We start from the raw sequence: 54,831 nt of genomic DNA, 5'->3' as shown, positions 1-54,831 counted from the left end.
TCGTCGGGGGTGCGGCGGCGGAACTCGACGCCGTCGGCGGCGAAGACCAGGCCGACGTGCAGCCGGTCCGGAAGGCGGTGGCTGCCGACGGTCAGGCCACGGCCGGGCTCGTTGTACATCACGCTCGCGTGGTCGAGGCCGAGGTGGTTGGGGGCGGTGAACCCGGCGATCCCGAACCCGAGGTCGCGCCGGAAGCCCGCCTCGGGCCCGAAGGCGGCGGCCCGCACGCCGGAGTGCACGCCGTCGGCCCCGACGACGAGGTCGAACCGCCGCGGCGCGCCGTGGCGGAAGGTGACGTCGACGCCGCCCGCGGTCTCGGTCAGGCTCGTGACGCGGTCGCCGAAGACGTACTCGGTGTAGTCCTTGGTGTGCTCGTGGAGGATCCGCGCGAGGTCGCCGCGGAGGATCTCGACCTCCCCGCTCCAGGCGGCGCCGGGCACGGTCAGCTGGGGCCGCGCGTCGAGGCCGAGCACGGTCTGCTCGCCCATGGCGGTCTCGAAGCGGCGGACGTCGTCGAGGATGCCCATCGCCCGCAGGAGCTTCACCTGCTCACCCCGGAAGTCGACGGCCTGCCCGCCGGGCCGCAGCGCGGGCGCGGTCTCGACGACGGTCACGCGGTAGCCGTGGCGGCGCAGCCAGTAGGCCGCGGACGGGCCGGCGATGCTGGCCCCGGACACGAGCACGGTCTTCGCAGTCATCTGAGTGTCCTCTCGGGTCGGTGCTGATGACCCCAAGCTGCTCCGCCGCGCTGACGGTCCACGCACGATCCGCTGACCGTCCGGCCGGTGGTGTCCGGTTCGAGTGGCTAGCATGGCGCGCGTGGACCGCTCCGCCGCAGACCGGATCCCGCAGGACGGCGAGGATGCCGCCGTCGAGGCGCGCATCCTCAACGCCGCCGCGCACCTCGTCGCCGACGAGGGCTTCGGCCGGCTGAAGCTCGGCGCCGTCTGCGCGCGGTCCGGCTACGCGCGGTCCGTCATCTTCCAGCACTTCGGTGACAAGGACGGGCTCGGCCAGCGGCTGGTCGAGTACGCCGTCGAGGAGTTCACCACCGCCTACAGCGAGGCCGTCGCGGCCCGGACCGGTTCGGCCACCGCTACGCCGATGGACATGCTGCGCGCGCTGCTCGACATCATCTTCGAGCTGATCCGCACGATGCCGACGCTCAACCAGGCCTTCCTGGCGTGCTGGGGCGACGCGGCGGCGGAGTACTCGGCCCTGCGCGGCGCGCTGACCGAGGCCGACCGCCGGTTCCGGTTCGCCATCGCCCAGACCCTGGCCAGCGGCGTCGCGGACGGCTCGATCACCGGGGTCCGCGACGCCGACGCGTACGCCGGAGCGCTGCTGGCGCAGCTGCGCGGGATCTCGATGCAGGCGCTGATCGACCCCGACGGCGTCGACCTGCGCGGGGTCCGCAGCGAACTGGAGCGCGGCATCGATCGGCTGGCCGCGGGGTACCGCGGCAGCCTCTAGAGCGCGAACACGATCCCGCGCAGCACGATCACCCCGATGAAGACCAGCGTGAAGGCGAGGTCGAGGGAGATCCCGCCGATCCGCACCGGCCGCACGACCCGCCGCACCGGCCCGATGACCGGCTCGGTCGCCGAGTAGGCCAGGCTCCGCGCCCGCCGCGTCCACGGCGGGCTGTCAGCCAGCATCCCCACCCAGTCCAGCACCATCCGCGCGATCAGCACGAGCAGGTACAGGCTCAGCGCGAAGCCGAGCAGTGTCCCTAGTGCACCCATGGTTCCTCCTTGTCCCCCTGACAACGCCCGGAGGCACCCGGCAGTGCCGGATCCGTCCGTTTCACAGGTTCTCGACAGGATCACCCGCCCAGCGCCGGATGGCGAACCGGCTGCCGTCGCGCCGGACTTCCGCCGCGCCCGGGCCGGCGAAGTGGGCCGGGACGACGAGCTCGCGATTGTCGGCGGCGCGTTCGAGGACGCGGCGCCGGGTGACGGCGGCTTGCTGTGCGTCTTCGCAGAAGCAGCTGCTGTGCCGGGGTTCGAGGATCTGGACAGGGCTGTGCAGGAGGTCGCCGACGAACACGGCGCGGTCTCCGCCGGAGGCGAGGCGGACGACGGACGAGCCGGGCGTGTGACCGGGCGCGGGTTCGAGGGTCAGGTTGCGGTCGATGCGGTGCTTTCCCTCCCACAGCACGGCTTTGCCGAGCACGGGGGCGATGCTGTCGGCGTAGACGAGCAGGCTGCCTTCGCGGCGCAGCTGGTCGTGCGCGGTGCGCGGGGCGGGCCGCCGGTGGGCGTTGCGCGGGTCGAAGTACGTCTGGTCGGCGCGGGGGATCAGGTACGTGGCGTTGGGGAAGGCCGGCACCCATTCGCCGTTGCGCAGCAAGGTGTTCCAGCCGACGTGGTCGTAGTGGATGTGGGTGTTGACGACGACGTCGACGTCTTCGGGCCGGACACCGGCAGCCTGGAGCCGGCTGAGGAAGTCCGTCGTCAGGTGGTCGAACAGCGGGATCTGCGGGCGGTCGCGATCGTTGCCGACGCCGGTGTCGACGAGGATGGTCCGGCCTTCGCTGCGCAGCACCCAGGTCTGGACGGCGCCGCGGTAGCCGCCGGTTCCGGGGTTCCAGTGGTCGGGCGCGAGCCAGCGGGCGTTCTCCTGCCAGAGCTCGGGCGGGCTGGGGACGATGGTCCGGGCGGGGGCGATCTCGCCCTGCCACTCGAGGACCTTCACGACTTCGACGTCACCGATGTGCATACCTCTACTCTGACGCTCTCGATTGAGCTCTCCAATGTCTTGAATGCTCACTTTGATGCGCGAGCGTCTTATAGTGGCGACGTGGACTTGTTGAGCGACGCGATCACCGCGGTACGGATCGGGCAGCCGACGTCGAACCGGCTGAGCGCCGGCGCCGAGTGGTGTTACGGCTTCGCGCCGTACGAGGGCGCGGGCTTCCACGTGCTGCTGCGCGGCAGCGGCTGGCTGATCCCGGCCGACGGCGAGCCGGTACCCCTGGGCGCGGGCGACGTCGTCCTGGTCCCGCACGGCAGCGCGCACACGCTGTCGTCGCGGCCGGACGCGTCGGGCGCCGTGCCGTTCGAGACGGCGGTCCCCGAGCCGGACGGCCGGACGGAGTTCCTGTGCGGCAAGTACCGCCTGTCCCAGGCGCGCCGCCACCCGGTGCTGGCGAGCCTGCCGGAGGTGGTGCACATCCCCGCCCGGGTCGGCGGTGCCCCGGAACTCCGGGCGGCGATCGAGCTGCTCGGCGCGGAGGCGACTTCGCGCCGCCCGGGCTCGGCGACCGTCCTCGCCGGTCTGCTGGACGTGGTGCTGGTGTACCTGATCCGCGCGTGGCTGGAAGGAAACCCGGGCGAGGGCTGGCCCCAGGCGTTGCACGACCCCGCGATCGCGGCGGCGCTGGAGGCGTTGCACGCGAATCCCGAAATGCCGTGGCGCATCGAGGACCTGGCGTCCCGGGCGGGCCTGTCCCGCGCGACGCTCGCCCGCCGGTTCACGGCGTTGACGGGCCGTCCGCCGATGGCGTACTTGACGTGGTGGCGCCTGACCACGGCGGCGCGTTTGCTGCAGGACACCGATCTTCCGTTGCCGTCGATCGCTTCGAGGGTCGGCTATGGCTCGCCTTTCGCGTTTTCGCACGCGTTCAAGCGCGAGTTCGGTGTCGCACCGGGAAACCACCGGCTGGGGTCACGATCATGAAGCCTGTTTCCGCAGCCGACCTCGACGCGTCGATCGCTTGCCTCGCCGAGGGTTTGCGCCCGGCGGCGGCGAAGGACTGGACGACGGCGGCGGGCACGGGCGACCTGGACGCGTGGCACACGGCGGAGCACATCGGTGACTGTTTGCTGTCGTACGCGGCTCAGGTGGTGTCCCGCCGTCCCAGCGGTTACGTGCCTTTCCTTGCGGTGCTGGAAAAGGGGGTCCCCGCGGCCGAGGCGCTGGAGTTCGCGCTCACGGGAAGCGCGATCCTCGCGGCGGTGGTCCGCACGGCGTCCCCGGAGGCGCGCGCGTACCACCCGACGGGCACGGCGGACCCGGCCGGCTTCGCGGCCATGGGCTGCGCGGAGGTATTGGTCCACGGCGAGGACATCGCGCGTGGCCTGGGTCTGGCGCTGGACCCACCCCGCCCGGTTTGCGCGCTCGTGCTGGCGAGGCTGTTCCCCCACCTGGGCGAGGTTTCGGACCTGGACCCGTGGACGGCGCTGCTGTGGGCCATGGACCGCGTGGAGGTCCCGGGCCGTCCGAAGCAGACGGGGTGGCGCTGGCACGGGGCACCGCTGGAGAAGTGAGACGCGAAAAGCCCCTGTCGCGATGCTGCCGGCAGGGGCTGACTGGCCGTAGTCAAAAAACGTGCCCTCGGCAGGATTGCCAAAGGATGGGAACGGGCCTGACCAGGGGCTTTACGTCGGCTCGTTGGCGGTCGAGGCAAGCTTCGAGCTTCCCGACCTCGGTGGAGGCCGGTCATGAGCGCCAACTCGCAGGCGGTTGCTCGGTTCGTCACGGTCACGATGGGCCTGGTCGTCGGACTCACCTTCCTGTTCGGGTTCGGGAACGTGTTGAACCTGGCGTTGAAGCTGCAGGTGCCGGTGCTCGTGGCGCCCCTCGTGGCGCCGGCTGTTGACCTGACTGTGTTGGGTCTGCTGGTCGGTACGCGGTACCTGGCCCTGTCCGGAGCAAGCGACGACGTGTTGCGGCCAGCACGCCACCTGCTGTTGGCGGCGAGCGCGGTGACTCTGTTGTTGAACGTTGCCGACCCGGTGTTCGCTGGTCACTGGGGTAAGGCAGCGTTCGACTCGGTCGGCCCACTCTTGCTGATCGGGTGGGCCGAGGTGGGGCCCAGCCTCGTTCGCGGGCTCACCGTGGCGAGCGCCGAGGCAGGTTCGGCGCAGCCGCCCGGGCTGTTGTCCGGGGACCCGATCGTTGGCGGCCCGGAGCAGGTCGCACCCGACCCGGCAGGCGTGCAGAGCGATAGGCAGGCCGGAGCAGTGATCCGAAGGTCTGGTGGGGTCGACGAGGAGCTCGTGGAGCGAGCGCGGCGGGCGGACGCTGCACACTGGCGCCACCACCGTCGTCCCATCTCCGCTGAGACGTTACGGAAGCAGCTGCGGGTCGGTGCGACAACGTCAAGGAATCTCGTGGCGGCTGTACGAGCCGAGAATGCACCGGCAGGGCGACTGGCCATCCGCGATCTCAACGACACGGAGGACCCAGTGGTTCGTGACGCTCCGCGGGACGACGGTGGCGACTCCCGGATGGTGGTCGAGGTCGGACGCGCCTAGGTGCGTGGATGGATGTTCGGTCACCGGCCGAGGCTTCGGCCCCGCCCGCGACGTCAACGCCAGGAAGCGGATTGACCCAGCGTGTGGTCACCTGCGCCCCGGCGGCTAGGTATCCGCTTTGGCGAAGTCATCCTCGCCCGGCCGGACGAAGTCGCTCTCGCCGAGATCGAAGTTTCGATTATCCCAGTTCCTCGACAGCCACGCTTCGAGGTGGGCGTCCACCTGATCGTCGAACGTCCCGGTCGACTCGAGCAGGTCCGCCAGCGCCACCTTCAGCTCTTCCGAGTGAACGGCGACGACCTCCAAGCACAAGCGAGCTGCCAGTTCGACGACCGTTTCCAGCGCGAATCCGCGACCTCGATGAGGCGCAAGTTCCGGGGAGACCTCTGGTGGCAGCAACTGGGCGAGCAAGTCACGTGCGCCGCCCCAGCGGGAGTTCTGCCTCGTGTGAGCGAGTTCGCCCAACGCGAGGTTCAGCGCGTGGAGCCGGCGCCAGCCCGCGGCTTCGAGCCAGTCGCGCGGCGTCGTGCTGCTCCTGCCCTCCAGCTTCTTGGCGCGGCTTTCGTTCTTGATCCAGGTCTTGACGCGGGCCAAGGACTCGAGAACGACGCGCAGCACTCCCATCGCCCGATCATCGTCTTCAAGCCACAACCAGTAGGCGGAGCGGAACCCAGACGATGCCACCGTCAACGCGATGGCGACTTCTCTCTGGCGGTAACTCCACGAGCCGAGCAGAGCGAGTGTTTCCGCGACGAAGACGATTCTGGCTTGCTGGTCTCCGAGATCCAGGCTTTCGACCGGCCGGCCGAGTTGCTTCGCTTCCTCGTCAAAGGCCGTCAGGGCGATCGCGGCGGCCGCAGCCCGCTTGAACAGGAAGAACGATTCGGATATCTCATCGTCGCGGTACAGGCGCCCCTCGGGGCGCTCGCCGTTGTACACGCGATCGATCCGGTCCTGGTTGACACGCAGCCTTTCGACGATGACCGGAGACAAGCCGGTCCTGGGATCCAGTGGCCAAAGTCCCCAACGGGCGAACGGTTTCGCTCCGGCTGGGTCTGCGGTGAACGAGCTACGATGGAAGTCCTCGACTGCACGATCCGGGTAGCCCGCCTCTTCCATGGCAGTAGCTACGCAGGCGCGGAGGCGGTCGACGCACAAGTCGACCAGGTCCAGTATTTTGCTCGCGGCTTCGACCATGCTGCCGAGGTACGCCTCATCGAGGAGAAGGCATGACTCGCACAGGACGGCCTTGGCGTCCGGTCCACGACCATGGAGGAACTCGGAGACGGCGCCGTAGAGCACTCCGGGACGAAGTGACCGCCCGGCGGCTGACGCACTCCGAACGTCGTGGGGCTTGGCGGACTCCACGTGGAAGAACGTGCGGCCGGACCAGAGCCTGGTGTAGTACTCGACGTTCGACTCCCCGGAGCGCCGTCGGTTGCCGGAGTTGTGGGCGAGGTTGAGTGCCCAGCGTTCGAGTTGGGATCTCGCGATCTGCGCAGCGCCGATCAGCTGGCCCGATGCCAGAAATCTGATGGCGGAGACCAGGCTGTCGATTCCCCAGTGCAGATGGTCCAGCCACGGCGCTGCCTCCGCGCGGGCCATCCAGACGTCCCGGGAACGCAGCCTTCGCAGTCCGGACTCCAGGACGAAAAGCTGGTTGAGGATGATCCGCGAGCGGGCGGTGACTTCCGGGTCGATCACCCCTACCCGGTCCATCCTCTGGTTGTGCCGGGAGATCAAGGCGGCGGCGAGCGAGCCACGACCGCGCCGGGCGGCCTGTTCGTAGTCCGGCAACTCGTCGCCCACCGAGCGGCCGTAATGTTCGGCGCGATTTCCGTGCTTGACGGCCCGAGGTGAGCCCCGTCTGATCGTGGCGGCCTGCCTGAGCCGGCGGTTTCGAGTGGACTTGCCCATGGAGCCTCCGGCGGTTCGCTCGCCGGGATATGATCGCGAATGGGGCTGGCTGTGTTACAGCGCGATACTTGGCACCGACGCCCGGAGATCACCGCGGCGGCTGCGAACAGTCCACAGTCGATCCTACGGTCCGGTCGTGGTCGTACCTGAGTGTGACGACCATTGACTCGCGCGGCGAGTGTTGCGGACGCCGATTACACGGACCTGGCTTTGACCTGACGTGCGACGCCTGTCGAGTTGTATCGATATCGAGCCATTTCCACAGTTACGTCGTACTGCTTGGCGATTTCCTCAGGTCCCCAGCCCCGATAAGCGGCGGCGGTGAGCAGGGGACGAGGGAGTAGGAGGGTGCCGCCGAATGCGGTGGCCTGTTCCTCTTCGTCAGGTTTGCAGGTACGGAACGGAATACCGTCGATCTCGCGCACTTCGGACAGTTGGTGGTGGAGCAGGCGATGTGATACTTCGTGCGCTATATCGCTGACAAGCCGACCCGGAGTCCGGATAGGGTTCGACACGATGAAGAATCGGCCTGCGATCTCGAACGTAGCTGCAGAGAACGCGAAAGCTTGGATGCGCTCAAGTTCGTGAAGACGTTCGATGTCGATGAGCCTGTCCGCACTCACCACTTTCATCTGCAAGTGCTCGGCAACCTCTTTGATGTCCACGGCCGCGTTGCCGGACAGTCCCATCTCTTTGCGCAGCCGAGCGGCTTCGCGTTCTGCTTGGGCCTTGAAGCCGCGAGGCAGGCTCACAGCTCACCTGCCTCGACGAGCTTCTCAAGCTCATCGTGCATGTCGACCAAGAGCTGTCCCAGCCGGTCGGGCACCCCCGGACGCATGGTGGGTGCCGCTCGGAGATGGCATGCGATGAGGGCCTTAGGTGGTTGGACCTCTTCGGCCAGTGCGTCATACATCTGCCGGATCACGGACGCGATGCTGGACGCGGCATCCGGCTTGAGCCGTGGATCGGCGCTCAGGTGCGCGATCGCTTCTTCCAGCGGGGTCTCTCTGCGCTGAGTTACCGGCGTGAAGAAGCGGCTGGGCGGGACACCGATCCAAGCGCAGATCGCCGTGAAGGACGCCAGGTCTGGCTGTGCGCCGGCCTCGACGCGGGAGAGGGTGCTGAAGCTGACGCCCGCGTCGGCGGCGGCTTGCCGGAGAGACTGTTTCCCGCGGTGCTGCCGGACCAGGAGGCCGAGTTGCGCGACGTCGAGCCGTTCGGGAGGAGTCGCTGCGAGCTCGCCGGAACTAGCCACGTGGAGTTTGCGCGCGAGTGGGTGCCATGGCCGGGATTGTACCGGACCAATGCAGCTTTGGTGACACACGATCGGCTGAAAGATTGACCTTGCGTGACGTTCATCTCTGTGTCACTGTGAGGCCAGTGTCCCAGTAATGTCGCTTTGCTGAAACACCGCGGATGGTGTGGTGACGGACGCGGAACTGTCGTCACCACTAGATCCGGACCTTCACGATGGCCGTCGACCGGCGGCTTGCCCAGGCCCCCGACTGGGCGTCACGGCGTCCCCCGGCGCCCCAACCCCGAGTGAGTACGTCAATGAGTTACACCGAAGAAGTTCTCGACGAGGTCCGCAGCCAGATCGACGCGCACAAGGAGCCGCTGGCTGAGGCGCGAATCCGGCTGGATCTGGTCTGCTCCGCGGCCGAGGCGTTCCCCGGAGCGCTGCGGACCTATCACAGCGGTTCGCTGCCGCAGCACACCTTCATCCACCCGGTCGGTGACGGTGACGGCGGAGTCGTCTTGGACCGCCGCGTGTACCCGAAGCTCGGCCCCGACGGCGACGGTGAAACACCCTCCGAGATCGCCGGTGAGCTGTGCGCGCTGCTCGGTCCTGCGGTGCGCGGGGTCTACCCGAAGGCGCGCTGCGGCACCTCGAAGCGTGGTCCGAAGCTGTTGTTCGGCCAGCCGATCGATGGCCAGGACCCGACCGTGGACATGGTCGTCGCGCTGACCCGCAAGACGGGCGCCGGCTTGTGGATCCCGAACCTCAAGACCAACGTCTGGGAGGCGTCCGACCCCGAACGCCACGTCGAACTGTTCACCTCCGGCAGCCAGTCGCTGCGCCGCACCCGACGCCGCGTCATCCGCCTGCTGAAGGCGTGGAACAAGCAGTACAACCAGCCCGGCTTCTCCTCCCACAACCTCACGGTTTGGGCCTGGGAATTCGTTCAGCCGGGGATGGGCATGGCCACGGCCTTGAGTGCCGTGCTGACCAAGGCCGCCGCTCGGGTCGAGAGCGGCCGCGCGACCGTCGACCCGGCGGGGGTCTCGCGTAACGTGAAGCTGTTGGTGTCGCGCGATGTCGCGGCCAAGCGGCTCCGGACGGCCGCCGACGGTCTCGCCGAAGCTCTCGCGCACGACGACGACCGTGAAGCCGTGCTCACCGCCTTGTCCAAGGTCTTCTACAACTACGTCGAGAACCCGGCGCCCCGCGGTCTGGCGGGCAAGGTCGCGGCCCTTCGTCGGAACGTCCCGGTGGCCACGGCCACACTCGGTCTCGGAGGCCCGTCGACCCTGGTCCGGCCGACCCGGGCTTTCGGCGCCGCGGAGCCGTGGGAGTGAGAAACGCGCCGGCGTGGCGGGCGCCGGCTTGGTACGCCAAGCCGGCGCCTCGGCTCCGCTTTCAGCGGGAGCTCGCTGCGTGCGGCCTCTTGGCGCAGGTGGTGCGGCCGCCGCGACGCCACCGCGGTGGGTTCGCCGTCGCAGTCCAGCTGGACGTTCCGGACCTGCCGCCCCAAATGGTCACGGTGGTCTTTGGTCGCGGAGCACCTCACGTCCCGCACGTCTACACGGACCTGCCCTCGGACTTGCCGCACCGGTACTCCGACGGGGCCCTGTGCATGTGGTTCCCGGGCGACCCGGCGGACCGACGCTGGGTCCTCAAGGACGGGCCGGTCGCGCTCCTCGGGCACGTCATCGTCCATCTCCTGCGCGAAGAATGGTGGCAGCGCACCGGCGAGTGGCCCGGCGAAGAGGCCGCGCACCTGCCCGTTGCCGGAACCGGCGACACCGGCACCGAGGCGCATGACGGATAATCAGATCGTGACGAACCCCGTCAGCGTGCCCACCACGGTGACCGCCCCGAGCGGAGGAACGACCGTGGTCAGCGGCACCAGCGTGGCGGTGGCCGCGGTCGTGTCGGGAGCCTTCCTCGCGGCTCTGGTCACCGCAGTAATCACGATCTGGCTCGCGCGCAGGAAGACGCGGGAGGAGGAACGCAACCGGCTCCGGGCGGCGTTCGCTGAAGCCTTCGCGGCGTATCAGGCCTACAAGGAGTTCCCGTACGCCATCCGTCGTCGCCGCGTCGATGCACCCGGCGAAGAACGGGTCAGGCTGTCCGAGGCGCTCCGTTCGGTGCAAGCGGACCTCGCGTATCACGTCGCCTGGACCACCATCGAGTCGGAACACGTCGGCAAAGCCTTCGCGGAGCTGATCAAGCAGGTTCGCACGACTGCCGGGACGGCCATGCACGACGCATGGAACGCACCGGCGAACAACACCGACAGCGCGATGAACATCCCGCCATCGGTTGTGGACCTCGGGGAACTGACGAAACACGAAGTCGTCTACATCGACGCTGTACGGGCGCACCTCCGGCGGCTGGCCCCCTGGTGGGCGAGATGACGCGCCGCTTCGCGCTGTTTCTTCTGAGCTCTTCGGAAAACACACCGTAGCTAGATCCACTAGGTCGCGGCCGGAGCTTCGACGCCTCCGCCACGGTGGTCCTCGGCCGCAACAAGGACGCGAGGCGCTACCGTCGGCTCGTGGCGGATGTGCGTGGCTCAGCTGCGGGTGCCGAACTCGTCAGTGCAGTCCGAGGCGCCGTGTCGGTAGCCTCGTGGATCCCGGCGGCGAGACGCCAGTCGGCGGACACGGTCACCAGCCGAGAGGTTGCAGGCGCTCAGAAGAAGCGCGCGGACGCGGTGATGATCTGCAGGCAGTGGCGCTGCGTCCGCAGGTCGGCGTACAACGCCCGCTGCAGGGCCGGGTCGGGCAAGCCGGTCGGGTGGTGCGCGACGAACTCCCGGGAGTTGTAGATCGTGGCGCGGTTGAACTCGGCTGCCGTGGGGTTCCGCAGGTCTTGCCGGTTAGTCCGGTAGATGACCAGGCCGAGGTCCGGCGCTAGCGGCACCGTGACGCGTCCGCAATTGCCGAAGCCGACGCCCACGCCGTGATGGGTCCACGGTTCGGGCATCTGGCTGGTCTCGCCGTCGGCGACGCCCCACAGGCAGACGATGTTGTCGCTCACGACGAGCTTCGGGCCGGTGGGATGGTAGAGGCGCCACCGCCAGGGGCCGTACTGGAGCCGGTCGGCGATGTCGCAGTGTGTTTCGTCAGGTCGACTGGACTCCTCATCGCGTCGCGCGAACCAGGGGAAGAGCACCGACCGCATGATCTGCCGGACGCCGGCCGATCGCATGAGGTCGTCGTCCGGGGCGTCCGGGGCGACGGTCTCGCGCCGGAGCAGGTCCATGAGGAAATGCGAACGCTGCCATTGCAGGGCGATGAAGAACCCGAGGATTTCCTGCTGCTCAGGCGAGAGGGTGCGGGCACGGCTGGCCAGTAACGCCGCGACGACGCTACTCGTGGCTGCTTCGATGGAGCCCATGCCGGCCTCGATGCTGGCGTGGTCAGGTTCGCGCCCGGGCCAGTACAACGAGTGCCCGCGAAAAGTCTGGGCTAACTTGCGCACGTGGACCCGGCCGGATCGATCTTCGTTGTCGGTGCGGTGTACGAGCAGCTTCTTGTCAGGACCCGCGAACCGCCGGAGAAGAAACTGCGGCACGTAGTGGTGCTTCTGCGGAACGCTCACGCTGGTGCCCCGTCCCCCTGGTCGGCCGCCGCGTCGGAAGTCGAAGTCACCATCTTGCTCTCTATGGTCACCGTGTACCTCATTGTCGACCCCATTGCGCAATTTCTGGCTGTCGAAACACCGGTAATCCATGGCGTGAGGGATCGAAGGCGTGCAACTACCTCGCGGCGACGGCCCGCCGAAGCAGCCCGGTGGTGGCGGGTCTGGAGCCCGGCCGCCACCGTATTCGCTCCCGGGCGGGCTCGCTTGAGGTGGCTACTCGGGTTTGGCTAGGAAGAAGTAGGCATAGCGCTCGTCGAGCTCGTTCTTCGGTACAAGATGAACAGCCTTGGGCGTCAGGCCGCAGCGGTCAGCCAGTTGCCAGAAGGCGTCGATGGGGTAGGTGGTCATCTCGGCGAGCGCGGATCGATAGGCGCGACGCCTGGGCTTGGTCCGCCAGCGTCCTGCGTCGTACTTGATCTGAATGAGCGCCAGGCCGCCGGGGGCGAGGACCTCGGTCGCGATCCGCAGCAGCCGCTCGCCGTACTCCGGTGAAGGGATCAGTTCGAAGACGTAGAACGACAAAAAGACGTCGCACCAGCCTTCGATCGCGGCGACCGCCGCTTCGGGCTCGGCGACGTCGATCGCAACCGGCCGGAACGGTGTCTCGCACGCTGCCGCTACTTGCTTCTCACACTCGCGCAACGTCTCCGCGGAGACGTCGACACCGATGAACTCCTCTGCGCGCGGGGCGAAATGCACGGCGTTGGCTCCGCCGCCGCAACTCCACTCGAGGACCCGCTTTCAGGGGCGGGTGAAGCCCGCCATCCGTGCGCCCGACTCGAACAGGGCCAGGTGCTCACCGCCGATCCGGGTCCACAGGTCGCTGCCCTGGAAGACCGGTGCGTTTTGCCAGTGGGAGTTCCCTTGCCACTTTTGGCCGGAGGGGCGGCGCCAGTAGTCCTGGGCATCGGCGAAGATCCTGGTCTCGGCCTGCCTGACACCAAGCGTGGTGAGGGCGCGCTGGGCGAACTCTTCCGCGTTACGTGCGAACCGCTTCGTCGCGGCAGGAAGCTTCCGATTGAGGCGGTGACGGAGGTTTTCGGGCATGGGAGATGAACCTTTCGCTGATGTCTGAAGACGTTGGCGGCTGTGAAACCCCGAGACGAAATGGCCCGGCGACGTATCGGGCTACGAGGTCGTTCAGACAGCGAGCGGAGGTCCGCGCCGCGCGCGGGTGCGCCGCAGGAGGGCCTCGGTCGCAGTATTCGCGGAGCGGGTGCTCCCGACCGCGACCCACAAAGGAGCCTGTGCCGGTGGTGATGCCAGCACCCAGCGGAGAGTGGTGACGACGGCTTCACAGACGGCCAGCACCGCTGCGTCCGCGTAAGCGAGCAGCAGTCCCACGATCAGTACCGCCGCGACGTGGCCGCTGATCATCAAGCCGATGTTCGCGCCGGCCAGGTCATCGGTTGCTTGCCGGTCGAGCAGATCTGGAGGCAGTACGAGCACGATGTGCAGCAGCAGCTGGCCGACAGCCAGTGCTGTGATCGTGGTTACCGGGCCCCGGCGGCGGTCGGCGTAAGCGGTAGCGGCCCAGCTCGCCAGGCCCGCGACCACGAAGGTCAGCCAAGTGTCAGACAGTTCGCCACCGCCGACCACGTGCGCCGATACTCCGAGCGCGGCCGTTACCCCACCGAGTACCACCCCGCGCAGCGCGCGGACCGTGGTCGGTAGGCGTCGGGCCGGGTACCTCACGGAACCAGCGTAACCGCAATCCGCAGCGGCCTGTCCAGTGCCGAAAGGCCTTGCTCGAAGTCCACCAACTGTGGCGCTACTTGGTGGGTTTCCCGCTCGCGGCGTCGGGCGTCGTCCGGAGCGCGAACGGGATCAGCGCGAGGTGGATCTCCCGGTCGGGATCGTCCTGAGCGTGCATCGTGAAATCGAACTGCTCGTCGCCGTGGCGTGAGCCGGTTCGTTTGTGGTTCGGGTGGGCCTCGATTTTCTGGATGGCTTTCTCGATGACCGCGGTGACGTCCTTATTCCGGATGAACAGCAGGATCGCGGCCTTGGTGTCCCGCCAGACGAGGTAGCCGAAGAGCTGGCCGAGCGCGTCGTCCATCGTCTTCGGGCCCGACCACACCTTGCACTCGCCGATGAAAATGTTGCGGTCGTCGACGCGGATCAGGATGTCGGTCTTGCCTTCGCCGTTGAACAGCTCGCCGCCGACGGCGCCTTCGAACTGGGCGTTGAGCCCCACCAGCAGGAGGTCCCGGATCTCCTCCTCCTGGAGCTTGGCGGCGACCGACGGCGTGCGCTCCAGCGCGTTGCGCTGGTTTCGCAGGACCCGGAGCGCTGCCTGATAGTCGTCGTCGGTCATCGCCGGTTCGGGCCGGAACGGTGCTCGGCCGCCACGTTGTGCCGGCGCCGACCGGACCTTCCGGCGTCGCATCGGAACGCCGTACGTATCCGCGTCGGCCCGGCGCCGGATCGGGAAGCCGATCTCCGCTTGCAGGTTGCGGACCGCCAAGAGCTCGTCGCGCCGCTTGGTCACCAAGGTCGGGACTTCCGCTTCGATCTGCCGATTGTGCTGTTCGATCTGTTCACGTGACCAGGCCAGGTGCTGTTCAAGCTTGGCGATCTGCTGGTCGAACGTTGCCCTGACCTGAGCGGCGTCCCCTGGAGATCCGTCGTGGACCAGGTGAACTTCGCCATCGCTCAGGCGAAGTACCTGCGGTGGGTTCAGAGTGGACCGGTTGGCGCGCAACCTGAAGATGACCTCTTCGCCGACGAAGGGAACGACGAGTACCAAGCGGGTCATCTTGCGGGTGTATTGCTCGCCGAACTGGATGATCCGCTGCTGCACTTCGGTGGGCTCCGGCATCCAGGCTTGATCGACCTGCAGGGCGGGGCAGCGCACCGAGCCCATGTCGACCATCCGGTCGACAACGTCGTCGACCGGCGTTTTCAGCAGGTCGTCCGCCTCCCAGTTCTCCAGGTGCGCAGCCATGGCCTGAGCTGTCTGCCGCAATCCCTCATCGAGGCTGCCTTGGCAGAACAGAAGAACCTGGTCCATGTGGCCATGGTGAACCCGTCCATTCGAACCTGCGCGCGACACGCCCAAATGAAGGGAAGTTCGAGCTCGGGCGGGTGACGGGAGGAGCCTTCGGAGCGCGTGTGACGTACGAGACTAAGATACCCCCAGGGGGTAGTTGTGCTACTTGGCCCACGGGGCTAACCTTGTCGAAGGCGACCCAACGCGGTCGCCCGCTTACACTATGGCCGATAGTAGAGCTTCGCAACCGTTGCCCGTGCGCGCCGACCAGGTGCTGTCGACGGGCTGGTGGTCGCTGGACCTGCTAGTACTCGACAGCGAAGTTCAGGAACCGCTCGTATCTCGTGCGCGCTTCGTCCCATCTGTTCACCGCACCCGCCGGTCGATCGCGATGCCGGCTCCACGTCAACACCAGATGGTTCTTCGCGCGGGAGATCGCGACGAAGAACTCGGAGATGGCCGTCGTGGGGCCGCCCCAGAAGAGCTGCTCCTCGACGCCGAGGACCACGACCTTCTCGAACTCCAGACCCTTGCACTTGTGGATCGTCAGGAATCGGACAGCGTCCGACTCGGACAGCCGTTTCAGCGCTTCGCCGGCGTCGCCGTCGACTGCCAGTTCTTTTCCGAACGCTTCGACCGCATTTTCGATGACGTCGGCGAGTCGGTTTCCCTGCTGGTATGAGGGAGACAAGGCCACCATGACCGGGCGTGACAGCAGCTCCAAGAACTCGAAAATCAGTGCGATCCAAGCCGTGAGGTCGGCGCCGCCGAACGCAGGATCGCGCGCAGCGGCCCGCGATTTCCTCAGTAGGCGCTTCACCTGACTGTCGAAGCGCAGTGCTTCATCTTCGGAAGAGCTTGCTCTGGTCGTGACCCGCATCAGCTCGGCGTACGCGTCCGGCTGGCGGTTGTCGGCGACGACCCTGAGGAAGTTGAATATCAGCGCTGCCACCGGTTCGGCGGTGAGGTCCTGACTGTCTTGCTCGTTGCGGTACGGGATGCCTCGTTCGGTGAGCTCGGTTCCGAGCGACGCCGCTACCAGGTGAGGTTTTTGACGGACGAGAACGGCGATCTCGCTTGAGAGAACACCGCTGTCAAGCCAGGTCTCGATTCGGTCGGCCACGGTGAGGGCTTCGTGGTACTCCGTATCGAAGTCGAGTACTTCGATGACACCTTCGTCGCCGGCCAGGTCTTCGTCGGAGCTCACCGCCGTGGGGTCCATGGTCGCGATCATGCGGTTCTGCATCCGTCGAAGCCGGGGCGCCGATCTGAAGTTCTGGTAGAGCGGCAGCGGTTCGGCCGAGAAGTCGTCGGCGTAGGTTTGCATCACTCCGTCGAGCGCGCCGGCCCAAACCATGATGCGTTGCTTGACGTCACCGACCGCCGTGAGAACGGCGCCCGACTGGCCAAACGCTGTCTTGACCAGCTCGTACTGCTCTCTGGTGGCATCTTGGAACTCGTCGAGGAAGACGTGGCTGTAGGTCTGGCGGACGCCGCCGCGAGCGTAGGCGTTGCTTTCAAGCACATCGAGGGCGAGTGGCACCAGATCGGCAAAGGTGATCTGCTCGCCCGCGATCCGGGTGTGCATGTCGATGCGGTAGTCCGGAAGCAGAGCACTCTGCCCGGTCAGAGCGGGTCGGAAGTTGTCGATGAGACGCTTGGCGAACGCGTGAAACGTGAAGCTGTCGAAGCGGGCGGCGAGTTGCGCGCCGGAGCGCCGTCGTACCCGCTCTCGCAGGTTTCGCGCGGCATCGACCTTGAAGGAGACCGCGAGGATCCGGCGTGGGTAAGGACATTGGCCCGTCCGCAACAGGAAGTCGGCGCGCTGGGCGAGAAGTTCGGTCTTACCGGCCCCGGGGCCGGCGGCAACGACCACGTTCCGGCCCGTCGTCGTGACGGCGGTGAGGGCGTTGGGCTCGAGGGTGAGGCCGCCGACCGGTTGCCAGTCGTCGATGCGGATCATTCCGGTAGCTCCGCGAGTTGTTCCCGTACACGCTGGGACAGCCGGATGAGGACGCCGGGCAAGTGCGTCAGGAGGGTGTCGTCGCTCAACGTCGCAAGCGCGGCGAGATGGGTCGCCGGCTTGCTCTTGAGGTCGAACTTGCTGTGGTAGTCGTCAAAAAGCTGCAGCAACGCCGGGGCTAAGCGTTCCTCATTGCGGTGGCGTTTACCCAATACGGCGACTATCGCTTTATCGTCGGGGTCATTCGGCGTTACGTCGTAGGCGTCTGGGTATGCCTCAAGCATCATGAGGTCGAGATCGACCGGCCCTGAGAAGAAAACGCCATGCTCCTCCAGAGAGTAAATTAGCCCCTGGTCATCGATGTATTCCGGATCGATATAGGTCGGGAACTCGTTATCGGCGTTCCAGTGAGGCAGTTCGTTGATCTCTGCGACGGTATATGTCTTCGGGGCGATAAGGTTGATCTGTCTGCAAGCATTGCGTACGCGGCCCCAGCCGCCCTGGTGCCGGCCGCTGTCGAGATCGAGCAGCGTCACATGGGGGATCTTCAGCCTGTCCAGCAGTCGCCAGAAATGGTTGACGTGCCGTCCACCCAGCGGTACGACCGCGACCGAAGCGTCGTCCTCGGCGATACCGGCCGCGGCCAGCACTCGCGGAAGGACGACTTGTTCGCTGTCACCTTCGCCGAGTACGACGAGCCGTGCGAAGTAGAGTTCCGGGTAGGCTTGCACCGCCTCCCGCACATACTTGGCCGCAGTTTGATCGTCCTTGGGCATCGCGATACAGCGCACGGTTGTTTCCCGCTTCGCGTTCAAGCGAAGGAAACGGATTGCCTCGGGCCCGACTCGGCGCAGCATCGTCGGTGCGTGAGTGGCGATCAACGCCTGTACGGCACCTGCGTCGCACGCGTTGCGCAACTGCTTGATGATGCGGCCGAGGTACTGCGGGGCAAGGCTGTTCTCGGGCTCTTCGAGTGCGATCACCGTGTGGACCGGCGGACGCAGCCGATCCGGGTCGATCGACGTCTCTTCGCCTTCGATCACGCGTTGAGCGAGAGAGTGCCACGCGAGCACGAGCGAGATGTACAGAAGGGACTTCTGCCCATCGCTGAGGCGGTCGAACGGCAGTGGTACGCCGTCGTGGGACGGCGAGAACGTGACGGTGAGCTGTCGAAGAACTCCCTCCAGCTCACCACGCCCGAAGGCGATTGAAGGATCCTTGAAGAAGGAGCCCCGGTGCAGTCCGCGCCACTCGCCGGCGAGCTGGACCCCGATGCTCGACACGGCCGCGTTGCCCGCGAGAGCGTCGGTGATCCGAGTCGTCAGATCGCCGAGCGTTGCGCGTTCCTTTGTCCAGTCGGTGGCTCTCAGTGTTCGGCCGATCAACGACGCGGTGGTGTAGGCGATGTGGTCTTCCGGGTCGCGACGAGCGGGCAGGTAGTGCACCTCGATGTGCGCCCGGTCGTAGCGCGACATGTCGGCACGACTGGTCGGCTTGCCCGACTCGTCGGCCTGGAGGATGTACTCGATCTTCTCCTCGACGACGCCGTCCGGTGCGAGCACGGCGGTGAGGCGGATACGGATCCGCGGCACACTGTCAGCGGTTTCTATGGCCATGTGGGAAAAGGCCGGTGGCACGGACGGATGCTGGCCGTCCGCTCCGGACTCGGGAATCTCGACGTCGACCTCCAGCCAGAGGGTGGGGCTGGTGGCCTGCACTTCGTCAGCGTTCCGGCCGGCAGGCACGTGGAAGTCATCAAGGCGGATCTTCCGCTGTGAGCTGAGAGGGCTGAACAAGCGCGACAACGCTTCGAGGACTGTGGTCTTGCCGGACCCGTTCGGACCGAGGACGTACGTAACGTCGTCGAGTTCGACGGTGGTGGGCCTGGGGCCGAAGGACTGGAAGTTGCTCAGCCTCAGCGTCGTGATCTTCATGGAAACCTATCGATGATGTGCGTTGTCCGCTCGATGATGGACTTGGGTCGGATCTCTGCCGTTTGCTACCGCGCGGCGGTCGAATAGCTAAGTCGAAAAGTGTCGAGTACTTTGTTACTGCTTCCGTCGAAAGTTCACCCGCTTGTGTACTCGCGTGCTGGGGAGTTCGAAGATCGATTTGTTTTCTGTCCTAGGTTGCTGTCGCTGAAAGTTCGGGCTGTCGCAGACCTCACGTCGCCGCCTGTTGGCGCGTCGGCCGGTGACAGCAAGTGCTTTGGCAATCGCTCAACGCAGTGCCGAACCGTCGCGCGGGTGACGTTGAAGCGCTTGGCTTGACAGTGTGACAACCTGTCTCGCAGTATCCGAACAAGTGTTCGACGAGTGTTCGGGTGCGCTCCCGGCTTGTTCCGGTGCGTGTCCGTGGTGCTGGGGGTGCGTGGTGGTGCCGGAGGCGGTGGCTGGGCTCGCGGCAATCCCCGGCGTCCGCACGGCCGCCCAGCTCAATCGGCCTGACGCTGAGACGCCGACAGCCGGCGGGACGCTGCCGGTGGTGCGGGCCCAGGCGGAGCTGATACCGGGCGGCGGCCTGCGGCGCGGCAGCACGGTGTCGGTCTCAGGCTCTACAGCGCTGGTCCTCACCCTGCTCGCCAAGGCGACACAGCAAGGCTCGTGGGCGGCGATCACCGCCATGCCGGAGCTCGGCGTTGCGGCGGCCGCCGAGCTGGGTGTCGACTTGAACCGGCTCGCGCTCGTGCCGGAACCCGGCGCGGAGCTCGTCGCGGTCGTCTCGGCGCTGATCGACGGGTTCGACCTGGTCGTGCTCGGTCCGGTCGCCGCCCGGGGAGTTCAGCCGCAGCTGGGCCGACGGCTGGCCGCCCGCGTGCGCAACCGGGGTGCGGTGCTGATCACCGTCGGCGCCTGGCCTGGCGTCGACCTCGAGCTGCGCGTCTCAACCGCAAGTGGCGGGGCCTGACCGAGGACGGGTTCGGACACCTTGAGTACCGCGACGTCGTCGCGACCAGCCGAGGTCGTGGTGCTGCAGCTCGCCCGCAAACTGTCGCGCTCCAGCTGCCCGGCGTGGGCGGTGCGGTTGCCGTCGGCCACCCGCTCGTCCGGCGCGGGCTGACCGGGGCCGCCGGATGAACTCTCCGGCCCAGCTACACGTTGCCGGCCAGCGGCGCGCCGCGCGATGATCGGCGATCACACTGCTGGTGCGGTCCGAGCAGGCGCGCGCCGGGAGTTCGGCGAGCTGATCCCGCTCCGGCCGTGGGCCGGCGTACCCACCACCTGCCTGCGCGGACACCGGCTCGACCTCGACCTCTACGACACCCTCGCGCCCTACAGCCATCGCTACCGGCTGCACGCCACGCTGTGCGAGGTCTGCCGCAGAGTGGAAGCCTGCGACCCGTCCGAACGCCGCCTCGCCGAATGGGCCCACCTCGATGTCACGAGCCCGCGGGCGTTCGACCCGGCGTTCGGCGAAGGACTGCTCGTCGTCGTCCGCCCGCCGGCACCCGGGACGCTGGCCGGTCAGGTCGACCTTCACCTGGATGGCGCGCAGGTTGCCACGGCGACGCTCAGCATCTGCGTTCCGTGCCGGACCGCCACCATCGACTACGTTCACGTCGCGGCCGGCTACCGGCGTCTCGGCTACGGCCGTACCCTCGTCGCCGCGGCGATGACCCGGGCTCCTGCCTACCGGTGGACGGCTCCGTTGCCCGATGGGCCGGTGGCCCAGTCGTTCCGAGCCCGCATCGCGATGCGCAGGCCGGATCCGCCATGTGGTCATCGACTGGGCTGACGTCGGGATCAGCTGAGCCGGTGGCGAGCCCAAGCTCGAGCGGCGGCGGTGAGCGCCGCGCGGTGAGCGAGTGGCTGATGGCGTTCCAGGTACTCCCAGATTCCCCAGATCGCCACGGCGAACGCCGTCTTGGTCTCGGCGGACGCATTGCGCCAGACCGGCAGCTGGTCTGCCCAAACTTCAGCCGCTGCAGGAGCGTCACCCGCTTCGACGAGGCGGGTGACGAGGAAGGCCGGGTCGATGGCGGGGTTGGCGTGCCGGGACCAGGCCCAGTCGACGATCCGGGCCTGGCCTTCGTGGACGAGCAGGTTCAGGGAGTGCAGGTCGGTGTGCGTCAGCGTCTGTCCCTCGACCAGCTCGACGGCGGTGGCTTCCCAGGCCGTGAGCTGGTCGAAGTGGTCGCGAGCCCAGGGATCGAGGTCGGCCGGGGTGTCCTTGGCGAGGCGCCGCCAGGCGGCCAGCCGGCCCCACTGCTCCGCCAGGGCCGGCGCGTCCACCGAGACCTCCTGCAGTCCCTCGGCCATCGTGGCGACGACGTCGAGAACCGGCTGGAGGTCGGCGGAACCAGGGGACAGGTCGGCGTGGCGGCCGGGAGAGTGCTCGAAACCGAGGAGCAGCCAGCCATCGGCTTCGGTCTGCCACAGCAGTCGTGGTGCGACCGAAGCCGGGAGGACCGGGTTGACGGCCGCTTCGTGTCGGTGCATGCGGCCGCGTTTGCCGTCCGCGTCGGCGATGCCCTTGCAGAAGACCGTGCCGGTCGCAGTGTGCAGTGTCGCGGAGAAGTCGGAGTTGCGGCCCGCGCTGGGAAGCACGGCCTCGCGGACGTCGCCGGTCTCGTGCTCGATGGCCGCGCGGACGGCGGCGGGCAGTGCTTCCCAGGTGCTGCGGGGCATCCGGTTCGGCCTCCTATCGCGCCGGCGGTGGGTCTTCGTGGCAGCCATTGTGGCAACCGGTGCAGCTGCCGAGCGCGGCGCGTGGCCACAGCGCGTCGTCGAGCTGGAAGCCGAGCGTGCGCATCGCGGCGCAGGTTCGGGCGAGGACGTCCGCGGGTGACTCGGCGGGGCGCTGGTCGTCGTTGGGGACGTGGTGGAGGAACCTGCCGGCCACGCGATCGCAGAACGCGGCGTACTCGTGGGTGTCGAGGATGAAGGTGTGCCAGCCGATGTCGACGAGCTCGCTGGGGGCCAGCGGTGCACCGACGTTGACTGCGCAGGCGAGGAGGAACGCCAGCGCCTGGTCCATGATGCGTTCGGCCAGCTCCCGCTCGAAGCGTTCGGCCTTGATGATGCGGTCGGTGAGCCGGTGGAAGAGGTCGTCGGCGATGAGGGCTCGTCCGGTGCGGTGCGGGCTGAGGGTGATCGACATCGGTGCTCCAGCGGCTCGGAGGAGTTGGTGACCTCAGCGTCGAGCGCGACGTGACGAGCCGGGAGGCCAGAGCACGGGGCGGCCTGGGGAGGCCGGGGGCAGCTCGGGGCAGATGGGCTGAACGCCATGACTCTGAGCGTGAGCGTGGATACACTCGCCGTGACCAGGGAGGACGGATGCCGGAGCCGAACGGCCTGTTGCGCGCAGCACGAGAACGGCTGCCGTCACCCGGGGCGCCCGGCGAGCACGCATCTCGGGCCGACGTCGCCGATGCCGTGGCCAGCTGGCTATGGGAGACCACCCATCAGCGGTATCCCTTCGACGCGCACTACGTCGCGAAGCTCGAACGAGGCGTCGTCCGCTGGCCCAGTGCGGCCTATCGAGCCGGCCTTCGGCACGTGCTCGGCGCACCCGATGACGCGGCGCTCGGCTTCGCCCCATCCTCGCGCCTCGCCGACCCTGCTCCCGTGCCGTCCTCGTTCACTGCCTGGCACGCCGACCGGGTGATTTCGCAGGCCGTCACCACCACCGAACAGGACCTGATGCCGACGTCACGTCGAAGCCTGCTGGCGACCGCCACTGCCCTGGCCGGTTCAGCGCTCGCCGCGGAGCTCACCCCGTTCCTGTGGCCGGCGACCGCAGCCGGGCCCCGAGCGGGCGCTGCGGCTTTCAGCGTCGACGAGCTGACCTCGGTCGAGGAGTTCGTGCGGTTCGTGCGGCAGTGGCGCACGACCAACAGCACCGTGGCGCGTTCGTCCGCCGTCGCGCAGCTCGACAGCCACCTGCGGCGGCTCAAGACGGCGCCGACCGGCACACGGCTAACCCAGCGCGGGTTCCGGGCCGGCGCCGAGCTGGCCGACATCGTGGCGACGATGGCCTGGGACGAAGGATCGCACGGCGCCGCGCAGCGCTACTTCACCCTCGCCGCCCAGCTCGCCCACCTCGCGGGCGACGACGCCTTGGCCGCGGTCGCTCTCGCCTCGCTGGCCCGGCAGTGCTACGACCTCGGTCGGCCGCACGACGGGCTCGAAGTTGTCCAGCTCGCGCAGTACGCCACTCGCCGGACGGCCAGCCCGCGCCTGCGGGCCGTCCTGGCCACGCGGGAGGCGTGGGCGCACGCCCAGCTCGGCGACACCCGGGCATTCCGGCGCTCGGTCCACCTTGCCGAAGACCACTTCGGCGAAGGGCTACGCGACGGCGACCAGGACACGCCCTCGGTGCGCAGCCTGGACGAAGCCGAGCTGGTGGGCGTCATCGGCGCCCGGTACCGGGACTTGGCTCGCCACGACGCTCGTTACGCCCGTCAAGCCCAGGACTACATCACTCGAGCGATCTCCCTGCGGGATCCCGGCCGGCGTCGCAACCGCGTCTTCGACCTGGTGGGTCTCGCGCGCACCCACCTGATCGGTCGCGAGCCGGAGCGGGCCGCGGAACTGATCATGATGGCCCTGCCCGACGCGGCGTCTTGGACGGCGGGTCGGGTCGGAGTGAAGCTGCGGGACTTCCATCGTGAATCAGCCCGGTTCGCTACCGTTCCCGCCGTACGCGACGTCCGCGAGGCCATCGCGGCGAAGCTGACAGCGTGAGGGAGAGGACGACACGTGGTGCGCATCGGGATCACCGGCCACTCGAACCTGACCGACTCCACCGCCGAACTCGTAGCGGACGAGCTGCGGAAGATCCTTGCCGACCAGCCCGACCACCTCGTCGGCGTCACCTGTCTCGCGCGGGGTGCCGACCAGGTTTTCGCCCGGGTCGTCCTGGATCTCGGCGGCGCGCTCGAGGTCGTGCTGCCGGCCGCAGACTACCGCGAGCGCAAGGTTAAGCCCGACAACGCGGCCGACTTCGACAGTCTCATCGCGAACGCGAGCGTTCACACGATGCCGTTCACCGAGTCGAATCGCGACGCCTACATGGCCGCCAGCGAACATGTTCTGTCCATCGTGGACAAGGTGGTCGCGGTCTGGGATGGCGGGCCGTCCGGTGGCCATGGCGGCACCGCGGATGTCGTCGATGCGGCGAGGAATCGAGGTCTGGACGTCACGGTCGTCTGGCCGGAGCGCGCTGCCCGAGTCTGAAAGTCCTTCAGCGACGGCCGATCCGATCGCGCCGTGACGGGATTCCCTGCCGTCGCCGGAGGACATCGTCACAGGGCTCGCACTGCTGGTGAACGCGGTTGTTTCGACCCTCACCAGAGAGCTTGAACTCCGCCTCGCCGGATTCGCCGCAGAGCATGGTGACAGCTTCTCCCGGCTGGGGCACCGCGGTGAGATCCATACGATGCCACTTGCCGTTGAGGACTGGCTGGATCGTCTGCGGGTCGACGTAGATGACGGCGGCGACCATCACGACGCCCGAGCTTGGAGGGAATCGAGCCAGGCCTCGATCGTGACCGGCTTGGCGAAGGCGCGCCCCAGCAGTGCCCTCGCGGTGTCGTGGTACTTGTTCAGCACGTCCTTGTCCGTGCCGTACGTCGTGCAGTGGCTGTGCTTGAGCGCGACGGCGATCGGCCTGGGGCCGTCCTCGAATAGCGTGAAGGCTGCCGCGGAATCGGGTCCCGACTGGACGATGTGAATTGTGACGTCGAGGCGGCGCCCTGCTTCGCGGAGCTGCCTGATCTGCTCAGCGCCGTCGGGTTTGTCGCGGGCCATGCGCAGGGCCTCGTCGCCGATCAAGAAGACGTACCGGCGTCCACCTTGCTCCATCGTCTGCCGACGACACTGGCGGTGAAACAGCTCCTGGTCATGGCGTTCGGACTGCTCCGTGGGCTCATCTTGAGCCGCGACGGGCGGCGGTGATGGCAGCAGGAGGTCCGGGATGCGGAATGGTGCCCACTCCACGATTCGGCTTGAAAGTTGCTCGTATGTCCACAACAGATCGATCAGCGGCGACGCGGACTGGTCGACGAAGTTCGGGACGTCGACCTGCTTGGCGATCTTCATGATCTGGTCGAATTCGGAACGGCTGACTCGGAGGCAACCGAGGATCTGCGCGACCAGCGTGGGCTCGGGAACGTTGGTCCCCAGTTCCACGTTCGACAGCTTCTGGGCGCTGATTCCCAGCAGACGAGCCAACTCGCGGAGCCCCATCTTCCGGCGCTCGCGCGCATCGCGCAGTCCGACGCTCACGGCGAGTACGGCAGGTTTGCGAGTTGCGTTCATCGTTCGGTCCTTGCTTTTACGTTGGTCAGCTGAAGAAGCTTCAGGAAGTTGGCGAAGCCCGTGAAGTACGCGGCTGAGCAACACATACAGAGCCAGGTCTTCCTCGTTCGGCCATTCGGGACCGCACGCTGGGTCGTCGTCTGATTTCTGTTTCGAGGTTATGGTTTTCAGTTGCCGCCGGTCTTGGGTGGCACCCCTGGTGACCGGGGCTCACATCGGAGGGGGAAGCGAGGTGGTCGACCAGCCACCGGGGTGCCGAAATCGACCTTCGCGGGTCGTCCAGCTGAATCACCAGGGCGTAAATCCGGGGCGAATCTGTAGGAGATCTTGCGTACAGCCATCTGACCTGCGGTAACCTGATGACCTCAGGCGGTGATCTAGGGAGTGAATCATGGGAACGCGGCGCCACGGGCTCATCCGGGCTCGTAAGGCAGCTGGCTACACCCAGGAGACGCTGGCCATCGAACTGGGCCTCGACACGACTACCGTCGGGCAGTGGGAACGCGGCAAATCGGAGCCGCTGCCTTACAAGCGGCCGAAACTCGCAAAGGCGCTCGGCGTCACGTCGCGCGGCCTCGAAGAGCTGCTAGCCGAAGGCGCCGCCGTGGTGTCCCGTCCGAGCGCTGACTACGAAACCTGGGCCGACGACCTGGACCGAGTCGCCGTCTGCCTCGGCCGCCAGGAGTTCGACCTGGCGAAGCTCCTGCTGGATCGCTGGACCGGCCGGCTGGTCCCCAGCGGCGATGACCGCGGGCTCTACCTCTACGGCCGGTCGCTACGGCTTCTCGGTGATCTGCGCCAGGACCAAGGCGTCCTCACCGGACCGATGTCCGCCCGGCAGAGCTACGGACGTGCCATGGTGGTCTTCCGCGAGCTCGGTGCCGACCGGCGGGTCGCGCAGCTCGAACTCCAGCTGGCTGTCCTCGACGAGATGGGCGGCAACCACGAGCCTGCCGCCGAGCAGTACCGGCAGCTGGCCACGGACACCCGTCTCGACGCCCGCGACCGCACCCGCGCCCAGCTCTGGGTCGGGACTGCGCTCAGCAAGGCGGGCCGGAACGCGGACGCGATCACCTTCATCAAGCCCGCCATCCGGCAGTTCGAGGCTCTCGAAGAGCCGCAGGACTGGTCGGTGGCGTTCCAGAAGCTGGCCCTGGCGCACCGTGGTGATGGCGACCTACGCCAGGCCGGCGTCGCCTTCCAGGTGGCGCTCGACCACCGGCCCGGCGACGCACCCATGCAGCGCGTTCGCCTCGACACCGCGCACGGCCACCTCCTGCTGTCCGACCCCGCCACGGCCGACAGCGGGCTCAAGCTGCTGGAGGGCGCCGCCGCAACCTCGACGCAGTACGGGATGATGCACCAGCTACAGGCCATCTCGGGCATTCGCCGCGCGTACGAACGCCAGGCGTAAGCCCGCGCACGCGACCCGAGGGAGTACGAACGCGCCGTGACGCGGCAACTTACCGATGTGGAGTGGCACGACGCCGAGCTCGTGTGGGACTTCCACCAGGTCCACCACGAGATTTCTGCGTGCGACGTCGCCATCGCGCTGGGATGTAACGACATCGGCGTCGCCGAGTACGCGGCCGAGTTGTACCACCGCGGCATGTTCAAGACCGTCGTCTTCACCGGTGCGACCAGCCGGGACACCGCCGCCATCTTCCCGCGCGGCGAAGCCGTCCACTTCCGCGAGCGCGCCTTGGAGCTGGGGGTGCCGGACACCGCCATCCTGGTCGAGCCTGAGGCCGCGAACACCGGCGCCAACATCACGCTCTCCCGCGACCTGCTCATCGGGGCCGGGCTGACACCGGACTCCGTGCTCCTCATCTCGATGCCGTACATGGAGCGGCGGGCGTTCGCGACCTGCCGGCGCCTGTGGCCTGAAGTCGCGGTGACGTGCACGTCGGCGCCGCTGACGCTGGAGGAGTACGTCAAGACGATCGGCGACGCCGCCGAGGTCGTCGACATGATGATCGGCGATCTGCAGCGGGTGATGGTCTACCCCGAACGTGGCTTCGCCATCGAGCAGCCGGTGCCGCCCGCTGTGGCCGCCGCGTTCGATCGCCTGGTCGCGGCGGGATTCAACAGCCGCCTGCTCTGATCGGCAGAAGTCGATCAAGTCGGTAGCGGACCGTCACGGCCGTGCTGCGATTGGGTGATCTGTCGCTACTTGTGTCCACATGGACACGGAGCGGGCATACCGTGGTTCTTCCAGGTAGGGGGGCCTGCCGGGCGAGTTTCGACGGCGGTGGGGAGGGCCGATGACCGAAACCGGGTCCCGCGGTTTTGCGGCGGCGCTGCGAGGTCGTGAGTTCCGCGCGCTGTGGCTCGCCGAAGCCTTGTCGGTCTTCGGCGATCAGGTAGCGCGGGTGGCGCTCGCGCTGCTGGTCTACGCCCGCACGGACTCCGCGGCGCTGACGGCGCTCACCTACGCCCTGACCTTCGTGCCGGCGATCCTGGGCGGCTTCCTGCTCTCCGGTCTGGCGGACCGCTATCCACGCCGGACGGTGATCGTCGTGACCGACGTCGTGCGTGCCGTGCTGGCGGCGGCGATGGCCGTGCCGGGGATGCCGCTCTGGATCCTTTGGGCGTTGATCGGCTGCCTGACGATGGCTGCGGCGCCGTTCAAGGCCGCTCAGCTCGCGCTCCTGCCGGACGTGCTTCCGAACGGGCTGTACCAGGCCGGTCTCGGCCTCCGGCAGATCAGCACACAGACGGCCCAGGTGGCCGGCTTCGGGCTCGGCGGCCTGCTCGTGACGAGCTTGAGCACCAGCGGCGCGCTGCTGGTGAACGCCGCGACGTTCCTGGTCAGCGCCGTTGTGGTCGCCGCGGTGGTCCGAACTCGTCCCGTCAGCCGAGCCGAGACCAAGTCGACGCCGCGGTCAGCTTCGGTGGCCAGCGACCCGCGGATGGTCGCCATCTACATGCTGGCCGCGATGGTCGGATTTCTTGTCGTACCTGAAGGCTTGGCGGCGCCGTACGCGAACGCGGTGGGCCTAACGTCGATCGGGGTCGGCGTCCTGATGGCGGCCGATCCCGTCGGCAGCGTGCTCGGCGGCTGGCTGGCCAGCCAGCTCCGGCCCGATACCGCGCTCACGGCGAAGCTGGTCGTCGTGCCGGCGGCGGCGTCGGGCCTGCCCCTGATCGCTTGCCTCGCGCTACCGGGCGCTTGGTGGGCCGCATGCCTCTGGGCGGTCTCGGGTGCGTTGTCCACCATCTACTTGATCCGGCTGCAGGCGGTTGTCGTCGAGCTGGTGCCGGACGCGCGTCGCGGCACCACGATGGGACGGCTGAGCACCTGCCTCTACAGCTCGCAGGGCATCGCGATCCTCGGCGCCGGCGTGGTCGCCGAGCGGGTCAATCCCGTCTTCGTCGTCGCCGCGTCGGGCGCGGTGGCGTCACTCTCCGCAGTCGCGGCCGGGTTCGTCTGGTGGGCGGCTCGACCTCGGCAGGCGAGAACTGTCGAGGACGAGCCCGCACCGGCGGATTCAACGCGCTTAGAAGTCCTTGTTACGCATAGTAACCCCCTCCCGGAGCGTCCGGCGGCGGGAGGTGCCGAGGTGCGGCAGCCGGAGCTCGAGGACCTCGGGTCCTCCCCTGGGAACGGAAGCGAGATCAGTATGCCGAACGAGGGGGTCGCTGAGCGCTCCGGTTGGTCACGATGGGCTATCTGGTTGCTACCGCGGCCTGCGGCGGTGTTTCTGCTGGTCATCGACGCCATCGCGGTAGCGGCAATCGCCTTCGACGCGAGGGCCCCGATGGCATGGCGAGATGTCGTGTCCTGCGGGTTGATCGTCGGGCTCGGCGTCCTGGCCGCGGAGATGACCCGCCGGGTCGAGCGGCGGCGACGGCGGTTTTCGGACACCCCGCACGTCAACTTCTCGTCCGTGTGGACCCTGGCCGCCGCGCTGACCCTTCCGACCGCCTTGGCGGCTCTCGTCGCCGTGCTGCTGTACCTGCACCTGTGGCTGCGCAGCTGGCGGGGCGTCGCCGGGATCCACGCGCACCGCGTCATCTTCAGCACGGCGAATGTCATCCTGTCCTGCCAGATCGCCGGGTGGGCTGCCAAGCAGCTGCACGTCGTGCCGCCCGGCCAGGAAGCCGGCATCTGGACCGCGGTGGGCTTGGCATCGGTGATCGCGATCTACTTCACCGCGAACTCGACGATCGTCGGGGTGGCGATCGCCCTCGCCAGGCGGAGCCTTTCGTTCAAGCGGATGCTCGGCGCGCTCAACGAGAACATCCTCGAACTGGCGACATTGTGCATGGGCGCGCTGACCGCGGTCCTCCTGACTCTGCGCCCGTGGCTCGTGATCGTGTTGTTCCTGCCGCTCTACGCGTTGCACCGGAGCGTCCTGATCCGCCAGTTCGAACACGCCTCGACCACCGATTCGAAGACCGGACTGCTCAACGCGGCGAGCTGGCACGCGATCGCGGCGAAGGAGATCGACCGAGCTCGCCAGCTCGGCTTCAGCGTTGGTGTCCTGATGATCGACATCGACCACTTCCGCGACGTGAACAACGTTCACGGCCACCTGACCGGCGACAGAGCGCTCGTACTTGTCGGCAACGCCATCCGCAGCGAAGTCCGGAGCGACGACCTCTGCGGGCGGTTCGGTGGCGAGGAGTTCGTCGTCCTGCTGCCGGGCAGCTCGCCGGACGCGATTCACGCCATCGCGGACCGCATCCGGGAGCACGTTGAACGCACCGTCATCGAGCCGGATTCCGGACCAGGCTTCCACGTCAGCGTGTCGATCGGCGCAGCTGCGTTCCCCGCGGCGGGCAGTTCGTTGGAAGAGGTCCTGATCTCCGCGGACAACGCGCTGTTCGCGGCCAAGGACGCCGGGCGCAATCAGGTCCGAGTCGTCAAGTCGACCGCCTAGCGATGACCGCGGCTGTCGGCTCGTGTCTGGTCGCGACGCTGCTGCGACCACGTGGCCAGGGGGCGCAACGCGCGCAGAAGCGCACGGCCGTCGGGTGACAGCTTGTACCAGACATTGGAGAAGGCGCTGCCTTCCGCGCGTCGTTCGACGAGCCCGTCCTGCTCGAGCCGCCGGAGGGTGTCGGTCAGCGTACGAGCCGTCAGCGGCTTCGAGTGCGCCGTCCAGCCGGAGCGCTCCTCGGCCTCGTTCACCTCGTTCCGCAGCTTGGTGAACTCCAGCTCGCCGAGCGCGAGGGTCGCGAGGACGGCGACGGTCCAGTCACCTCGCAGCAGGGCAAGTACCTCGTACACGCTCTGCCGGTACGGCACGTCCCAGTCATCCACACCTGCAGACCTATCACGAAGTGCCGCCCGGCTTGCCCCAGTCGAGCCCTTGACGTCCCGTCGGCAGGACACCTTCGTCCGAACGAGTGAAGATCCGTCGACTGAGTCCAGACTCACCCGCCGACTTACCTTGCACTCAGCCGAGGTCAGGCCGCTAAACCGGAAGTCACCCGGGCTCCGGCGCCTGGGAACGGAAGAGGAATCGAAGGGGACGGTGGCCGGCCGTGTCTGGCGAGAAGGCCGGCCGGTCACCGCGACCTACAGCGGGAGGGAAGCTGCGATGACGACTTGTTCGCTTGAGCCGATCAGTCGGCTACCCGTTCGCGAGGAGCATGGCGGCCAGCGTGCCGGCGATCAGGAACGGCCCCATCGGGATCGCGGTCCGACGCCGACCGAGACGCATGATCGTCACCGCGATCGCGGCGGCCAGCCAGGGCAGCAGACTGCCGAGAACGAGCGTTTGCCAGCCGAACCACGCAAGTGCCGCGCCGAGAGGAACGGCCAGCTTCACGTCCCCGCCACCGAGCTGGCCGGGCGCCATGAAGTACACGGCGAGGAAGAACGCGGCGGTCACGGCCGCGCCGACGACGGCCCGAGCCAGCGAACCGGCCTCGCGGTTGAAGACGGCGGTCGTGACGACCGCGGCGCCGACCGAACCGGCGAGTCCGAGAACAAGCAGGTTCGGCAGGCGACGGTGTCGCGCGTCGGCGAAGGCGAGTGGCACGCCGAACGCCGCCACGCTCGCGGAAATCGCGAACGGCGCCACGTCGTGAACGCGCCAGGTGAGCGCGCCGACGAGTGCGGCCGCGATCACCAGCTGCGCCGCTACCTGCCGGCGGGGAGAACGGACCACGAGCGCGCCACCCATCACGACCGCGACGGCGGCCGTGATGCCGGTCAGGATGAACAGGGGTAGCGGAATGATGTCGACTCCGTCAGGTGCGGTTCGTCCATCATGGACGAAGGTGTCAACCCACGCGATCTTGTTGGGCTTCGCCGCGCTCACGCTCAGCGCGTGCTCCGGCGGCGGTTCTTCCGCACCGTCAGCCTCTGCCTCGAACCCACCGGCGACCAGCTCGACCTCGGTTCCGCAGCCGACTCCTGCGCCCCAGCTGGCGACCGATGCCTACGTCGGCATGTGGCGAGCGATGGCAAAGGCCGGTGAGACGGCGGACTGGCAATCACCCGAAGTGGCGAAGTACGCGACCGGTGACGCGCTCGGCGTGATCAACCGCAGCCTCTACACCGACCACCTCAACGGCGTGGTGTCGAAGGGAGCGCCGGTGACGAGCCCGAAGGTCACCGAGGAGAAGCCGCCGAGCAAGCCCACGACGATCATGATCTCCGACTGCGGGGACAGCACGAACTGGCTGAAGTACAAGAAGGACGGTTCCCCTTTCACCGACTCGCCGGGCGGGCATCGCGCGATCACCGCGGAGGTCAAGAAGCAGGCGGACGGCTCGTGGAAGGTCACCAGGTTCGCGGTGGAGGGGGTGGGGACATGCTGAATCGAGCAGCGCCCGCGGCCGTGCTGGCGGCGGCCATCGTCGTGATCGGGGCCGCGCCCGCGCTCGCCGACGGCTACGGCTACACCGACTGCAGCCAGTACCCGAACCCCGGCTGCGAACTCGGAGCGGGCAAGGGCGGCCAGCAGGGTGGTGACCACGGCAACCAGCCGAACAAGCCCGGAGGCCCAGGGCACCACAACTCCGGCGGCCCTTCGGATCCCGGCGGCGACACGATCATCGGCGGCGGCAATCTCGCCCAGTGCGGCTACGAGCGCAGCGGATACCAGGGACCGCCACCTGGAAGCGCTCAGCCGGCAGCGTTCCATGTCCCACCGAGGAATGGACCGGCCACGGCGGTGCCTGCTGTCTATCGGCGACTGGCGGGCGCGCAGCCACCGTCCGGCGCCTGGTACGTCTACAAGTGCACTGGGGCCGGCTTCCGGGACACGCTGTACCGGCCACCCGTCTGGATCGCGGACGGTGAACCAGGTCCGGCGCCGCTGCCATCGCCTGCTGAGCTCGCCGCGCAGGCGCGGAACCAGCTGCGTCTGCCCGCGCCGAAGATCAAAGCGAATCCGGCCGGCGACCAGCTGGTCACCTTGCCGACCTGGCTGTGGCTGGACCGGAGCAGCTGGGGTGACGTCTCGGCCACTGCGTCGGTGCCGGGGGTCTCGGTGACCGCGGTCGCCAAGCCGACCTCGGTGACCTGGTCGATGGGCGAAGGTGGCTCGGTGACCTGCACCGGCCCCGGCTCGCCGTTTCCCGGAGGCGGTGACCCGAAGAGCGCCTCGCCGGACTGCGGCTACACATACAAGACGTCCTCGGCCGGCCAGCGCTCGGACGCGTTCCCGGTGACCGCCACGGTGAACTGGACCGTGACGTGGTCGGGCGCAGGCACGGGCGGCACGTTCCCGAACATGACGACCTCGGCCTCGGCGGCGTTCCGAGTGGCGGAGAGCCAGGGAATCGCGACTGGCTGAGGTCCGGCACGCACAACACAACCCCCGTTGAGAAAAGGCCCGTCGAACACCCGAGTCGACGCGTCGCGATGGCGTCATGCCTTGAGGAGGTCGGTGGTGACCACTACCGCAAGTTCAACCAGCCCGGACGTGAAACCCGCGTCGCTGAACTCGTGGGCGAGCCGTGATAGCAAGACGCCCGCACGCCTGAGTGGTGGAGGCCGGCGCCGCAGCGTGCCCCACCTGCTGCTCGGCGTCCTGCTGGTCGCCGTTTGCTCTGCCGGAGGCGTGTTCGCCGGGATGCAGCTCGGCGACCGCGAAAGCGTCGTCGCGCTGGCCCGTGCCGTTGCCGTGGGCCAGCTTCTCGAGGTTCAGGATCTCAAGCAGGTCAGCATGGCGGTGGACTCCGGAATGGATGTGCTGCCCGCGTCGGCAGCATCCACAGTGGTCGGCCGGCCGGTGGCATTCAGCCTGCCCGTCGGCTCGCTGGTGACCCGCTCGGTCCTCGGCGTTCCTCAGATTCCTGCGCCCGGCAAGGGTGTCGCGGCGGTGGGGCTCAAGCCGGGGCAGTTTCCGCCCGACCTGTCGCCCGGAACCACAGTGGCGGTCCTCGCTATGCCGACGCAAAGCCCGGCTGTCGGAACGCCGGTCAGCCAGACGTCGTCATGGACCGCGGTGGTGGCCGCCGTCGCTGCCCGGGAGACCGAGCAGATCACCGTGGTCTCCTTGCAGCTGGCCGAATCGGACGCTCGCGCGTTGGCTTCGGCCCCGGCGGGCCAGCTCAGCCTCGTCGCTATTGCCGGGGGAGGACGCTGATGCTGATCGCCGTCTGCTCCCTCAAAGGCTCGCCCGGTGCTACCACCCTGGCGACCGCGCTCGGTGCCTGCTGGCTGGCCCAGCAGAGTCCGGTCGTCGTCGAAACCGACCCGGCCGGCGGTGACCTGATGGCCCGCTTCCGGCTGTCCGACACACCGGGCCTGGTCAGCTTGGCCGCAGCGGCCCGAGGCCGCGGAGGTGCCGACCCGAACCTGCTACTCCAGCACACCCAGCCCCTGCCGGGCGGCCTGCGTGTCGTGCCTGGCCCGGTCGGCGCCGAACAAGCTCGTGCAGCGCTCGCCGTGCTGGCCTCCGGAGTCTCGTCGCCGCTGCGTCGCGCGGCCGACCAGCCGGACACCGTGGTCATCGCCGACTGCGGCCGGGTCGATCCCGGTTCGCCCACGCTGCCGATAATCCGCGGTGCGGACGCGATGCTGCTGCTCGCGCGCCCGCACGACGACGAGCTCGCGCACGTCGCGCTCAAACTGCAGGCCGCCCAGCAGTGGTCACCCCGACCGTGCCTCGTCCTGGTGGGCGACGGCTACCCGACTGCGGAGGTCTCGCAGACGCTGCGGATCCCGGTGATGGGCCGGGTGCCTGCCGACACCAAGGGCGCGGCGATGTTCAGCGGCCAAGGCACGAGCCGGCGCGGGGCGGGCAAGTCCGCGCTTGGTCGGGCCGCGGCAGCGATCGCGCTGAACCTTCACGCGCACGGGCACCAGCCGACCATCACCGAGGGAAGCCGGCCACCGCACCTGCGGCTGGCGGTTGTCAGCGAGTCGGTCCCAGGCGTACCCCCGCAGCGGGTCGGCCCGCACATCCGGAACGGGGCAACGCCATGACGCGCCCCGACCTGGCCGCGCCGGTCAACGGCCGCTCGCACGCGCCAGGACCGACAGACCTTCCACACCGGCCTGCTGGTGAGACCGCGGCGGTGGAACGGCTGCGGCAGCACCTGCGTGACGAGCTGTCCAGCCAGCTCAGCCACCGCGTCCGGGCCGACGAGTCCGCCGGCCGGCCGCCGATGGACGCACCGGCACGCCGTTGCCTGGCCGAGGCCATCCTGACCGACGCGGCCGAAGCGCACGCACAGGCCGAGCTACGCAACTCCGCGGCTGGCGGGATGCTCGTGGCTCCCGAGGTCGAGCAGCGCGTGATCCGCCAGGTCCTCGACGAGGTCTTCGGCCTGGCCGGCCTGGAACCGCTGCTCGCCGACACCGACATCGAGAACATCAACATCAACGGCGACCGTGTCTTCGTCAAACGCGCCGACGGCGGTCGCAAGCGTTTGCCTCCGGTGGTCGGTTCCGACACCGAGCTGATCGAGCTCATCCGCGACCTGGCGACCCGTTCCGGCGTGGAAGAGCGACGCTTCGACCGCGGCAGCCCGATCGTGAACTTCCAGCTACCCGGCGGCGAGCGCGTCTCGGCGGTCATGGCGGTGACCGCACGGCCGTCGGTGTCGATCCGCCGGCACCGGTTCACCAAGGTCACCCTGGCCGACCTACGCAAGAACGGGACGATCGACGTCGCCCTGGAGAGCTTCCTGAAAGCCCTCGTGAAGGCGAAGCGCAACATCCTCGTCACCGGCGGCACGGCGATCGGCAAGACCACCATGCTGCGCGGCCTGGCCTCGGCCATCCCGCCGTGGGAGCGCCTGGTGACGATCGAGGACGTCTTCGAGCTCGGCCTCGGCGAGGACGCCGACGTCCACCCGGACGTCGTCGCGCTGCAGGCCCGCGAGGCGAACATCGAGGGCCAGGGCGAGATCTCGCTGTCAGACCTCGTGTGGCAGTCCCTGCGGATGAGCCCGGACCGGGTCATCGTCGGCGAAGTCCGCGGCCGCGAGGTCATCCCACTGACCAACGCGATGTCCATGGGCAACGACGGCAGCATGGGCACTCTGCACTCCTCCAGCAGCCAGGGCGCGTTCACCAAGCTCGCCGCCTACGCGGTGCAAGGCCCAGAGCGGCTGCCGATGGAAGCCACCAACCTGCTGGTCGCCGCTGCGCTGCACTTCGTCGTGCACCTGGAGAAGCCCCGAGACGACCCCAGCAAGCGCGTCGTCTCCTCGATCCGCGAAGTCGTCGGTGCCGACCGCGCCCAGATCATCAGCAACGAGGTCTGGCGGCCCGGCCCGGATCTGCGCGCGGTGCCCGGCGCACCTCTGCGCACCGACACCGTCGACCTACTGGTCGAAGCGGGCTATGACCCGGACTTGTTCGAGCGGCGCGAAGGCTGGTGGACGCCATGACCATCGTCTTACTGGGCGTGCTCGGAGGCGGTGTCGCCGTCGGGGCCCTGCTTATCGCCATCGGTTTTCGCGGTCGGCCCGCGCGTGTGGTGACGCCGTCGCGGCTGAGCACCTGGCTGACCGCACGGCACGACCGCAAGCAGGTCGGCCTGCTCGTCGTCGCCGTGCTCGCCGGCTTGGCGGTCGGCGTGGTCACCGGCTGGGTGGTCGGCGGCATCCTGGCCGTGGTTGCGGTGGCCGGCCTGCCGCGGATCCTCGGCTCGAACGTCGACCACCAGCTCGAACGCATCGAAGCCATCGCCGGGTGGACGGAGATGCTTCGCGACACCCTCGTGGCCGCGGCCGGACTGGAGCAGGCCATCCTCGCCACCGCCCCGGCCTGTCCGGAGGCGATCCGCGAGGAGATCACCGAGCTGGCCGTCCGGCTGGAACGCGGCGACCGCCTCGCGCCGTCCCTGCGACACCTCGCCGACCAGCTCCGCGACCCGACCGCCGATCTGGTGATCTCTGCACTCGTCCTGGCCGCCGAGCACCAGGCCCGGCAACTGGCCGACCTGCTCGGCGAACTGGCCGGCGAGGCCCGTGAACAGGCGTCGATGCGCATGCGGGTTGAGGCCGGCCGTGCTCGCACCCGGACCAGTGTGCGGGTCGTCGTGATCACCACGTTGGTCTTCGCGGTCGGGTTGGTGCTGCTCAACCGCGGTTACCTCGCTCCCTACGACTCCGCGTTCGGGCAGGTCATGCTGCTGCTCGTCGGCCTGCTGTTCACGGTCGCCTTCACCTGGCTCGGGCGGATCGTGCGCCAGCGTGATCCCGAGAGGTTCCTGACCGAGCTGAGCGCGATCCGCCAGCACGACGCCGATGTCGATGACCTGCTCACCGGGAAGGGAGCGTCGTCATGATCGAGGCGTTGCTCTGGGGAGCCGGGCTCGGCGTCGGCTTGTGGGCGCTCGTGGTCTACGTGTTCCCGCCGCGGCCGCCGCTGCGGGCCCTGGTCGACCGGCTGCACGCGGCGCCAGCGCCGCCGCCGATCCTCACCGCCGAGTCCGACGGCTGGGCGCTGCGGGTGGGCCGTCCGTTCGTCAAGCCGCTGGCTGCTCTCGGGTTGCCCAACAGCAAGCTACGCAACGACCTCGCGGTCACCGGTAAGGGCATCGAGCACCACTTGGCCGAGAAGGCGTCGCTGGCGCTGGCGGGGTTGCTGCTGCCGACCGTGATGCAGGTGCTGCTCGTCGTGGCCGACGTCGGCCTCGCCTGGGAAGTTCCCGCGGTCGCCGGTCTCCTCTTCGGGCTCGGCGGATTCCTGCTCCCGGACATCCGCGTCCGAAAGGAAGCCGAGCGGCGCCGCTCCACCTTCCGGCACGCGTTGTCGGCCTACCTGAATCTCATCCGGGTCCTGCTGGCCGGCGGCGCCGGTGTCGACGGCGCGCTGTCGGACGCGGTTGGGATTGGCAAGGGCTGGGCGTTCCAGCAACTTCGTCGCGCCCTGGTTACAGCCAAGCTGACCCGCACCACGCCGTGGGCCACCCTCGGTCAGCTTGGTGGCGAACTCGACGTGCATCAGCTCTCCGAGCTCGCAGCGTCGGTCAGCCTCGCGGGTACCGAAGGCGCCCGCGTCCGCGCGAGCCTCGCGGCCAAGGCCGCAGCTCTACGTACTCGCGAACTCACCGATGCCGAAGGCGATGCCCAGGCAGCGACCGAACGGATGAGCCTGCCCGTGGTGATGCTGTTCATCGGCTTCCTCGTCTTCATCGGGTATCCCGCCCTTGCCAGCGTGCTGGCCGGCTTATGAGTCCACTTCAGACTGTCGTACCTTCAAGGAGAAGCTGATGTTGAACGAAGTTCAGATTCTGATCGCCCGCGTCCGTGCCGAGCTGGAACAGCTCCGTCATGACGAAGGCGGCTACTCAACCGAAGCCGTCGTGGTGACCGCTGCCTTGGTCCTCCTGGCGATTGCGGTGGTCGCAATCATCGTCGCCAAGGTGACCGAGAAGGCCAACGGCATCACCCTCTAGGCCGGTGACCACGATGCCTCGAAACGTACTGCGCCGACTTCGCACGGATGAGCGCGGCGCCGGCACGGCCGAGCTCGTCATCGCCACCCCGCTGCTATTGCTGCTGGTTCTGCTCATCGCTCAATTCGCGCTGTACATGCACGCCGTCCACATTGCTCAAGCCGCTGCGTCCCAGGCGCTGTCCGCGGCACGAATCTCCGGCGGCAGCTCAGCCACGGGTGACACCGAGGGACAACGAGTCCTCATGCAACTGGGCAACGGACCGTTGCGGGAGACCTCGGTGAACGTCCAGCGTGGAGCTGTCCAGGTATCCGTGACGGTCACCGGAAATGTAACCAGCCTGATCCCGTTCGCAACCTTCGCGGTCCACGCAGAAGCCGTTGGGCCAGTGGAGAAATTCACCCCGCCGAGTGGAGCCGGGGCGGTGACACCATGACCGCGGCCCGCAGCCTCCTTGGGCTACGGCGGGACGACCGGGGGTCCGCCGCGGCCGAGCTCACCCTCCTGACCCCGCTGCTGATCCTGCTCTTGCTGTTCGTCGTCTTCTGCGGCCGGCTGGCCGATACCAAGCTGCGAATCAACGACGTCGCCCACCAGGCCGCCCGCGCCGCCACTCTGGCCCGCAGTCCATCGCAAGCCACCGCCAACGCCCAGGCCACCGCCAGCGCGGCCTTGCGCTCGGCCGGGATCGCATGCCAGTCGCTGTCGGTGTCCGCCGAAACCCAGGGCCTCAAACCTGGGGCCACGGTGACCGTCACCGTGACGTGCAGCGTCGGACTAGGCGACCTGACCTCGCTCGGCGTGCCCGGCAGCCGGACGTTCGCGTCCACCTTCTCCTCGCCAGTCGACGTCTGGCGCGGCACGTCGGGAGGTACGGCATGAGGTCGATCGCAGTGCTACGTCGGCTGCGCGACGATGAAGAAGGCCGGGTAACCGCCTTCGTCGTCACCATCGCGCTCGCGGCCCTCCTCTTCGCCGGCCTCGTGCTCGATGGCGGGCTGGCACTGGCCGCCAAGGTCCGCGCTATCGGCGAGGCGCAGGAGGCCGCGCGGGCCGGCGCTCAGGAGATCGATCTGGCTGCGTACCGCGCCGACGGCTCGCTGCGCTTGGTCCCGCAGCGGGCTGGCGCCGCGGCCCGGAGTTACCTCGCCGCCGCGGGGCACACCGGCAGCGTGTCGGTCACCGGCAATAAGGTCGCCGTAACCGTCACCATCGACCAGCCCACCCAGCTGCTCGGGCTCGTCAGCATCGCCTCGATCACCGTAACAGGAGCCGGACAAGCTGAACCACAGCACGGAATCTCCGGCGTACTTCCATGAGAGGACAAGAAAATGGTGACAACCGAAGAGATCGAACGTCGCGTCGAGGAAGCTGACGCAGCCCGCAGCGCGAAGAGGACGGAAGCCGCGCGGCGCGTCGGTGAGCTCGTGCGGCAACGGACTGAAGTGGCCGACAAGCTCGGCGAGATCGACCGGCAGCTTGGAGACGTCCTCGTCGGAGCGAGCGACGTCATCGGCGTTGACGAGCTGGCCAAGTTCACCGACGTCTCGGCCGCTGACCTCGCCCAGTGGCGCGACGGCCGCAAGACTACCCGGACCAGGCGTAAACGGCAGACCGCGAGCGCGCCTACCCCGAAAAGCAGTCCGAGCGCGCCGCCGACGGTCGCCGGGACGCGGATGTCGGCCGCCGATGCGTCCACACGGGTTCCCGTACCGGTGCCGTGACCTCGCAACCGCCCCTCTCGCGCCGGACGCGGGTGTTCGCCGCGGCACTCCAGTGTGTCCGCGGACTGCTCGCGTCCGGCGCCCTGGCCGGCCTGGTGGCGGGCCTGCCTTGGGCTCTGGTGCGCTTCGTAGGCTGGCCGCTACCGGACCAGCTGCCGACCTGGGACGAGATCCAGGCGACCCTGCTCAACCCGATGAGCGTCCGCTTCCTGCTGAACACCTTGGCGGTGGTGTGCTGGGTCGTCTGGTTCTTCTTCGTCCTGGACGTCCTTCGCTGCTCCGTCGACGCGGCGCGCGGAATAACGTGGCCTGGTCGCTGGCCCGGCCCGCTGCGCGGGGTCGCTGCGGTCCTCGTCGGGACCATCGTGCTGACCCTGATCGGCAGCCGGAGCGCGTACTCGGCGCTGCCGTCGATCACCGCGGCGCCCACCGTCGGCGTCCGGCCGGTCGCCGCCGTCGCATCGCTACCTCCAGGTCCGGCACCACAGGCGACCAGCGCGGTGATCGATCCCGCCGCGCCGGCTCCGGCCGGCATGGTCCAGGTCACCGAGGAAGTCCGGCTCCCACACGACGGGGTCCACGACAGCCTGTGGCGCGTCGCCGAGCGCCTCTACGGTCCTGGTGGCGGCAGCCGTTGGCCTGAGCTCTTTCAGCTGAACCGCGGCGTGGAGCAGCCCGACGGACGCGCGCTGACGAAGCCCGACCTCGTGCGGCCCGGCTGGAAGATCACCGCGTACATCCCGGCGCCCAACCAGGAGCATCCGTCAGTGCCCCGACAGCCACCACCTCCCGCGACCACGGCGCCGATGACGCCCACCCAGTCGGCTCCGGAACCAACCGCGTCGGGGGAGCACCGGGAAGACCGTCCCGAGCCTGCGGTGGACCTGGTGACGGGCGTGTTCGTCAGTCTCGGCCTGGCCGGAGCGATCGCCGCGGCCGTGGTGTCTACCAGGATGTGGCGTCGGCGGCGCTATCGGATCGGAAGCGGCGACCGTGCTGACCTCCAGCGCCCGATCGCTCCCGTGGTCCGTGCCCTCTGCGCCGCGCACGACGACGGCGACCTGCAGCCTGGTGAAGTTGCCGAGCTCGTCGACCTGGCCTCACCGGGGGAGTCAGAACTCGGCGGCGAGCTGGACCAGGTGCCCGCGAAGATCGGCGTCCGAGAACGTCGCGAACTGGCCCTGAGCCTCGCCAGCACCCGCGGGCTTGGCCTCGCCGGCTCCGGAGCGACCGCGGCCGCTCGCGCGCTGCTCCTGCACCTGCTCGCCGAGCATCAGCCTGGCAACGGAGTCGGCGTGATTGTGCCCGCCGACGACCTGCGTCTGGTTTTTCACGGCATCGCCGTTGAGGACCTGCCAAGCAGCGTTCACGTCGTCGCGACGCTCGACGCCGCGCTCGACGAGATGGAGGCGGCCCTGCTGACTCGCACTCGCCACGCGATCGAGGAGACCGAAGCTCGGCCCGTCGTACCTTCGCTCGTACTGCTCGCCAGGCCGGCATCCCACGCTGATCGTCGCCTGCAAGCCGTCCTCGACAACGGCTCGATCCTCGGCCTGGCCGGCGTGCTCCTCGGCCAATGGCGTCCCGGCGCGACGCTGCTCGTCCGCCAGGACGGCACCGTCAGCGCGACCAGTCCCGGGATCGACGACGTCCTCACCGGTACGCGCCTGTTCAACGTTCCGGCAGCCGACGCCACCTCTCTCCTCGAAGTACTCCGAGCTGCAGAGAGCGCCGCCGAACAGGCTCGGGAACCGGTTCCCGAGCAGCGATCAACGGAGGTCGAGGCGAGCAGCTCGCTCGAGCAGGAGGTGCAGCACGCCGAGGACAACCAGCCGCCGGCCCGCAAGGAACCGCCGGTCGGTACCAAGCAGACCCGGCTGTTCCTGCGTGTGCTGGGCCGAGTCCAACTCGCCGTACGGAATGAAGCAGGCGATCGCGAGCTGGGCGGTGCGTTCACGCCGAAACAGCGCGAAGTCCTCGTCTTCCTCGCGCTGCATCCCCAGGGAGTCCGGCGCGAGGTACTCAACGAGGCCGTCTGGCCCGACAGCCGCCCGCCGCGGCCGTACAACTCATTCCACAACACCCTCTCGACGTTGCGGCGCGCCCTCGCCGACGCCACCGACGGCCAGACGGGCAACCTCGTCCTCAACGAGGACGGTCGCTACCGGCTCAGCGACGAACTCCTCGACGTCGACTTCTGGCAGCTGCAGCGCGTTCTGCAGGCGCAGCGCCCACCGGACGAGCACGGCAGTGCCGGCCTCCGCGACGCGGTCGAGCTGTACCGCGGCGACCTCGCCGAGGATCTGCTCGCCCAATGGATCGAACCCTTCCGGGAATCCGTCCGCCGAGACGTCTTGGACGCGCTCGGCGCGCTTATCCGCGCCGACGGCGACATTTCCCCGGAGACCGCACTGGTTCTGCTTGAACGAGCTCGCAAGTTCGACCAGTACAACGAAGGCGTCTACCGCGATATCATTCGTATGCAGGCACGGTTGGGCCAGTACGCGGCTATTCCGCGGACCGTCGCGCTTCTGAGCACGACGCTCGTCGAGATCGACCAGCAGGTGAGCGCCGAGACTCTCAATCTCGCCGATTTCCTCCAGCGTCGAGGCAGCGCGCGATGGAACGATGCCGCCGGCAGTGCAGCGGCTAGTTGACCGGCGGAGGGAGCTACCTCCGCAAGGTCCTTGCAACGGTCTTCTCGCGGTGCCTGTTAGAGCGGTAGCCCCCGTCAGCATATGAAGCGCCAGGTCGGAACGCTTATGGTGCCTACCGATGTGACGCCCGACTCGGATGCCGGCAGGCATGTGAACAGTCGGGAGGGGCGCGCCGCCGACAGCTTCGTTGACGTGCTACCGAATTCATTCGAACAAAATCCTTTCGCACGTCTTCTCGTCTTCACCTCTCGCGCTCTATTTGTCTTGCTATTTTGTTCATTCTTGTATTTGCTCGTCCATGTTTCGGTGGCGCGCTGACCTGCGTGTTTGCTTCCATCTATTGGCCTCTTGGTCTAACCCGACGGGCCTGCGAGGGGGCGCATAATTGTCGGGAAATAACCCGTTGGAGGTCTTGATTTTCTGTGGCTCGGACCTAAAATGGATTGTAGGAGAGAACGGGACGGCAACCCCAAACTCTCCGGTTCGCTAACCAACACCGCTCACCTGACTGAAGGCTCAGTGATGACCATGCTTGAGGCGTGCGTGTCCCAATTTTCCCTTACCGTCGACGCGGCGGACACCATTCAAGCCCTGGTGGGCAGCTCCGACCATCCTTGGGGCCGACGGCTCCACGATGCGCTGAAGTTCGCCACGTACGCGGAGTGCGTGTACGCCGTTGAGCCGTACGCGCGTATCGAAGTTGCGGACTTCCGGCCGGACACGCCCAAGTATCCCGACGTCGCCGACCGGTCCGTGTCCGGCGTGCTGGGTGAGCTGCAGGCTGCCGGGTACGTCGAAACGCGCGACGTGCTGCAGGAAGACGCGGGCCAGACCTACCTGTCCGAGGGACGCACAGTGACGGCCGTGCACGTCGTCCGGCCCTTCGCGCTGGTCGGCGTCGACTACCGCTTTTCCGGGGAAGCCGACAGCCGAGCGATCCGGTACGGGCACGCGTACGCCGACCGGTGGGAGATCAGCGAACGCGCCTACACCGTCCCGGCCGGGTGGTACCTGGTCGGCGAGACGGGCGACTTCACGGCGGCCCTGGTCGGCGTCGCCGGCATCTCAGGGGATAGCGACGACTTGCTGTGCTCCCTGTTCGAAATCGAAGGGTTCGGCGCGTCAACCTGTCTTGCCGGGTGCGGATCGTGCGGGACGCGCTGGTCGGCGGAGTCGGGATCCTGGCACTTCCGGTCCGACGACTGCGACGCCGACGCCTGGGACTTCGACGACGCCGCCGAGATCGACGACGGAACCGGCACCGTCGCGTGCCCGGCGTGCGCTACCGGTCGCGTCGGCTTCTCCATCTTCTGATCTTTCGCCGTTGCGCGGGCGGTCCCGCGTCTTCGTGAGCTGTGTGCTCACCCCTACTTCCTTGTGAGGCTGCGATGTTTGCTGTGCTCTCTGTGGACGGAACCCCGATCGGGTTGTCCGACGACGTCGCCGAATCGATCACGTTGCAGTTCGACACGGACTCGGCTCCGACGCATCGGTGCCGGGCGTGCGGGGAGGAGTTGACCGAGACTTCGGACGGCTACGAATCGACGTCGGGCGACACCGCGTGTGCCGACTTCGAGCCGACGGCCGACACCGACCCGGACGACGGCGAGGGCCCGCACGATCCCGAGCGGATCCCGCTGTCCTGGTGCAACAGTGCGGCCGTGCACACCGACGAATCCGAAGATTCGGTCACGGTGTCCATCTCGGTCGGTGACCCGCGCGGCGCCTTCGCCTTCACCATCCGGCGCGTGCCGGACGACGCCGAAGGCGATCTCGCCGGACGGCTGATCATGCACACCCCGTACGCCGGAGAGCCGATGCCGCACGTCGCCTTGACGGTGCTGCACGAAGGAACTCACGTCGTCGGCACCTACGCGCCGACTCGGCGTCTGCACTCGGTTCCTCCCGCCGCCTGAACGCCTACGGAGGTTCACGAATGAACACCGCACCAGCAGGCGACGGCGCCCAGCCGGGCGAGGTCTACGTGACCGTGGCCGACTCCGGCGCCGTCTTCCCGGCCGTGATCGAGGACGAGCGTTGGAACGGGTTCGCTCGGCCGCGCTTCAGCCGCGCGGCGGCTGAAGCCGTGGTGGCCTGGCTGACCGACTGCCACGGTGCCATCGCCGCCGCATTCGACGGCGAGGCAGTCGCCATCACCGAAACCGCGGCCGATCGCGCGGAACGCATCGAACCGGGCGCCGATTGCCGCTACCCGATCGGCGCCGGTGCGTGGGAATGGCACCTGACCACACCAGCCGCCGACGTCGCCGCCGAGCAAGCGTTGCTCGCCGGTGCTTACTTGCTCGCGCCCGACGCGGGCGAAGTCCTGGTCAAGATCAACGCCACCGGCAGCGATCCCGGCTTCCCGGCCCAGGTGGACCCCCTGTCCGGCTGGAGCCGGTCCGGGACCCCGCGCTTCCGCCCCGACGTTGCGGTCGTCGTAGTCGCCTGGCTCAACGCCTGCGGGCGGCAGTACCCGGGCGCCACGGTGGCGTACTGGGAGGACAGCACGATCATGCTCCTTGACCCGCTCGCCGCGATCCAGGACGGATACGTGCCGACGCAAGTCGTCCGAGAGGCGGACGGCCGGTATGCGATCGGCGCCGACTTCGAGTGGGAACGCGCCGAAAGCTGACAGCTCGCGACCAACGAGAACCACGCACAGCCGTGGTGTTCCGGGACGGCAACCCCGGCACACCACCGAACCACCAACACCGCACGACACCCGTCCGAAGGGATCCGTCATGACGCGCACACCCCGTCGACCGTCCAGGACCGCAACGAAGGCCCGGCGCACGGTTTCGCCCGAAGAACGCGCCGAACGCCTCGCGGCCGCCCGCGACCAGCTGCTGGAGGGCGTGGACAAGCTGATGACCGCCGACGGCTGGCAGCAGCTGATCACCTCACGCGCCTGGCTGCGCCGCTACAGCCTCAACAACCTGATCATGATCCTGCAGCAGTGCCCCGAAGCCACCGATGTTCGGCCGCTCTCGGAGTGGAAGCGCGAAGGCTACGGCTTCATGCGCAAGGGCACGCACAAGATCAAAATCTGGAAGCCGTGCTTCCGCAGGACGACCGAAGACGAGAACGCCAAACCGGCCGAAGGCTCCGAGACGGATCCGGACAAGGCACCCGCGTTGTCGGGTTTCATGCTCGTGCCGGTCGTCGACGTCTCCCAGCTGCAGGGGGATCCGCGGGCCGCGCAGCCGTCCCCGCCGGAACCGATCGCGCTGTGCGGTGACGCGCCACGCGGCCTGTGGGACGGGGTCGCCGCCCAGATCGGCGCATGCGGCTTCACCGTCGAGCGCGGAGACTGCGGCGGCGCCTTCGGCCGAACCGTCTTCTCCGAGCGACGCGTGACCGTGCGCGACGACGTCGAAGCCGCGCAGGCCGCGAAGACGCTGACGCACGAGCTGGCGCACATCCTGTGCGACCACGAAACCCGCTTGGCCACCACGCCACGGCATGTGCTCGAGGTCGAGGCCGAGTCGGTGGCGTGCATCGTCGCCGCGGTCTGCGGCATGGACACGTTGGCGTACTCCGTGCCCTACGTCGCCGGTTGGGCGGCCGATCGCGAGACGGCACGCACTTCGGCGGAGTGCGTGCTCCGCGTCGCAGATCGGATCCTGGACCGGCTTGGCCACGCGGCAGCTCCACCCGTGGCGACTCTCGAGGATCTGGCTGCTGCGCACGGCATTCCCGCGGTCGCGTGAATCGGCCGGGGCGCGCTATGACTCCTTCAATCCTGGGCTGCGCCGAGCTCTACGGCCGCCTTCGCTACGTCACCAACCACGCCGGGGCGCAACGGCGTACCCATCCGCCCGCCGGCACGTCAACCGCAACCGCCTTCGACGACCACGATCCGCTCGGCCTGCACGGCCACGTCCTGCAGGACCTCGGGGCTACCCCCGAATACCTCGACGGCTTCACCGGGGCCTCGGCCGGCTATCCAGCGTTCGGATTCCGGCTCACCGAGAAGGCAGCTCGCCTGGCGCGGCTCTCGGAGGAGTTCGAAGCGTCCTGGACGTGGGGTGACGCCATCCGAGCCGCGGCCATCCTGGCGCACCAGATCGACAACGCCGAGGACGACCAGACGCTCGGCGACATGGCCTGCTGGCCGTGGCTCGCCACGTCGGGCGTCAGCACCCACCCGAGATGACGCCGTTGCCCGGCTGGTCGCCGCCCGGCACACCGCTATTCCTCGACGGATACCCGGCGACGCTGCTCGGTCACGTGGCCGCAAATCTGCGCGTGGACGCCGTCACCGCGACCTGCACGCGGGAGACCAGGGCGGTCACGCTGTTCCGCTCGCTCGGCTGGCGACTCACTCCGCGGGCCGAAGCCTTGGCCGACGCGGTGCAGCATTACGAAGCAAAAGGGCTTCGCTGGCCCGACGCTATTGCCGCGGCGGCAAAGACCGATGTGACGCATCTCGAGCGGCACAACTGGGACCGCTGAAGTCCGATTCCGAATCTATTAGTAGCGCCCGGCGGGTGAACACCTCCGAAGAGGCGCGGCAACCACCCGCCGGGCTCCAACACCGCACACCCCAGAAGGGTGCGCGAGCCTGCAGTCTAGCGCACGGCTCCTAACTGCGGTGTGACGCCGTGCCGTGCCTCTGATAGCTGGAGGGAACTTTCGTGTCTTCATCCCGTCGTGCAATTTCCATTCCTGTCGATACCGGGCAATTTGCATATAAGATCGCCACGGCGGTTGAGTCCGCTTGGCGCCTAACCTATGGAACCGGCCTGCTTGATATCCCGGTTTCAGTTGTTGCCACGCTTGCCGCCTTGCCGGAGAAAGATTCGTGCGGGCACAACGTCAGCGAATCGGTGCTCAGCTGGGACGCCGACACCTTCCACGACTTCGCCCGGCACACGTGGTCATCGGTCATCCGCCACCGCACCGAAATCACGCATCTTCTTCATCCGATGATCGCGTGGATCTTCGATGACCCTGACCGGGACGTGCGTGGCCACGCGCTGGCCGTCGCGCAGGCCGCGCTGCGTGCCGGGCAAACGCACCTCACCGGCACGGAACGGCGGTTCGACGTCGACCTGCTCGGCACCGTCCTGACGGTTCTTCGTCCCAAGTCGGCTCTCAAGGCTCGCGGTCAGTTCTACACGCCCGCGTCGGTGACAAAGCTCCTCGCCGGCATGTCCGACGTCCGGGAGTGCAGCAACGTGACGGACCCGATGATGGGGACCGCCGGCATGTTCCGCGCGGCGGCGGAGGTCATGCGCGAGCGGGGCCGAGACCCGCGCACGATCCGCTGGATCGGGTGCGACGTCGACTCGCTCGCCGTGGCCTGCGCCACCGTGAACAGCATGATCTGGAACCTCGGAACCGACATCGTGTTCCGCACGGGCAACACTCTCGAGCCGGGCTGGCCGGAGGTGGCGCTGGCGCAGCGGGAGGAACTCCGTCGACTGGGTCGTGACCTCGAGCGCGACCGGGTGGTGTTGTCCTTCCTGAGGTCACTCTGAACGCTACTCGTTGAATCGTGATTCGCGAATCACTATAGTTCGCTCGTGGTTAAGACAGAGCGCGCTCCGGACCGTCGCGTGTCGGCTGCGGTGTTCGGCAACAAGCACCGCCTGGAGTTGCTGGTCGCGCTGGCGGAGGCAGGAGACGAAGGCGTGAACCTGTCGGAGCTGTCCGAGGTCCGGAACGCGCCTGCGAGCGTGTACTACGGGCCGATCCGAAGCCTGATGAACGTCGGTTTGGTGGACAGGCTGGGCCGGGTAGCCGGGGACCGCCGATGTTGGTACCGGAGGCGTGAGAGCCGCTTTTGGGACTATGTTGGACCTCTTGCCCGGGACTTGGTGGAGGTGTCGTGAGCCGCGCAGGAGTCGCTGAAGCGGTCCGTGCCGCGATGACCGCTTCGCCGGTGGCCGATGAGCTGGTGCGATGTCCGAGCGCTGCGGTCCGGATGTTCGGCGCTGCGGCGGGCGTGGCCTATCGACGAGATGAGACGGAGCTCACACGGCGGACGACGGCTGGGCTCGGTCCGATTACGCACAGAGGCGTCCTGGACGCACTGTGGAGCTTGCCGACCGGTCTGCCGGTCGCAATCGCCGAGCTGAACGAGCGAGAGCGGAAGCTGCTTCAGCGTGCGCCGCGTGGAGCGGTCGAAAGCGACGGCAGCCACATTGTCCGCCTCGCGGTAGCGCCGGTGTCAGTGCGGTTCGCCGTGGTGGCGGCCCGGACGTGGCGCGAAGGCCTCGTGAAGGCGGGCCGGTTCGCGCCGTTCTGCGCACGGGCCATGTTGCTGCCTGCGGCACCGTCCGACCTGGACGATGCACAAGTGCAGGCGGGGTTCTACGGTATCGGGATTTGCGTGTTCTCCTCTGGCAAGCTGCGGATGCTGGCCGAGCCGGAACGGTACGTTCGCCGTCGGCACTCCTCGGCGCAATGGTGGTTCGCCGAGGAGATCTACCAGCAGCTCACGGCGACTGGCGAGGAGCACGCGGCCGGCGGGTGACCGGGTGGATCGCCGAAAGCCAGGACGGGAGTTCCGCCCACGCCCGCAAAGTCTCCGGGGGCTTGAAGGCTTCGGGCTGGTTGATCCGGGTGTTGACGATCTCGGCGTTCGCCACGGCGTCCACACACTGGGTGCGCCACCAGGTTGCCCGGTCGGCGAGGGTGCGGCAGGCGTGAAGGCCGGTGATCCAGGCCGCCCAGGTGCAGAGGCTGTGGCGGTGCGCGGCGACGCTGTCGTCCTTGGTGAGGAAGGTGTCCAGCTCCCGGCCGTCGCAGGACGCGCAGTCGCAGACCGGTGCCTGGCTGTCGGCGAACTTCTCCTGCAGGGTAGAGCCCTTGAAGAAGGTCATCAGGTCGCCGAACAGCACGCTGGGGGACTCGTCGTTCTTGTTGGACCGGCGAAACTGCCCAAGCGGGATCATGTGCCGTAAGCCGCCGCCCGAACCGATCGACGTGGCGAAAGCACCGTGGCTCATCACGTCGAATCCGGTCAGATCGGTACGCAGCACCGCGACGTGGCCGGCCTCGGCGACCACCCGCCGCAGGTTGGCCACGGCGTCCTTGTAGCGCTCCATCGGGTCGAACTGGCCGCCGATGAAGACGGCCTTGGGCAGCTCGAGCAGAGCCAGAACCGCGATGAGGTGGTCGATGTGCTCGGGCTGGAACCAGCCGACGTCCAACGGGACGCTGAACACCACGTCGTCGCGGTCGATCCGGCCGGCCGCACGAACGGCCGCGCGCAACGCGTCGCTGTCGCCAGCGTGCAGATATCCGGTGGGCGTGAGTGCCACACACGCCCCGAAGTCGCGCTGGCGTTGAAGTTCCTGCTCCAGTGTCAGCCCGAACAGCCCGCCGTCGGCCGGTCGGAGCACGAACGGATCGTCCTCGGTCGCCGCGGCGACTTCGTAGCCTTCGGGATCGTAGGCGATGGGCCGATCGAATCCGGCTTTGCTTAGGTGCTTGATCCCAGTAGCGGCGCCGGTGCCCTTCAGCACGAGGCCGCCGACGTGCTCCGGGAGGACAGGTAGCAGCTTGCGTCCGGTGTCCCAGCTGGTGTGCAGCAGCACCCGGTCCGTCAAGACGCTGGCTGCTCCGGGCGGTACTGCCGGCGCGGACTGGTCGGCCAGTTCCTGAAGCGCCGCTTCCCGCTCGGCCACCTTGTCGCTCGTCGGGCGCGGCTCGGGCAGGTAGTCGGGCGGGCTGGCATCGTCGGTCATCGCGCTGCCTCACTCACGGTCGAGGAGATAGGACGGTGAGCTGCGCCGGTCGGCGGCGGGACGGGGCAGCTCAGGTACAGGTCGACGAACTCGTTCTGGCTCAAGTACGCCACGGACGCCAGCTCGGGAATTTCGCGGCCCTGCTCCAGCTGCTGGCTGATCATCGAGGTCACGGCGGTCGGGGTCTCGGCGTCGAACGTGCCGGGTTCGCTGGTGCGGTAGCCGAGGCTCGACATCTCGACCGCGAGGGTGCGGTACTGCCAGTCGCTGATGATGCCGAGCGTGTGTGCGCGGCGGAGCAACGCCCACATCGAGACTTTCCACCGAGCTTTCAAGTCGAGGAGCCGTGGAACGCTCAGCGCACCGCTCGACAGCTCGGCGCGGATCTGGCGGCGGGGCATCAGCAGTTCGGCGGCGAAGGCGTTCGCCTGTTTTTCCTGCTCGGGATGCGGCACCTGGTGCATGACCATGTGCCCCAGTTCGTGCGCCAGCGTGAACCGCTGTCGCTCGGCCGGCGTGCCCGAGTTGAGCAGGACTAGCGGGTCCTCGCCGGCCGGGGCGCAGCTGACCGCGTCCACCGGCACGCTCTCCGCTCCGGAGTCCAAGGGGACCGGCGCGACCAGGCGACGGCAGGTCACCCAGGCGCCGAGGTCCTCCGCCATCGTCACGACGGACTCCAGCGGCCCCCCGGCTGCGTCCCACTTAGCGCGTACCTGCTTGGCGGCGTCCGCCGCGGTAGTCAGCTCGTCGACAGAGACCTGCGGAATCCCCGTAGCCTCGCGCTTGGGGGCGCCGGCCAGCAAGGCCCGTAGCTGGATGCGCGTCAGATTGAGCAGGGCGTGGATGCGTTTCAGGTCACCGGCCGAGGCAGCCTGCTTCTTCCGGTGGTGCACCAGGCCGACCCCCGCCCCGACCTCCTGGGTGCCCACGCAGAGCAGCGGGACGGGGTACCCGAGGGCCTGAGCGTAGAGCGCCAGGCGATCACCCGTCACGGCCAAGCGCCCGGCTTCAGCGCGGCTGACGTACCCCTGGCTGACCTTGCTGCCGGGGCCGTCCAGCTCTTGCATGACCTCGGCCAGCCGTCCCTGCGTCATACCCCGCGACTCGCGGGCGATGACGAGCATCCGCGGCTGCGCCGCGTCCGTGTCGGCTGACTCCATGGTCACCTCCTCTGTTGCCTCAAATTATCACCTCAAAATATTCTGCGCAACATGCGTCCGGGTAGGCCGAACGACCTCAGGACCGGACGTTGCCGGCCGGCCGGCTCGCCGCCAGGTAGTCGTCGCCGTTCCAGCGGTACGAGCTGACCTGCACCGGCTCGCCGAACGTTGGAGCGTGCACCATCCTCCCGGCCCCGATGTAGATGCCGACGTGGTGGACGTTGCCCCGCGTGCCGTAGAACAGGAGGTCGCCTGGGAGCAGCGGCTGGCCGCCGGGCACCAGCGGGCCGGCGGCGTACTGGGTGCGGGCCGTGCGCGGCAAGCCGATGTCGGCCGCCCCGTAAGCCGCTTTGGTGAGGCCCGAACAGTCGAAGCCGCTGTCGCCGTTCAACGGGCCGTTGCCGCCCCAGAGGTACGGCAGCCCGAGCTGTCCGCAGGCGAAGTTGATCGCCGTTGCGGTGGCGGCGTTCGGAGCCTGGATGTTGTCGCAACGGCCGGTGCCGACTGCGGCCTTGCTGTACCTCTCGGCCTGGTCGAGGACTTCGTCGACGTACCAGTCCGCGTGGTTGTAGGCGAACAGCGCCTTGCGGATGTCGTTGGGCGCGCCGGACTCGCACAGGTAGTACGCCGCCGCGTAGATCGCGTCGTGCTTGTCCCACGGCGACTGCGGGGTCTTGCCGCCCGGCGGTAGTGGATGCCGGGCGACGACTCCGTCGAACGTGGACTGGAGGAACTGCATCGGCCCGCGGGCGCCGAACGAGTTCTCGGTTCCCTCCGCGATGCCGATCAGTTTGCTGCGGCCGTGGTCGCTCTCGACCTTGCCGATTGCCGCGAGGATCGACCAGTCCAACCCGGGACACGCGGCAGCTGCCGCTCGGTAGAGGCTGAGGTAGTCGCCGGGGATGTCGGCGATGGCCTCCTGGCTCGGCTCGGTGCCGCTGCTGCCGAACACGGCCTTCACGACGCCTTGCCCGATGCCGCCGATGAGGATGATGACGACCACGACCGCGGTGTAGGCGAACTTCATGGGCGCCTCCGGAAGCGGCTGGCGTGCGAGGCGGGTGGGAACGGATCCGGAGCGGTCAGGGCCGCTGGACCCGGCTGGGCCGGGACCGTGCCTGACGCCGGCACGTCGCCGGGCAGATCAGGTTGGGGCCAGAGCTGGGCGAGCTCGACGAGCTGCAACCGGCCGGGGTGATGCGTTGCCGATCCGGCGATCGGCAGCCATCGGGTGGCGGCGGGGTCGCCGGCTGCGTCCGCGGTGGTGGTGGCCAGCGGCACGAGCCTGGGCCGGTCGAGCTGGGACAGGCAGTCGGCGAGCGCTCGGCGGGCGGACGTCTCGCGCCGATGGGTGGGCAGCCAGATGAGGACCGGGGTGGTGATACCGGTCGCGGCGGCGAGCTTCTCGTAGCCGTAGAGCTTGCGGCTGAGCTTGCCGAGGTCTTCGGTGCCGAAGTCGAACTCGAGGAAGAACTCGAGCTGACGGTCGTCTTCGCGCCACCGGCCGTAGGCGTCGGGGCGCACCATGTCGCCGAACAGGCGTCCGCACCGCAGCTCGGACCACCACGCGGTCAGCGACCTTCGCGCCCCGGGACGCCGGCCTAGCGCGACCAGAGCGGTGAAGAAGCCGTTGACGCCGACCGTGTGGGCCAGACGCAGGGAGTGCGCGATCCCGATCGCGTCTTCGTGCCGGTAGCCGATCGACTTCGGATCGAGGCCGTCTTCGTAGGCGAGAGCGACCGCGCCGGCGATGTCGAGCACGTAGTGCATCGGGGCGGTGCCGGTTGTGACGAACGGCTGGAACCGGTCGACAACCCGCCACTTGAAGAGGTCGAGCAACCGGTGATTGGCCGCGCGCATGCTCGGATAGCAGAGCTCGACGATCTGCTGGGTTGTGAAGACCTTGTGTTCGTAGAGCATCCGTGCCAGCCACCGGTCCCGCTCGGTCAGTCGGCCAACGAGCTGGGCGTGGTGCTCCCCGGTGGTGGCCGCTCGTGGGGTGGGGCGCTGCGGCATGTGTCCGCGCAACGCCCGCTGAGCGGTGGGATTTGACGGCATAGTACGCATCTCCTTGATTGGGCGGGTTGATGAATCAATTCGACTTTCGGGCCGCTAAACGAGGCGTTTACACCGATCTGAGCGCCTGGTTCAGCGACGATCGGGCATTCGCAGAGCGTGACTGCCGCCTCGCTGCCGATCGGCGGGGAGGCGGCAGACGCCAACTCGGGTCACCGCACGTGCTGCAGCGCTCGAAGGAGTTCGATCACGCTGTTCACGGCTTCAGGCGCAACCATGGCGAGTACGATCAGGACTCCGAGCAGAACCAAGATCGTCAGTAGCATCTTCATCGTGTCTCCAGTTCGTCAACCTGCTGTCCGCGCCATCGTCTGACCTGCGAAGATGCCAAAGTCGAGGTCGGGCGAGTCGTGGCGATGGTTGACGTAAACTGCTCAAGCGCGCTGCCGCGCGCCAGGCTGGATCTGACGGGCCTTGACACTTCTTGACACCTGGAGGTGAGGAGCACGGCGTGGCGGTGATCATGCCCAACGAAGAGGTGCTCCCTCCCGGGTGTCAGCGGGAGCTGACTCGGGCTATCCATGATCTGTACGAGAAAGCTGGGCTACCTGGAACTCGTACTATCAGTAAGGCGATCAAGGATCGGGACGACCTGACCGACACTGTCAGTCATGAGGCTGTCAGAAGTATTTTGCTCGGGAATAGGTCTCGCTGGTCGAAGGTTGCGTGTCTGATATCGCAGCTGCTTCATTGGTCTGTTTCGCCAGGTGACGTCGAGACGGTGATGTTGGATATTCATCAACTGTGGCTGGCGGCCGAAAAGGGGCTCAGGGGAGAAGCGTCCGCGGCCGATGGGGCGACGATGTTGAGTGTTTCGGTCGCAACCAGCGGAATAGACGAAAAACCCGTCTCAAGCGAGGACGATCAACTAGGTGCGGGTGCGGGTGCGGGTTCGAATACGAATCACGTTGAACCACGAGTCTTTATTCGGTGGCAATCTCGGGTGGGACCTATAGACGTATTTGACCGAGAAATGGCAAGTCAGATTATTGAGGATGGAACTCCCAATGAGTGACCCTGTCGAATCTGGCCAGTCGAAGGGGTTCGATGCGGCTGACGCCTTGTGGCGGCGCTTCGCGACGAGTGGTTCGGTCGACGATTTGAACCGTGCCATTGGTCTGTACGAGCATGGGCTTGCGACACTTTCCGACTCTGATCAGCGCGACCGAACCACTTTGCTGAACAATCTAGGAACCTTCTTGCGATCCCGAGCTGCGCGAAGTGGTGCGTTTGATGACCTCACTCGGGCCATTGAGCTCTATCAGGAGGCGCTCGCGACCCAATCCGACGGAGGCCAGCGCAACCGCGCAACACTGCTTAGTAATTTGAGCTCTGTGTTGTCTGAGGTGGGTCGGTATGAGGAGGCGTTGGCGGCTGCGAGCGAGGCTGTCGTTCTTCGTCGTCGACTCGCGGAGATGCACCCTGA

General features: G+C 68.0%; 59 protein-coding genes and 2 pseudogenes (1 of these 61 cut by a window edge). 38 read left to right on the top strand and 23 right to left on the bottom strand.

Features of this window, described 5'->3' with window-relative positions:
* A protein-coding gene (locus ACZ4TR_RS22260) for an FAD-dependent monooxygenase (RefSeq protein WP_465288800.1) crosses the window boundary here: on the bottom strand, positions 1–698 show its 5' portion. It extends 493 nt beyond the left edge of the window; the window shows 698 of its 1,191 coding nt (coding positions 1–698); it begins with the start codon at positions 696–698; its stop codon lies beyond the left edge, outside the window.
* 112 nt (positions 699–810) lie between these two features.
* Here ACZ4TR_RS22260 and ACZ4TR_RS22255 point away from each other — a divergent pair, with 112 nt between their 5' ends.
* The gene (locus tag ACZ4TR_RS22255) at positions 811–1,473 is read left to right on the top strand and encodes a TetR/AcrR family transcriptional regulator (RefSeq protein WP_465288798.1); all 663 of its coding nucleotides are present in this window, start codon (positions 811–813) and stop codon (positions 1,471–1,473) included.
* Here the strand turns inward: ACZ4TR_RS22255 and ACZ4TR_RS22250 are convergent.
* Positions 1,470–1,745, bottom strand: a complete 276-nt coding sequence (locus ACZ4TR_RS22250; protein WP_155541239.1) for a YggT family protein — start codon at positions 1,743–1,745, stop codon at positions 1,470–1,472. The two genes, ACZ4TR_RS22255 and ACZ4TR_RS22250, sit on opposite strands and share 4 nt — an antisense overlap.
* 61 nt (positions 1,746–1,806) lie before the next feature.
* Positions 1,807–2,721: an MBL fold metallo-hydrolase gene (locus ACZ4TR_RS22245; protein WP_465288797.1), complete on the bottom strand. Its 915-nt coding sequence runs from the start codon at positions 2,719–2,721 to the stop codon at positions 1,807–1,809.
* Positions 2,722–2,802: 81 nt separating this feature from the next.
* Between ACZ4TR_RS22245 and ACZ4TR_RS22240 the strand changes: the two genes are divergently transcribed.
* From ACZ4TR_RS22240 to ACZ4TR_RS22230, 3 genes are all read left to right on the top strand, one after another.
* A complete protein-coding gene (locus ACZ4TR_RS22240) occupies positions 2,803–3,681 on the top strand; it encodes an AraC family transcriptional regulator (RefSeq protein WP_465288795.1) in 879 nt (292 codons plus the stop codon).
* Positions 3,678–4,271, top strand: a complete 594-nt coding sequence (locus ACZ4TR_RS22235) for a maleylpyruvate isomerase mycothiol-dependent enzyme family protein (RefSeq protein ID WP_465288794.1) — start codon at positions 3,678–3,680, stop codon at positions 4,269–4,271. The genes ACZ4TR_RS22240 and ACZ4TR_RS22235 overlap by 4 nt, the downstream gene beginning before the upstream one ends.
* 174 nt (positions 4,272–4,445) lie before the next feature.
* A complete protein-coding gene (locus ACZ4TR_RS22230; RefSeq protein ID WP_465288792.1) occupies positions 4,446–5,261 on the top strand; it encodes a hypothetical protein in 816 nt (271 codons plus the stop codon).
* Between the two features lie 105 nt (positions 5,262–5,366).
* On the opposite strand, the gene ACZ4TR_RS22225 is transcribed toward ACZ4TR_RS22230, so the two are convergent.
* The 3 genes from ACZ4TR_RS22225 to ACZ4TR_RS22215 all read right to left on the bottom strand — a co-directional run bounded on the left by ACZ4TR_RS22225 (position 5,367) and on the right by ACZ4TR_RS22215 (position 8,433).
* Positions 5,367–7,178 (bottom strand): hypothetical protein, encoded by a 1,812-nt coding sequence (locus ACZ4TR_RS22225; protein WP_465288790.1) that lies wholly within the window; start codon positions 7,176–7,178, stop codon positions 5,367–5,369.
* A 194-nt stretch (positions 7,179–7,372) separates the two neighbouring features.
* Positions 7,373–7,930 carry an ImmA/IrrE family metallo-endopeptidase gene (locus tag ACZ4TR_RS22220; RefSeq protein WP_465288788.1) on the bottom strand — a complete coding sequence of 186 codons (558 nt, stop codon included), beginning with the start codon at positions 7,928–7,930 and terminating at the stop codon, positions 7,373–7,375.
* Positions 7,927–8,433: a helix-turn-helix domain-containing protein gene (locus tag ACZ4TR_RS22215; protein ID WP_465288787.1), complete on the bottom strand. Its 507-nt coding sequence runs from the start codon at positions 8,431–8,433 to the stop codon at positions 7,927–7,929. Before ACZ4TR_RS22215 ends, ACZ4TR_RS22220 begins: the two co-directional genes overlap by 4 nt.
* Before the next feature lie 299 nt (positions 8,434–8,732).
* Between ACZ4TR_RS22215 and ACZ4TR_RS22210 the strand changes: the two genes are divergently transcribed.
* The 3 genes from ACZ4TR_RS22210 (at position 8,733) to ACZ4TR_RS22200 (ending at position 10,820) form a co-directional block, all read left to right on the top strand.
* Positions 8,733–9,758, top strand: coding sequence for a nucleotidyltransferase family protein (locus ACZ4TR_RS22210; protein WP_465288785.1), 1,026 nt, complete (start codon positions 8,733–8,735; stop codon positions 9,756–9,758).
* A 176-nt stretch (positions 9,759–9,934) separates the two neighbouring features.
* Entirely contained in the window at positions 9,935–10,231 is a 297-nt protein-coding gene (locus ACZ4TR_RS22205) for a type II CBASS E2 protein (RefSeq protein WP_465288783.1), read from the top strand.
* 7 nt (positions 10,232–10,238) lie between these two features.
* Positions 10,239–10,820 carry a hypothetical protein gene (locus tag ACZ4TR_RS22200; protein WP_465288782.1) on the top strand — a complete coding sequence of 194 codons (582 nt, stop codon included), beginning with the start codon at positions 10,239–10,241 and terminating at the stop codon, positions 10,818–10,820.
* A 277-nt stretch (positions 10,821–11,097) separates the two neighbouring features.
* Here ACZ4TR_RS22200 and ACZ4TR_RS22195 read toward each other — a convergent pair whose 3' ends face one another.
* The 7 genes and pseudogenes from ACZ4TR_RS22195 to ACZ4TR_RS22165 form a co-directional block, all read right to left on the bottom strand.
* Positions 11,098–12,009: a DUF4238 domain-containing protein gene (locus ACZ4TR_RS22195; RefSeq protein ID WP_465288780.1), complete on the bottom strand. Its 912-nt coding sequence runs from the start codon at positions 12,007–12,009 to the stop codon at positions 11,098–11,100.
* Between the two features lie 255 nt (positions 12,010–12,264).
* Positions 12,265–12,780 (bottom strand): annotated as a pseudogene (locus ACZ4TR_RS22190) (class I SAM-dependent methyltransferase); the annotation flags it as partial.
* 12 nt (positions 12,781–12,792) lie between these two features.
* Positions 12,793–13,098, bottom strand: coding sequence for a hypothetical protein (locus tag ACZ4TR_RS22185; protein WP_465288779.1), 306 nt, complete (start codon positions 13,096–13,098; stop codon positions 12,793–12,795).
* A gap of 93 nt (positions 13,099–13,191) precedes the next feature.
* Positions 13,192–13,746, bottom strand: a complete 555-nt coding sequence (locus tag ACZ4TR_RS22180) for a hypothetical protein (protein WP_465288778.1) — start codon at positions 13,744–13,746, stop codon at positions 13,192–13,194.
* 76 nt (positions 13,747–13,822) lie between these two features.
* On the bottom strand, positions 13,823–15,064 hold the full coding sequence (locus ACZ4TR_RS22175; protein ID WP_465288776.1) for a hypothetical protein: 1,242 nt from the start codon (positions 15,062–15,064) through the stop codon (positions 13,823–13,825).
* Positions 15,065–15,347: 283 nt separating this feature from the next.
* A complete protein-coding gene (locus tag ACZ4TR_RS22170; protein WP_465288775.1) occupies positions 15,348–17,006 on the bottom strand; it encodes a UvrD-helicase domain-containing protein in 1,659 nt (552 codons plus the stop codon).
* Complete coding sequence (locus tag ACZ4TR_RS22165; protein WP_465288774.1) at positions 17,003–18,940, bottom strand: ATP-dependent nuclease; 1,938 nt, start codon at positions 18,938–18,940, stop codon at positions 17,003–17,005. The genes ACZ4TR_RS22170 and ACZ4TR_RS22165 overlap by 4 nt, the downstream gene beginning before the upstream one ends.
* Positions 18,941–19,376: 436 nt before the next feature.
* Between ACZ4TR_RS22165 and ACZ4TR_RS22160 the strand changes: the two are divergent.
* Together ACZ4TR_RS22160 and ACZ4TR_RS22155 are read left to right on the top strand one after the other, a co-directional pair.
* Positions 19,377–20,083 (top strand): annotated as a pseudogene (locus ACZ4TR_RS22160) (hypothetical protein).
* Positions 20,084–20,129: 46 nt separating this feature from the next.
* The gene (locus ACZ4TR_RS22155; RefSeq protein WP_465288772.1) at positions 20,130–20,741 is read left to right on the top strand and encodes a GNAT family N-acetyltransferase; all 612 of its coding nucleotides are present in this window, start codon (positions 20,130–20,132) and stop codon (positions 20,739–20,741) included.
* Positions 20,742–20,749: 8 nt separating this feature from the next.
* On the opposite strand, the gene ACZ4TR_RS22150 is transcribed toward ACZ4TR_RS22155, so the two are convergent.
* Together ACZ4TR_RS22150 and ACZ4TR_RS22145 are read right to left on the bottom strand one after the other, a co-directional pair.
* On the bottom strand, positions 20,750–21,634 hold the full coding sequence (locus ACZ4TR_RS22150; protein WP_465288771.1) for a phosphotransferase: 885 nt from the start codon (positions 21,632–21,634) through the stop codon (positions 20,750–20,752).
* Positions 21,635–21,647: 13 nt separating this feature from the next.
* Entirely contained in the window at positions 21,648–22,106 is a 459-nt protein-coding gene (locus ACZ4TR_RS22145; RefSeq protein ID WP_465288770.1) for a glycine-rich domain-containing protein, read from the bottom strand.
* A gap of 176 nt (positions 22,107–22,282) precedes the next feature.
* On the opposite strand from ACZ4TR_RS22145, the gene ACZ4TR_RS22140 reads away from it, so the two are divergent.
* Both ACZ4TR_RS22140 and ACZ4TR_RS22135 read left to right on the top strand, forming a co-directional pair.
* Entirely contained in the window at positions 22,283–23,692 is a 1,410-nt protein-coding gene (locus ACZ4TR_RS22140; RefSeq protein WP_465288769.1) for a hypothetical protein, read from the top strand.
* 15 nt (positions 23,693–23,707) lie between these two features.
* Positions 23,708–24,184, top strand: a complete 477-nt coding sequence (locus ACZ4TR_RS22135) for a hypothetical protein (RefSeq protein ID WP_465288767.1) — start codon at positions 23,708–23,710, stop codon at positions 24,182–24,184.
* 7 nt (positions 24,185–24,191) lie between these two features.
* Here the strand turns inward: ACZ4TR_RS22135 and ACZ4TR_RS22130 are convergent, their stop codons facing one another.
* Both ACZ4TR_RS22130 and ACZ4TR_RS22125 read right to left on the bottom strand, forming a co-directional pair.
* Positions 24,192–24,452 (bottom strand): hypothetical protein, encoded by a 261-nt coding sequence (locus ACZ4TR_RS22130; protein ID WP_465288977.1) that lies wholly within the window; start codon positions 24,450–24,452, stop codon positions 24,192–24,194.
* Positions 24,452–25,234 carry a Scr1 family TA system antitoxin-like transcriptional regulator gene (locus ACZ4TR_RS22125; RefSeq protein ID WP_465288766.1) on the bottom strand — a complete coding sequence of 261 codons (783 nt, stop codon included), beginning with the start codon at positions 25,232–25,234 and terminating at the stop codon, positions 24,452–24,454. The genes ACZ4TR_RS22130 and ACZ4TR_RS22125 overlap by 1 nt, the downstream gene beginning before the upstream one ends.
* A 424-nt stretch (positions 25,235–25,658) precedes the next feature.
* Here ACZ4TR_RS22125 and ACZ4TR_RS22120 point away from each other — a divergent pair, with 424 nt between their 5' ends.
* The 3 genes from ACZ4TR_RS22120 (at position 25,659) to ACZ4TR_RS22110 (ending at position 30,153) form a co-directional block, all read left to right on the top strand.
* Positions 25,659–26,681: a helix-turn-helix transcriptional regulator gene (locus tag ACZ4TR_RS22120; protein ID WP_465288765.1), complete on the top strand. Its 1,023-nt coding sequence runs from the start codon at positions 25,659–25,661 to the stop codon at positions 26,679–26,681.
* 36 nt (positions 26,682–26,717) lie between these two features.
* Entirely contained in the window at positions 26,718–27,371 is a 654-nt protein-coding gene (locus tag ACZ4TR_RS22115) for a YdcF family protein (protein ID WP_465288764.1), read from the top strand.
* A 160-nt stretch (positions 27,372–27,531) separates the two neighbouring features.
* Entirely contained in the window at positions 27,532–30,153 is a 2,622-nt protein-coding gene (locus ACZ4TR_RS22110; RefSeq protein ID WP_465288763.1) for an MFS transporter, read from the top strand.
* On the opposite strand, the gene ACZ4TR_RS22105 is transcribed toward ACZ4TR_RS22110, so the two are convergent.
* The gene (locus tag ACZ4TR_RS22105; protein WP_158641374.1) at positions 30,150–30,536 is read right to left on the bottom strand and encodes a winged helix-turn-helix transcriptional regulator; all 387 of its coding nucleotides are present in this window, start codon (positions 30,534–30,536) and stop codon (positions 30,150–30,152) included. The two genes, ACZ4TR_RS22110 and ACZ4TR_RS22105, sit on opposite strands and share 4 nt — an antisense overlap.
* Positions 30,537–30,849: 313 nt before the next feature.
* Positions 30,850–31,542, bottom strand: a complete 693-nt coding sequence (locus ACZ4TR_RS22100) for a prepilin peptidase (protein WP_465288762.1) — start codon at positions 31,540–31,542, stop codon at positions 30,850–30,852.
* 142 nt (positions 31,543–31,684) lie between these two features.
* Here ACZ4TR_RS22100 and ACZ4TR_RS22095 point away from each other — a divergent pair, with 142 nt between their 5' ends.
* From ACZ4TR_RS22095 to ACZ4TR_RS21990, 22 genes are all read left to right on the top strand, one after another.
* Positions 31,685–32,044 (top strand): hypothetical protein, encoded by a 360-nt coding sequence (locus tag ACZ4TR_RS22095; RefSeq protein ID WP_395937537.1) that lies wholly within the window; start codon positions 31,685–31,687, stop codon positions 32,042–32,044.
* Positions 32,038–33,024: a hypothetical protein gene (locus tag ACZ4TR_RS22090; RefSeq protein ID WP_465288761.1), complete on the top strand. Its 987-nt coding sequence runs from the start codon at positions 32,038–32,040 to the stop codon at positions 33,022–33,024. Before ACZ4TR_RS22095 ends, ACZ4TR_RS22090 begins: the two co-directional genes overlap by 7 nt.
* A 96-nt stretch (positions 33,025–33,120) precedes the next feature.
* Positions 33,121–33,819 carry an SAF domain-containing protein gene (locus ACZ4TR_RS22085; protein WP_465288760.1) on the top strand — a complete coding sequence of 233 codons (699 nt, stop codon included), beginning with the start codon at positions 33,121–33,123 and terminating at the stop codon, positions 33,817–33,819.
* Entirely contained in the window at positions 33,819–34,661 is an 843-nt protein-coding gene (locus ACZ4TR_RS22080; RefSeq protein ID WP_465288759.1) for a chromosome partitioning protein, read from the top strand. The genes ACZ4TR_RS22085 and ACZ4TR_RS22080 overlap by 1 nt, the downstream gene beginning before the upstream one ends.
* On the top strand, positions 34,658–36,073 hold the full coding sequence (locus ACZ4TR_RS22075; protein ID WP_465288757.1) for a CpaF family protein: 1,416 nt from the start codon (positions 34,658–34,660) through the stop codon (positions 36,071–36,073). The genes ACZ4TR_RS22080 and ACZ4TR_RS22075 overlap by 4 nt, the downstream gene beginning before the upstream one ends.
* On the top strand, positions 36,070–36,975 hold the full coding sequence (locus ACZ4TR_RS22070; RefSeq protein WP_465288756.1) for a type II secretion system F family protein: 906 nt from the start codon (positions 36,070–36,072) through the stop codon (positions 36,973–36,975). The genes ACZ4TR_RS22075 and ACZ4TR_RS22070 overlap by 4 nt, the downstream gene beginning before the upstream one ends.
* Positions 36,972–37,865: a type II secretion system F family protein gene (locus tag ACZ4TR_RS22065; protein WP_465288755.1), complete on the top strand. Its 894-nt coding sequence runs from the start codon at positions 36,972–36,974 to the stop codon at positions 37,863–37,865. Before ACZ4TR_RS22070 ends, ACZ4TR_RS22065 begins: the two co-directional genes overlap by 4 nt.
* A 37-nt stretch (positions 37,866–37,902) precedes the next feature.
* On the top strand, positions 37,903–38,088 hold the full coding sequence (locus ACZ4TR_RS22060; RefSeq protein WP_103355629.1) for a hypothetical protein: 186 nt from the start codon (positions 37,903–37,905) through the stop codon (positions 38,086–38,088).
* A gap of 13 nt (positions 38,089–38,101) precedes the next feature.
* The gene (locus tag ACZ4TR_RS22055) at positions 38,102–38,524 is read left to right on the top strand and encodes a TadE/TadG family type IV pilus assembly protein (RefSeq protein WP_465288976.1); all 423 of its coding nucleotides are present in this window, start codon (positions 38,102–38,104) and stop codon (positions 38,522–38,524) included.
* Positions 38,521–38,970, top strand: coding sequence for a TadE/TadG family type IV pilus assembly protein (locus ACZ4TR_RS22050; RefSeq protein ID WP_465288754.1), 450 nt, complete (start codon positions 38,521–38,523; stop codon positions 38,968–38,970). The genes ACZ4TR_RS22055 and ACZ4TR_RS22050 overlap by 4 nt, the downstream gene beginning before the upstream one ends.
* Positions 38,967–39,407 (top strand): hypothetical protein, encoded by a 441-nt coding sequence (locus ACZ4TR_RS22045; protein ID WP_465288753.1) that lies wholly within the window; start codon positions 38,967–38,969, stop codon positions 39,405–39,407. Before ACZ4TR_RS22050 ends, ACZ4TR_RS22045 begins: the two co-directional genes overlap by 4 nt.
* 12 nt (positions 39,408–39,419) lie before the next feature.
* Entirely contained in the window at positions 39,420–39,812 is a 393-nt protein-coding gene (locus tag ACZ4TR_RS22040) for a hypothetical protein (RefSeq protein WP_465288752.1), read from the top strand.
* Positions 39,809–42,469, top strand: coding sequence for a hypothetical protein (locus ACZ4TR_RS22035; RefSeq protein WP_465288751.1), 2,661 nt, complete (start codon positions 39,809–39,811; stop codon positions 42,467–42,469). Before ACZ4TR_RS22040 ends, ACZ4TR_RS22035 begins: the two co-directional genes overlap by 4 nt.
* Positions 42,470–42,991: 522 nt before the next feature.
* Positions 42,992–43,783 carry a hypothetical protein gene (locus tag ACZ4TR_RS22030; protein ID WP_465288750.1) on the top strand — a complete coding sequence of 264 codons (792 nt, stop codon included), beginning with the start codon at positions 42,992–42,994 and terminating at the stop codon, positions 43,781–43,783.
* Between the two features lie 92 nt (positions 43,784–43,875).
* Complete coding sequence (locus tag ACZ4TR_RS22025) at positions 43,876–44,385, top strand: hypothetical protein (protein WP_465288749.1); 510 nt, start codon at positions 43,876–43,878, stop codon at positions 44,383–44,385.
* Positions 44,386–44,453: 68 nt separating this feature from the next.
* The gene (locus tag ACZ4TR_RS22020; RefSeq protein WP_465288748.1) at positions 44,454–45,104 is read left to right on the top strand and encodes a hypothetical protein; all 651 of its coding nucleotides are present in this window, start codon (positions 44,454–44,456) and stop codon (positions 45,102–45,104) included.
* A 223-nt stretch (positions 45,105–45,327) separates the two neighbouring features.
* Positions 45,328–46,182 (top strand): hypothetical protein, encoded by an 855-nt coding sequence (locus ACZ4TR_RS22015; protein ID WP_465288747.1) that lies wholly within the window; start codon positions 45,328–45,330, stop codon positions 46,180–46,182.
* Positions 46,183–46,199: 17 nt separating this feature from the next.
* Positions 46,200–46,628 carry a hypothetical protein gene (locus ACZ4TR_RS22010; protein ID WP_465288746.1) on the top strand — a complete coding sequence of 143 codons (429 nt, stop codon included), beginning with the start codon at positions 46,200–46,202 and terminating at the stop codon, positions 46,626–46,628.
* Positions 46,625–46,927: a hypothetical protein gene (locus tag ACZ4TR_RS22005; protein WP_465288745.1), complete on the top strand. Its 303-nt coding sequence runs from the start codon at positions 46,625–46,627 to the stop codon at positions 46,925–46,927. Before ACZ4TR_RS22010 ends, ACZ4TR_RS22005 begins: the two co-directional genes overlap by 4 nt.
* 182 nt (positions 46,928–47,109) lie before the next feature.
* A complete protein-coding gene (locus tag ACZ4TR_RS22000) occupies positions 47,110–47,955 on the top strand; it encodes an N-6 DNA methylase (RefSeq protein WP_465288744.1) in 846 nt (281 codons plus the stop codon).
* Between the two features lie 45 nt (positions 47,956–48,000).
* A complete protein-coding gene (locus ACZ4TR_RS21995; protein WP_465288743.1) occupies positions 48,001–48,309 on the top strand; it encodes a hypothetical protein in 309 nt (102 codons plus the stop codon).
* Positions 48,310–48,344: 35 nt separating this feature from the next.
* Positions 48,345–48,953, top strand: coding sequence for a hypothetical protein (locus ACZ4TR_RS21990; protein WP_465288742.1), 609 nt, complete (start codon positions 48,345–48,347; stop codon positions 48,951–48,953).
* Here the strand turns inward: ACZ4TR_RS21990 and ACZ4TR_RS21985 are convergent.
* The 4 genes from ACZ4TR_RS21985 to ACZ4TR_RS21970 all read right to left on the bottom strand — a co-directional run bounded on the left by ACZ4TR_RS21985 (position 48,916) and on the right by ACZ4TR_RS21970 (position 53,387).
* Complete coding sequence (locus tag ACZ4TR_RS21985; RefSeq protein ID WP_465288741.1) at positions 48,916–50,169, bottom strand: hypothetical protein; 1,254 nt, start codon at positions 50,167–50,169, stop codon at positions 48,916–48,918. The genes ACZ4TR_RS21990 and ACZ4TR_RS21985 overlap by 38 nt on opposite strands.
* Positions 50,166–51,329 carry an ImmA/IrrE family metallo-endopeptidase gene (locus ACZ4TR_RS21980; RefSeq protein ID WP_465288740.1) on the bottom strand — a complete coding sequence of 388 codons (1,164 nt, stop codon included), beginning with the start codon at positions 51,327–51,329 and terminating at the stop codon, positions 50,166–50,168. The genes ACZ4TR_RS21985 and ACZ4TR_RS21980 overlap by 4 nt, the downstream gene beginning before the upstream one ends.
* A 76-nt stretch (positions 51,330–51,405) precedes the next feature.
* Positions 51,406–52,356 (bottom strand): C40 family peptidase, encoded by a 951-nt coding sequence (locus tag ACZ4TR_RS21975; protein WP_465288739.1) that lies wholly within the window; start codon positions 52,354–52,356, stop codon positions 51,406–51,408.
* Positions 52,353–53,387, bottom strand: a complete 1,035-nt coding sequence (locus ACZ4TR_RS21970; RefSeq protein WP_465288975.1) for a replication-relaxation family protein — start codon at positions 53,385–53,387, stop codon at positions 52,353–52,355. Before ACZ4TR_RS21970 ends, ACZ4TR_RS21975 begins: the two co-directional genes overlap by 4 nt.
* Positions 53,388–53,856: 469 nt before the next feature.
* Between ACZ4TR_RS21970 and ACZ4TR_RS21965 the strand changes: the two genes are divergently transcribed.
* Positions 53,857–54,420, top strand: coding sequence for a hypothetical protein (locus ACZ4TR_RS21965; protein ID WP_465288738.1), 564 nt, complete (start codon positions 53,857–53,859; stop codon positions 54,418–54,420).
* Positions 54,413–54,831, top strand: a 419-nt coding sequence (locus tag ACZ4TR_RS21960) for a tetratricopeptide repeat protein (RefSeq protein ID WP_465288737.1), incomplete at its 3' end; no start/stop codon positions are given. The genes ACZ4TR_RS21965 and ACZ4TR_RS21960, both read left to right, overlap by 8 nt.

The organism is Amycolatopsis sp. NPDC028719 (genome assembly GCF_055565395.1).
This window is presented reverse-complemented; position numbering and strand designations above follow the sequence as displayed.

Coding starts and splice junctions, on each gene's coding strand:
- ACZ4TR_RS22255 (WP_465288798.1), top strand. CDS start 811: ATGGCGCGCGTGGACCGCTCCGCCGCAGACCGGATCCCGCAGGACGGC.
- ACZ4TR_RS22250 (WP_155541239.1), bottom strand. CDS start 1,745: ATGGGTGCACTAGGGACACTGCTCGGCTTCGCGCTGAGCCTGTACCTG.
- ACZ4TR_RS22245 (WP_465288797.1), bottom strand. CDS start 2,721: ATGCACATCGGTGACGTCGAAGTCGTGAAGGTCCTCGAGTGGCAGGGC.
- ACZ4TR_RS22235 (WP_465288794.1), top strand. CDS start 3,678: ATGAAGCCTGTTTCCGCAGCCGACCTCGACGCGTCGATCGCTTGCCTC.
- ACZ4TR_RS22230 (WP_465288792.1), top strand. CDS start 4,446: ATGAGCGCCAACTCGCAGGCGGTTGCTCGGTTCGTCACGGTCACGATG.
- ACZ4TR_RS22225 (WP_465288790.1), bottom strand. CDS start 7,178: ATGGGCAAGTCCACTCGAAACCGCCGGCTCAGGCAGGCCGCCACGATC.
- ACZ4TR_RS22210 (WP_465288785.1), top strand. CDS start 8,733: ATGAGTTACACCGAAGAAGTTCTCGACGAGGTCCGCAGCCAGATCGAC.
- ACZ4TR_RS22205 (WP_465288783.1), top strand. CDS start 9,935: ATGGTCACGGTGGTCTTTGGTCGCGGAGCACCTCACGTCCCGCACGTC.
- ACZ4TR_RS22185 (WP_465288779.1), bottom strand. CDS start 13,098: ATGCCCGAAAACCTCCGTCACCGCCTCAATCGGAAGCTTCCTGCCGCG.
- ACZ4TR_RS22175 (WP_465288776.1), bottom strand. CDS start 15,064: ATGGACCAGGTTCTTCTGTTCTGCCAAGGCAGCCTCGATGAGGGATTG.
- ACZ4TR_RS22170 (WP_465288775.1), bottom strand. CDS start 17,006: ATGATCCGCATCGACGACTGGCAACCGGTCGGCGGCCTCACCCTCGAG.
- ACZ4TR_RS22165 (WP_465288774.1), bottom strand. CDS start 18,940: ATGAAGATCACGACGCTGAGGCTGAGCAACTTCCAGTCCTTCGGCCCC.
- ACZ4TR_RS22155 (WP_465288772.1), top strand. CDS start 20,130: ATGATCGGCGATCACACTGCTGGTGCGGTCCGAGCAGGCGCGCGCCGG.
- ACZ4TR_RS22150 (WP_465288771.1), bottom strand. CDS start 21,634: ATGCCCCGCAGCACCTGGGAAGCACTGCCCGCCGCCGTCCGCGCGGCC.
- ACZ4TR_RS22145 (WP_465288770.1), bottom strand. CDS start 22,106: ATGTCGATCACCCTCAGCCCGCACCGCACCGGACGAGCCCTCATCGCC.
- ACZ4TR_RS22140 (WP_465288769.1), top strand. CDS start 22,283: ATGCCGGAGCCGAACGGCCTGTTGCGCGCAGCACGAGAACGGCTGCCG.
- ACZ4TR_RS22130 (WP_465288977.1), bottom strand. CDS start 24,452: ATGGTCGCCGCCGTCATCTACGTCGACCCGCAGACGATCCAGCCAGTC.
- ACZ4TR_RS22120 (WP_465288765.1), top strand. CDS start 25,659: ATGGGAACGCGGCGCCACGGGCTCATCCGGGCTCGTAAGGCAGCTGGC.
- ACZ4TR_RS22110 (WP_465288763.1), top strand. CDS start 27,532: ATGACCGAAACCGGGTCCCGCGGTTTTGCGGCGGCGCTGCGAGGTCGT.
- ACZ4TR_RS22095 (WP_395937537.1), top strand. CDS start 31,685: ATGGCAAAGGCCGGTGAGACGGCGGACTGGCAATCACCCGAAGTGGCG.
- ACZ4TR_RS22090 (WP_465288761.1), top strand. CDS start 32,038: ATGCTGAATCGAGCAGCGCCCGCGGCCGTGCTGGCGGCGGCCATCGTC.
- ACZ4TR_RS22080 (WP_465288759.1), top strand. CDS start 33,819: ATGCTGATCGCCGTCTGCTCCCTCAAAGGCTCGCCCGGTGCTACCACC.
- ACZ4TR_RS22075 (WP_465288757.1), top strand. CDS start 34,658: ATGACGCGCCCCGACCTGGCCGCGCCGGTCAACGGCCGCTCGCACGCG.
- ACZ4TR_RS22070 (WP_465288756.1), top strand. CDS start 36,070: ATGACCATCGTCTTACTGGGCGTGCTCGGAGGCGGTGTCGCCGTCGGG.
- ACZ4TR_RS22065 (WP_465288755.1), top strand. CDS start 36,972: ATGATCGAGGCGTTGCTCTGGGGAGCCGGGCTCGGCGTCGGCTTGTGG.
- ACZ4TR_RS22060 (WP_103355629.1), top strand. CDS start 37,903: ATGTTGAACGAAGTTCAGATTCTGATCGCCCGCGTCCGTGCCGAGCTG.
- ACZ4TR_RS22055 (WP_465288976.1), top strand. CDS start 38,102: ATGCCTCGAAACGTACTGCGCCGACTTCGCACGGATGAGCGCGGCGCC.
- ACZ4TR_RS22050 (WP_465288754.1), top strand. CDS start 38,521: ATGACCGCGGCCCGCAGCCTCCTTGGGCTACGGCGGGACGACCGGGGG.
- ACZ4TR_RS22045 (WP_465288753.1), top strand. CDS start 38,967: ATGAGGTCGATCGCAGTGCTACGTCGGCTGCGCGACGATGAAGAAGGC.
- ACZ4TR_RS22040 (WP_465288752.1), top strand. CDS start 39,420: ATGGTGACAACCGAAGAGATCGAACGTCGCGTCGAGGAAGCTGACGCA.
- ACZ4TR_RS22030 (WP_465288750.1), top strand. CDS start 42,992: ATGACCATGCTTGAGGCGTGCGTGTCCCAATTTTCCCTTACCGTCGAC.
- ACZ4TR_RS22010 (WP_465288746.1), top strand. CDS start 46,200: ATGACTCCTTCAATCCTGGGCTGCGCCGAGCTCTACGGCCGCCTTCGC.
- ACZ4TR_RS22005 (WP_465288745.1), top strand. CDS start 46,625: ATGACGCCGTTGCCCGGCTGGTCGCCGCCCGGCACACCGCTATTCCTC.
- ACZ4TR_RS21990 (WP_465288742.1), top strand. CDS start 48,345: ATGACCGCTTCGCCGGTGGCCGATGAGCTGGTGCGATGTCCGAGCGCT.
- ACZ4TR_RS21985 (WP_465288741.1), bottom strand. CDS start 50,169: ATGACCGACGATGCCAGCCCGCCCGACTACCTGCCCGAGCCGCGCCCG.
- ACZ4TR_RS21980 (WP_465288740.1), bottom strand. CDS start 51,329: ATGGAGTCAGCCGACACGGACGCGGCGCAGCCGCGGATGCTCGTCATC.
- ACZ4TR_RS21975 (WP_465288739.1), bottom strand. CDS start 52,356: ATGAAGTTCGCCTACACCGCGGTCGTGGTCGTCATCATCCTCATCGGC.
- ACZ4TR_RS21970 (WP_465288975.1), bottom strand. CDS start 53,387: ATGCCGTCAAATCCCACCGCTCAGCGGGCGTTGCGCGGACACATGCCG.